We start from the raw sequence: 57,096 nt of genomic DNA, 5'->3' as shown, positions 1-57,096 counted from the left end.
GCGGTGGCTTCGGCGCCATTGCCCATTGCCACGGTGCTCTCACCGGTGGCCAAGGCGTTGGTCCCGGCGGCCAGGGCATTGACGCCCGTGGCACCGTCGTTGGCGTAATTACCCTGGACCACACCGTTGTCATTAACGCTGTAGTAATGGGTCTCGCTGGCTTGCAGCTGAGCCACGTTAACCGCATCGGTATCGTTGGTCCCCGCCGCTACATTGGTAATCTGGCGGGTTTCACCCGCACCGCCCACGCTGACCGCGCCCATGGTGCTGGTCCAGGTGGATGACGTGTCGGTGGACGGCAGACCGGTCAGCGGATCGTAACCCGCCACGCCGGCAGCGGTAGCGGCAATTGACCCCGTGCCAAGAGCCACGCCTTCGGCCACGGTCGCCTGGGCCCCCGCGCCGAACGCCGCGCTCTGGCTTCCCGAGGCAGCGGCCCCTGTACCAACGGCTGTCGCTTGCAGGGCTGATGCCGTGGCAAGGGTGCCGACAGCTGTTCCCAAGGGGGCGCCACTGGCGGTCGCCTCCGCGCCAATTGCAACACCCGAAATGCTGGCCGCATCCACCTCGGCACCGTCGCCAAGCGCTGTCGAGAAGAGCGCCAGCGCATTGGCGTCATCACCCACCGCCGTCGCGCCATCGGCCAGGGCAAGCGTTTCCGAACCCAGAGCCGTGGCACCATCTCCCGTGGCCGTGGCCATGTTGCCAACGGCAACGGCCCCGAAATCCGTATTGCCACCATTTGCCGTCGCGGAAGTGCCGATCGCCACGCTGTTATCATCAACCGCACTGGCATTGTTACCAGTGGCAACCCCGCCATCGCCGGCGGCACTGGCGTCCACCCCGGCGGCCAGGGCATTGATACCCGTGGCGCCATCGTTGGCGTAGTTACCACCGATCACGCCGTTGTCGTTAACGCTGTAGTAATGCGTCTCGCTGGCCTTGAGTTGGGCAACGTTGACGGCATCACTATCTTCGGTACCGGCGGCCACGCCGGTGATCTGACGGAACACGCCAGTGCCGGCATCGCCCACGGCCACCGCGCCGGTAGTGCTCAGGGTCGCGGCAATGCCCGCATCCAGGCCATCGGCGGCGCCGGTGGTCGGGTTATAGCCCTGGATGCCGGCGCCGGTGTCGGCGATGGCGCCGTTGCCCAGCGCTACCCCTTCGGCCACGGTAACGTCGGCGCCATTACCGATAACAAAGGCATCGGCCACATCCACGTCGTTACCGTTACCGATGATGCGGCTGCCGGTGGCGGTGGCTGCCAGGATATTGTCGTTGCCGAACACCCCGGCCTCGTCGGCGTCGATGATGTTGTTGTTACCCACGGAATAAGAACCAGACCCCGTGATGGTGGTGGGGTCACCGATGGCGCCGGAACCGATGCCACTGACTTGGTTACCGGTACCAATGCTGATACTGTCCTCGGCCGAGGCCACCGCGCCGGTGCCGATCGCAATGGCATTGGTGCCACTGGCCTGCGCCACGTCGCCCACGGCCACCGAGCTCTGCCCCGTTGCCGTGGATTGATTACCCACCGCGGTACTGGCGAAGGACGTTGCCTGAGTGCCGACGCCCAGCGCCGTGGCATTGACGTTACTTGCCGTGGCGCCAAGACCAAAGGCGGAGGCCTGGCCGCCGCTGGCGCTGGCCGTCGCCCCCACCGCCGTCGCATTACTCCCGGCGGAAGCGGCTTGGTTACCCACCGCCGTGCTGTTGCCTCCTGATGCCAGGGCGGTCACGCCAAGCGCGGTATCTTGCGCCCCGGTCGCCTGAGCTCCGTTACCCACGGCCGTCGTATCGGTATTGGATGCCTGAGTGGCATATCCTAGAGCGGTGCTGGTGGCGCCACTGGCCGAGGAATTGGAGCCGAGCGAAACACTATCCGCTCCCGTGGCCGTGGCATTCGAACCCAGGGCCACGGTATTGCCACCGGTCGCTGTCGCATTCGCCCCTTGGGCGATGTCGTTGGCAATGGTCGCCGAACCATCAACACCGGCCACTGCATTCAGCCCCACGGCAATGCCGCCGGCGTTGTAGGCCGTGGCGGCGTCCCCGACCGCGACACTGCTGGTGCCACTGGCGGCGGTATCCACCCCGGCGGCCAGCGCATTGACACCTGTGGCACCGTCGTTGGCATAGTTACCACTGATCATGTTGTTGTCATTGACGCTGTAGTAATGCGTCTCGCTGGCTTTCAACTGAGCGACGTTGACCGCATCGGAATCCTCGCTACCGGCGGCCACCCCGGTGATCTGGCGGAACACGCCGGTGCCGGCATCACCCACCGCCACCGCGCCGGTAGTGCTCAGGGTCGCGGCAATGCCTGCATCCAGGCCATCGGCGGCGCTGGTGGTCGGGTTATAACCCGCCACACCCGCACCGGTATCGGATAGCGAACCGTTGCCCAGCGCCACCCCCTCGGCGACGGTGACGTCCGCGCCGTTGCCGATCACAAAGGCGTCGGCCACATCCACGTCGTTGTCGTTGCCGATGATGCGGCTGCCAGTGGCGGTCGCCGCCAGAATATTGCGATTACCGAACACACCCGCCTCATCGGCGTCGATGGTGTTGTCGTTACCCACGGAATAAGAACCAGCCCCCGTGATGGTGGTGGGGTCGCCGATGGCGCCGCTGCCATCGCCGGAAACGGTGTTACCAGTACCGATGGAAATGGACTGAGCGCCGCTGGCCGTGGCGCCGTCCCCCATGGCGATGGACGAAAGTCCAGATGCGGTGCTTGCCCGGCCATAGGCCATGGCGCCCTCGGCGGTCGCCTGGGCGGTCGTCCCAAGAGCGGCGCTATCGATGCCCGATGCCACTGCACCGGTGCCCAGGGTAGTCGCTCTTTCGCCACTGGAGAGCGCCTGCGAACCGATCGCGATACCGTCAACCGCGGTGACACGGGTGCCCGTGGCATCCACTGTTCCATTGGACGTCTCATCGGTGGCGCCGCCAATCGCGATGCCTCGCGTGGCGCCGGTTTCCACCCGGCTGCCAAGCCCCACGGCCGTACCGGCACTGGCATCGGCCCAGGCTCGCCGCCCCAGCGCCGTGGTGTTGTTCTGCAACGCGTCCGCATCGACACCCACGGCAGTCGTGCCAGAACCGATCGCACGAGTTAACTGGCCGATCGCAATAGCGTGGTTCACCGTCGCCTCGGCACGATCACCAATCGCTATCGTAGCGAAATCACTAGCCGTGGCCCGCGGTCCCATGGCGATACTGGCTTGTCCGGAAGCCTGCGCGCCGCGCACGGCATCCGAGCCAATGGCAATGGAGTTGAGACCAGAAGCGATGGTGGAATCCGCCTCCGCCAGTGGCGTTGTGCCATCCCCGCCGGCGCCGCCGATCGCCACCGAGTTACGCGCTGTCGCCTGGCTACCGAAGCCCAGGGCGGTACTGGCCAACCCCGTGGCGCGGCTTTCGAGGCCTAAAGCGGAAGCCCAGTACCCTGCACGAGCGTTAAAACCAAAAGCCGCGCCGCCCCTGGCAGTCACCTGACTGAAAGTACCGTAGACCGTGGCGGCGGTTTGGTTGTTGCCGCTGGCATCACAGCCCGCCACCGTGGAGTAGGTGCCAGTGCCATCGACGGGATCAGCACTGGTATTGCCAGTTGTAAGTCGCCCGATCTCCCCCCCTCCCCCAGCCGAGACGCAGGAGCCACCGTCCGTGGCGAATTTCCTGGCCTGGGCCTGCTCACTACCCATCACGAATACACCAAGAGCGATGGAGACACCGATGGCGAGGAGGGAGCGGCGCATCAGGCCGTGGTGGGATTGGGTGTGACTGATGATGGGCTCCGAAGTCACCCCGTTCTGGTGGCGTGCCCCGTGCAAAACGATTCGAGAGGAAAGGCTCATCCTGATCACTCCTTGCATCCTGGAGTACGAGACAAATTCCTTTTCACATTGGCGCCGCCTTAACTACCGAACTGCTTTCCACCCAGCGCATTATGTCGAAAGGGAATTGTCGGCTAGTGCTTTAGTTTCTAATTTTTACGGCAAAAAAAATTATCGGACGCACACCATCACAAGGCGCGGCATCGATAACGACATTCCGATACTGATCGGACAAACAAGATCAATGCAATAAAAAAACGACCAGGTCACATTTTTTTACTAGACACGATATCGGTGAAATAAACCTCTAACACCTTGCAAACACTCATTTTTCTCAAAAAAATCTGCGCCCCAAAAAAATAATTTTTTTACATTTTCGCATATGTATTTTCTTTCATTGATAAATAATATATTTATTTGCAAGAAAGAAGATTTGCATTGAACCCTCAGGCAATAACCTGTTAGAAGTCATTAAAGGGTTACAACAAAAGCGTAAAAAACTGGATGCATTATGCGTAAAAGGATTTCGGTGGTACCTCCCTGGAAGAATGCCAATTTTATTGGCGGCCATCCGGCACTCGATCTGGCCAATACGATTTCCAACCGAAAACAATCAACCGTGGATAACGATCTGCTCAGATCCGTATCGGACATCAGCTCCTGGTGCCAATCCGCTGGTTTGATCTCGTCGCCGCAGGCACGGGCACTTATCCGTTATGGAAGCGAGGAACTGGTGGACACGGTCCACCATGTCCGTTCGCACATATGGGACGTATTCGATACCGTCTCGGACGGCGGGGCCCCCTCTTCAAGGGCCATGGGAGGGTTGTTACGACTGGCAGGCCTTGGTGTAAGCGCGGAAATTATCGCGTTCAGTGATGCTCAAATGAAAACACTGACGGGAAATCTGGCGGAACCTGAAACGATCCCTCCAGCTTTGGCTCTGCTTGCGCTCGAAGCACTCTTTACCTTGCCAAAGGATCGTGTCAGAGCCTGCCCGGGTTGCGGCTGCTTATTCGTTGACACCTCCAGGGGAGGGCGCAGGCGGTGGTGCAGTATGCGGACTTGCGGGAACAAGGAGAAAGCCGCCCGGCATCGACATAATAATCACATGGATCCCCAGGACATCCGCCATGACGTGGCTTTTCGCCATATGCGGCTTCCGGGTTCGTAACCATATAAACCCAGTACACCGGTTTCATGAATGGTGACTCCAACGCGGCAACCAGCGCCAGAAGGCAGGACAAGAGAACATGGGGGCTTCGGAGGCGTTGAATCTGGTGCGGGTAGCCGGACTCGAACCGGCACGACCTAGCGGTCGAGAGATTTTAAGTCTCTTGGCCTAAATCCTCCCTAACTCAGAGCACTCTCGAATCATTAAAGTTCCTATCGGATACCTCTAAACAATAGAGGTGTCCAATGATAGTGACCATCTGTTCCACCAAAGGCGGGGTCGGCAAAACGACCACCACCGCCAATCTCGGGGGCATCCTGGCTGACGCAGGACAACGTGTTCTGCTGGTCGATGCCGATATCCAACCCACCCTCTCCAGCTACTACCCCCTCTCTGAGCGATCACCCTACGGCCTGCACCAGCTGGTTACCAGCGGCAACGTCGAGGGCTGCATCAGCCAAACCACCCTCCCCAATCTGGACATCGTCATCAGTGACGATCCAGAAGGAAGCCTTGAAACTTGGATCCTGCACACTCCCGATGGCCGTATTCGCATGCGCACTGCGCTGCGGGCTGTCCAGGACTATGACGTTGTCTTGATCGATACGCAGGGCGCCGTCGGGCCGCTGCAGGACGTTGGCGTGCTCGCCGGCGACCTCCTCCTTTCGCCCATTCCCCCTGAAATCCTCTCCGCCCGCGAGTTTGCCCGCGGCACGCTGGGCATGCTCGACCGGCTGCAGCCCATGCAGCATCTCGGTGCCCCGGTCGGCCATCTCTATGGCCTTCTCTACCGCATGGATCACACGGTGGATGCCCGCCAGGTGGCCGATACACTCAGGAAGGCAACCTTCGCCGAATCACGCGGCACCATCTCCGTGCTCGATACGGTGGTTCCCTCCACCGTGGTGTACCGCGAAGCCGCCACCGCCCAGGTTCCTGTCCATCGGCTGGAACGCCGGCGTCGAGGCACCGCCCCTTCCGCCCTGGAAACCCTGTCCGCTCTGGTCCGCGAGGTGTTCCCTCATATCGATTTGGGAGGGCTTCGCGATGAGATTTAAACCTTCCTTCGAAGAGCTGTTGGACGAAATGTCCACTGCGATCGCTGTGCACTTGGGCATCGAGATTGGCAAAGCCAGTCTGGACAACTCCCCCTGGCACAACGCGCTCAATGCGATCAAGAAAGCCGCCGAATCCAAAACGGCCGAGCTCCCAATGACGCCAGAACAGGCTCTCTTGCAAGAGGCAAAACACGCCCTGACCGCCATCGCCCTATGTCCCCGGTCCGACTCAGAGATCGAAGACCTGCTTGAGCGTATCGACCAAGCCGAAGTAACGGCCTGCCGGATCGCGGACTTTCTGTTCGAGTCCTCCAATCCAGAAGCGGCCCGCACACGGGAAGGGGCGCCGCAGCGCCAAGTCCAACGCGCCGTCGCCTACGACGCTTTTGAAGAACAACTCGTTGTCATGACGCGGACGTCAACCCCGACTCATGCGCTCAAGGAACAGGATCTATCCGCTCTACAGCGCGACGCCGACCGTTATCGTTGGTTAAGGCACGATGCCAAGGTCAGTGCTGTGACCGTTGGGGCACTTCGCGACAAATACCACCTGCGGACACTTCTGGCCGGCGACCTTGACGCCGTCCTCGATGCCGCCCGCCGCCGCCAAACGCAGCGCGGAGGAGCGGACCATGGTGCGTAAGCAGCGTTTCATTTCGTTTATTCCGCCGCTGATTCAAGCGTTACACACCGGCCGCAAGACACAAACCCGGCGCCTGCAAGGCCTGGATGTTATTAATCAGGATCCGGATCACTGGGTGCCGCTCCACGCGGCGGTGACGCTCGATACCACCGGGCAGCTGGGCGTGGCGTTTCAGCACCTGGAGACGGGAGACCGTCAGTGGCTGCCCTGCCCCTACGGCGGTCCAGGTTCTCACCTCTGGGTGAAGGAACCCTGGTCCAGCCTGGTGGAGCAGCACGAGGACGGGGTCGAGCGTCATTGCGTGGCGTATGAAGGCACGCCTCGTGTTGGCATCCGCACACCAGGTTGTTTGGGGGCCGTGGACCACATCCGCTACCTGGATGACGATACCGATCTGTCGGAGCACTACTTCGGGTGGCCCCTGCGCTGGCGCGCCGCTCGGTACATGCCCCGACGGTTCAGCCGGTTCACGTTGACGCTGACCCAGGTTCGCGTGGAGCGGCTGCAGGACATCAGCGATGCCTCGCCCTCCAACGACTGCACGGCCGAGGGTGTGTTTCATACCGGCTTTCCCCTCCCCACTTACACGAAGTGGCGGGCCGCCGGTTACCGATCCTGTGAAAAGCAGGCGTTCGCTCAGCTCTGGTCACGGCTCCATGGCGACCATGAGACCGGCGGTTGGGACGCGAATCCCTACGTCTGGGTGCTGTCGTTTAAGGTGCGCCAGGCGAACATCGACACCTTGGATCATAGCGATGCTGCCTACACAGCCTCCACTCCGCCCGCGTTGACCGTGGCGGGAGGCGCCTCATGACCCTCCCCGCCCCGATCCTGCGTTACCACGGCGGCAAGTTCCGCATTGCCGATTGGCTGATCCAGCACTTCCCGCCCCACCAGGTCTATGTCGAACCCTTCGGCGGTGGCGCCAGCGTTCTATTGAGTAAACCGCCGGCGCCGGCTGAGGTGTACAACGACCTGGACAGCGAGATCGTCAATCTCTTCCGGGTATTGCGTGATCCTCATGACGCCCGCGTGCTAGCACAGCAATGCCAGTACACCCCCTACGCCCGCGAAGAGTTCGAGCAGGCGCAGATCCCCTCGGATCAGCCCATTGAACAAGCCCGACGCACTCTGGTGCGGTCGTGGTTCAGTTTCGGCAGTGCGGGGGCCACCCGGGGTCGCACCGGCATGCGAACGTTCACTAAGCCAGATAGCGCCTATTTGGGCGTGGCGCAAGCCTGGTCACGAGTAAGCCGGCTGATTCCGGTCGTCACTGAGCGTCTGAGTCGCGTGGTCATCGAGCATCGCCCCGCGATTGACGTGATGCGCAACCACGACAGTCCCACCACGTTGCATTATGTGGATCCTCCTTACCTGCCTGAAACCCGTTCCAGCGGCGGTACCCGTTACTACCGCCATGAACTGACTCAAGAAGACCACGAGGTCCTTCTTGATGTTCTTCAGGGACTCACGGGGATGGTACTCCTCTCCGGCTACGCCCATCCCTTGTACGACCAGTGCTTGCCCGGCTGGCATCGCGCGTCCCTCGCCACCAGCGGCTCCAGCCGCTTCGGCTCCACATCCCGCACCGAGTGCCTCTGGCTCAACCCCCAGGCTCAACACGGCCTCGCTCAGCTGGATCTGTTTGATTCTTTTCATCGTTCCGACTGCTTTGATCGCACGGGAGGTATCGCCTCATGAACGTCTCCAACCCCGTCATTGCCCGCATCGTCGAAGCCAAGGTGCGTCCCCTCGGCGCCACCCCTGCCGTTATCCATGCCGCGCCCAAGCTGGCGATTGCTGCGATCCACCATGGCGAGCGACGTATTCCCGCCATCCACTTGGCGGTGGCCTGGGCGGCCATGCACACCGATCAAAACGCCTCAGCAAAACGGGAGGTGGATGATGAGTAAAAAGAGACCTTCTTCCGAACAGGTGGCATCCCTGATTGCCACCCCCTTATTCCGGCGTGATCAGAAAAACGGCAGCGGCGCCGCGACGCCCTCCACCGACCCGATCACCAGTACGCCGATGCGTATGGACGTGGATCAGATCCGCCGGTACGACCACGATCCGCGCCGTAACCGCAACAGCAAATACGCGGAGATTAAAGCCTCGATCCTGGCGGCCGGTGATCAGGAAGATCCTTTGGAGAGCCCTCTCGTGGTCACAAAGCGGCCCGGCGACCCGGATCCGCGGTACATGGTCAGTGCCGGCGGCAATACCCGCCTGTGCATCCTGCAGGAGCTCTGGAAGGAAACCGGCAACGAGCGGTTCAAACAAACCTGGGTCATCTTTAAACCCTGGGACAGTGAGTGCCGCACGCTGCTCTCCCACCTGAAGGAAAACGATCTGCGCGGGGATCTCATTTTTATCGATCGGGCGATGGCGATCCGGCATGTTCGGGACCTGATTCGGGAAGAGCAGGAAAGAGAAAAGCTGTCGCAGAGAGAACTGGCCGAGGCGTTGGACTGCCAAGGATATCGAGTCAGCCAGTCACTCATTGTTTGGTATGACTACGCCGTCGATGTGCTTTATTCCCTGATCCCCACCGCGCTGGATAGCGGCATGGGCCGCCCGCAGGTGGAGCGGCTGCGCGGGCTCCACAATGCGTTCCGCGATGTCTGCCAGGCGTTCGGTCTCGGGGACGATGTGGAAGGCGTGTTCGCCGCCGTCGTATCTCGCAACGATCAGATCGACATCGACATGGACCACATCCGGCGGGAACTGGAATCGGAAATCTCGGTGTCCGCCGACTGCGATATCGGGCGCGCCAGCCTGGCGCTCGGAGCCGCCCTGGACGGCGGAGAGATCCTCGTGCCCGACGACGACACCGAGGACGATCTCGATTTCCTGGACGCGACACCCGGTACGGAGAGTTTGGATACCGAAGGGGGCCTTGATGCTCCTGGGTACGCCAACAACGTCGGCGAGGCGTCCACTCAGGAAAGCAGCGACGACACGGTAGACGACGACGGTCCTGAACTTCCGTCGTTCGGTGTCGACGATGATCTGCCTGGGCAACCCTCAACAACGACCTTCCAAGATGAATACAGGGCGTCCGCAGCGGAGACACCCGCGTCATCGTCGGTGTTTGAGTCTTCATCCCATTCAACCGTGGCGTCCGAGACCACACCGGATCTGGCCGATCTACGCGCACACGCGTGGGACCTGGCGGCGGCCATCGCCGCCGATGCGGGCCTTTCCGAACCCCTCTCCCTACCTGAAAGCGGGTTCGGCTTCGTGCTGTTGCCGGAACCGGCGGACGGACACGCCGCCTGTGTGTGGTGGCAATTGGCCAGCTTGGCTGGACAGCATCCCAATCAGACGGCCTTGGCCGATCACCTGCCTCCAGATTGGGTCGATCATGTCCCCACCTTCAATCCCTTCCACCTGGCTTCTGAGCTGTACCTGCGCTGGTCCGACACGCAGTGGCATGTCTTCACCAAGTTGGTGGCGCTCGTTCGGTCCATTCATTCCGTCACGGAGGGCGAACCATGGATATCCTAATGCGGCACAAGGAAGCGCAATTGACCCGCGCATTATTAACCTACGCAGCGGAGTGTCTGCACGATGGCGACTACGCCGCCCTACGGGATCTTGGGTTCGGCGAAGAGGAGCTACGGTCTCTCCAAAGTCTCACCATCGAGACCGTCACGCTGTTGTCCCATCATCTTCAGTTGCATGGCCATGTGCTGCAGGTCCGGTTGGATCGCGGCGCGTTCCGGCAGCTGCTCGCTCAAGTACACCGTGAATCCGAACGGACGCACCTCAAGCGCGAGCTGGTGCGCCGTGAAGCGCCGGCGGAACTGATGGCGGTGTTGTACAACATGGGCGTCCGGGAATACACCGGCCTGCGCCGCGCCGTGCGGCTCACTCGCGGCCCCGGCCGGCCACCGGATCCGGATGAGGCCACCATTGAGGTGGTCTGGCGGGCATGGAAGAACCACTGTGGGGCCCAGGATCCCGCGGAGTTGACGCCCGAGGACTGGCTGTCTCTGTCGGAAAGGACCGGTCGGGATCTGAGGGTAATCTATCGCATCCTCAGCGAGTGCCCGGCAGCCCCGGCCCAGCGGGCTGGCAAGCGGACTTCGCAGCGGAATGCCCACGCCACGCACTCGGAAACCGCATCGCGGCGAGCCGTGGGTCGATAGCAATGATCCCCGCTCCCCTCCTTCGGTGCCACCGCCGCAGGGCAGGTAGGACGTGTGCGACCTGGCACGCGCCCTACCCCGTGGCCGACGGCGCCCGCGCGTCCGCGCTTTCTTCTACATTGCGTTTAAAAGACGCACAAAGAAAAACGGCTTCATTCCAGGCGCCTACCAGGAATGAAGCCGCTATTTTTCAGATCGACATCAACGCCGCCAGCGTTTTATCGAATCTCACCTACACGAACACGAACACGTTCGACATGGACACGCTCACGCTCGCTTCTTCGGAGCCTATCGCTCCCGCGAGCGTGTTGCAAGTGTCGATTTTATTGCATTTGTGGCAACGAGAGAGGGAGTCTGCGGTTCGCTACCCCGCCCCCTCTCCCGCGCTTGCGGGAGGGAGGCGATGGACACCCATTTAGGGAAAGACAGCCACCTCCTGGGCACCTTGCCGACGCGGGTCAAGTACAGTCCATCCGCCAGGGGCTATCTGTCCAATCTGCTTCAGTCCAGCCCCTTACCGGATATCCTGAAAGACGCCGGGGGACGGCTGATGGCTTATGTTTATTGGCCAACCCGCGTGTTGCCGTCACTCAACACTGCCAATGGCAGTTGGCGGCAGCAGCGCGTGGAGCGCCGGGACGCCTGCGTGCGGCTGGGTTTGGCGCTGTTGCGCTATGTGGATCTGGCAAGCCTACGGGTGGGCATCCCGACACGAGAGGGATTCCGCCCCCTCACCTTGTCGTACCTGGGTTACAAGGCAGGACTCTGCCCAGGACCTACACGAGTATCGCGGAAGGTGGAGAGGGCCTGGCGTGACCTGCGGAACGCTGGCGTGGTCGTCTCCAGCCAGGTCCGCCGTTTCATTGACGGCGAGTGGCACACCTTCGTGGCCCTGAAAGCCTTACGCGTGGAGTTTTTTGAGGCACTGGGGTTCTCGAAACGGCGCGTGAAACGCGAACGCAACACCGCCAGCCGACGCTTGGAAAAACAGGCACGGAAGTGGTCCCAGTCCGGAACCGATCCACGATCCCTGTCGGACATCGCCCGGTTCATGCTGATCCTGAAGGGGCGCGCGTTTGGCAGTTCAACGTCCCAGCATGGTAGCGTCGGCAGTGCCCCCTCCCCTCAGTCTCCACCCACAGGACCACCGCAAACTTGGTCGAACTGGAATGAGGAAACACGGCGAGCTTACACCCTGAAATGCGCCGATCTGATGATCCAGGATCCGACCCTCTCCCCTGATGTTGTCCACCGCGCCGCGCTGACTTGGTTGCAGTCACGGTAAGTACCCTATTGCCTTTTTGGTTCCCGCGTACCCCTTCCAGCCCGTTCATTCCTAGGATTTGGCAGCACTTCCACCTAACAGCTGTGTGTTCTTGCTGGCCAATCCAGCCCTCCTTCTCCAAACGATGAGCGCTAATCCCTAATTCTGTGGATAACACTCTGGGTATCGGTACTTAATTGTCGGGAGGGTTCTGGCTTAAATGACGGACATTAATACCCTCCTTTAAAGACTTCTCTAGGCAGCAGAGCTGCCTGGAGAAAGCCCCGCTGTCGCCCAAAGGGCTCCATCTGGGAAAAGCGCTTTTTTATGAGTCAGTGCTACGCACTGACAACACCAGCTATACAGTGTGGAGTGCCAGGTTCCGGTCCTGTCCACCGTGCTCTTATAGCATTGGGTTCTATACAACGCGGGAGGGCAAGAGATCGAGATACTCATCACCGCCAGGGCCGAGGCGCCGGCGGCCCGCCGTACCCGCCTTGATCAGGCGATCGGTGTGCCGCCTGTCATGCCGCTACGCGGCATAGGGTTCTTCCGAGTACAGAGGGATTTACAGGGTTAGGTCTGGACGGCCTTCAAGGGCCTTGAAGGTAATGCAATTCAACATTACCATTAAGGAGCATCCAGACAGGAGTTGAACCATGAGCACACTCACCGTAACCGTTAAGGGCCAAGTGACCTTTCGGAAAGAGATCCTTCAGCATCTAGGGATCAAGCCTGGCGAAAAGATCGAGCTGGACTTACTACCGGATGGGCGCGCTACGCTGCGGGCCGCTCGGCCCAAGGGCTCATTCCGAGCGCTGCGCGGCGTGCTCGAAGACAAAACCAACGGCGCCCAACTGAGCATTGAGGACATCAACGAAGTGATCGCCGATGCGGGCGCGGAAGCGGGAGTCGACGGGCAATGAAAATCACCGCTGACACCAATATTCTGCTCCGCGCCGTCGTGAATGACGATAAGGCCCAGGCTGCCCGTGCTGTTCACGTCTTGGAACAGGCCGACATGGTGGCGGTCAGCCTGCAAACCTTGTGTGAGCTGGTTTGGGTCCTGCATCGCGGCTACAAGGTGGATCGTGCGGATATCGCCGAAGCGATCCGTCTGCTCCTGAACACAAAGAACATCGTTGTTAACCGGCCAGCGGCCGAGGCGGGTCTTGCCCTGCTGGAAGTCGGCGGTGACTTCGCGGACGGCGTCATCGCCTACGATGGGGCCTGGCTCGGTGCCGACACCTTCGTCTCGTTCGACAAGAAAGCCGTCTCCCTGCTGAAAAAACAAGGACACGCCACTCGCCTGCTTTGAACACCCCAAGGCGGCACTCTATTTCAAGAACGGATCTAATCACGGCCTTCAAAAGAGGGATTGGCAATGAATGTGTTCAGCACGATCGACAACCCAACTTGGGCAATCGAGTTGACTGAAGACAATTATATTCGCAAGACAGGGCGAGACCAGAGATACGTACGTCAGAAAGGAGCACAGCGGAAAGCCAGATACGCACTGTGCCCTAAGTGTCAAGGCCCCATCATGCTTATCAACTATATTATCCCCCAAACTGAAACCGAGGTCCTTTATGGGAAACACGTACAATATAACGTGGAGGGGCTGGCAAACTACTCCCAGCACGCATACGAAAATTGTCCCCTGAAAAACCCACTGAGGATTGATAAGGGCAAAAGGAGAGCCCCTGGATCGGCTGGCGCCCGCCATCTCCTTGAATTTATAAAGCAGCACCTGGACATCATCTTCTCCACTATGGAGGAATGTACAGGAATTCGCTTCAATAAAACGGCCCGTCAACATATTGTTCGCAATTTTGCGGCCGATAAGGCCTGGGAGTACGAGTCCGTCAGCACGAACAACACTCCCTACGCCTTTCTGTATTTTAGCGAGGCTATTGACTTGTATGGATGCCGCTTAGTTACGAAAAGCAAACTGAATCAGGAGATTCGCCAATGCATCGACAATAGCACGGACTTCAGGATCAACATTGAGCGTTATAGCTCAATAACAAGGTCCAGAAACTCTGGAAAGTCATTGCGCCTTTTTTTCAGCAATCATACGGTTTCGGGAAGCGAGGAGAACATCAAAATGCACATAGTCGAAAGAGATCCCTCTCAAGGCCATGATTTCTATACAACCTTACTTGAGAAGAAAGTGAGCTTTGACCAAGCAAAGTTCATCAATACCTGCGGTAAGAGATCACAGATACAGGAGCTAGCCGCCCAATATCTTTGACCAAATCTCTTTGGAGAAATGCGCCTGAGCTACCTGGCCGATTTCTTCTGCTGAAATCGGATCGGCTTCGAGTTCCTCCAAACGAACAGCGTACTCTTCCCCGTCCACGTCGTACAAATACATTTGGCCCACATAGGTCACCACCGTTTCCGCATTGATCTTCTGTTCTAAGGAGGCGTGTAGAGCCTGCATCGGCCGTGTCTGCTCCATAAGCGCCAACAAAGTCGTGATGGTCTTTGCGATGGCCTGTTGACGATGATTCATGGCACCCTCCTACTTCACAACCAAAGCACCTCCAAAAAATGAGATGGCGCTGCGTCGTCATATCGAGTCATGGCTTAAGCGTCCTATCATCGTTGGCCTTCTGATCGCGACAGGCAAATGGAAAACACCACACCGCGTCTCTCCTATTTTAGGTAGCCCATCACGTCACACTGGTTAAGGTCCTCGCTGACAACACATTTCGGAGGGAGGGCTCTTGTGATGAAACTTAAAAAACGGTCACATCGGATACTCAGTGACCGACCCGCGTGTTTCAGGCGGGCATTGGCGGGATCGGAGACACGAGGGCTTTTGCTGATTGGCCTCCTCATTGGGTTTGTGGGATGGATGTCCAGCGTATCTGGGATCATCGAATCCGGCGCTTTGCTCAGCGACGGCATCTGGGCCATGTATACCAATCCCTTCGTGATCTTAAGCGGCTATCCCAAGAGTCTGAGTCGCCGAACGATCCTGTCTATGTGTGTGAGTTCCCGACACTCTGTTCGATCTTTCGGTTTGTGCAGATCGCCTGTGATACGTTCCACTGTGACCATATCGAGTGCCGCACCTGTCCCCTGAATGCACAGTCGTCGGACTGGTTTTCTTAAGAATGAGCACCAGAGAGATGACTCTGGACACGACCTTATCAATCACCATTGCCATGTCCATGATGCTCGCACTTGTCATCACCAAGGCCGCTGTCTCGGGTTGGTGGCGAGCCCCTGAGACATGGATTGTAGGCTTGCCGGTCATCGCCGGGATCCTATGCCAAGTGATCTGGCCCAACGTGTTCTCCCTTTTCGCCGCGATCATCATTCTCATCGTACTGTTCGGAAAAGGTAGAACATAACCGGTTAGAGCAAACATGGACGTCAATCGCCCGGCACGGAAAATAGAATCGATCAGAGCGCCGATTATCGGCGTCTTTCCTTCTATCGAATCTTTACAGTGGCGTCTGACAACACTGTGATAGACCGAGTGAGCGACGCCATGGCCGATAATCCCACGTCCAACGACACCTCTCATACCTCCCCTACCTCAAGCCCTTCCTCTGGCGGTAGCCCCATCGAACCCGGGCGACTGACCAACAGCGTCCGTATGACCATTCAGACTCGGGTGGCGCAGCGGTTGATTCACGGCCGACGCGCGGATCCTGTCAGTGGCACGCCCGCCATCGTTGGCCTGTACCGCTACGCCGCTATGACACGACAGTTATGGACCGCTGCAGGAAACGATGACCCCTATGCCGACTGGTGGCTGCTCCGTGTGGAGCAGGAAACTGATGCCGTGCGTGAGCAGATCCAGAGGTTGCGCCAGCATATCGATCGGTTCCTGGAGGGGGCGCCCGCCATGGATATCACCCTTGCCCATTCCCTGGAGCCGGCCGTCGTCGAACTGACGTTCGGAACGCCGTATGCCTACCAAGGCGCCTATCTTCTCGCTGATCTGGACGAGCTGGTGCTGGCCATCATGACGGGCCGCTTCGTCGGGCTACTGGATCGCGAGACCTTCGAGCGCCACCTGGAGGAGTCGGGCCGGGGTGTCCGACGGTTGTTTGCCACCATTCAGGGGTACCGGCATTTGGCCGTCACCCGAGATGATGTGCGCCAGGCCACACAGAAAGGTCAGCGTGCCATCGAATTGATGGGCGAGCTGCCTGATGAGATTCTCAGCGGCGAGCTGCGGGCGGCCCATGCGCCGCCTCTGCGGGTCCAGACCGATCACCCTGAGACTGCGCCAGAGAACGCCGACCCTGAAGATAAAGACACTGCGGCCGCTGCGGCAGAAAAGCCGGACGGCAGTGAGCAGGATTGATTGGAACAGCCGTTGTGTGTCATGGCGGCGGACAGAGCCATCGGCTGGCCTCCTTCCGGTGATTACACTGTAATCACTTCGGCGGCGGACAGAGCCATCGGCTGGCGCAGTTACCCACTGTTATCTGACAACACACCCTCGGATACTTCTGACAACGCAGGTCCCCCATTTTCTGACAAACTCCCCTTTAAAGGGTTTAACCCTTTAAGGGTAAGAGGGCTGACAAGGCATCTATCGATTATGACGGCATACCGCGTTCATCAGGTCCGGGCTCGATTGGCAGAGCTGGAGCAGCAGATCGCCCGGGCGGAGCAGGACGGCAAAAATCTGTGCCAAGCGTTTCGGCAGCGGTTTCCCCGGTCTCCCTTCTACCTGGTGCGATACCCCAATCGCACTATGACGTTGTACCGGTGGCGCCGGTCCAGTCATCGGCACTGGCGCGGCCAGGACATTCCCGCCGGGCTCAATCATCCGGTCAACCTCGCCAGCGAAGGCGGTGCACTCCTGCTACGGCTCCTGCCCGAATCCGCCCGTCCCCACTATCTGAAGTTCGAGCGCCAACGATTGGATCTCAACCTGACGTTGTCACTGCGCCATTACGAGCGCCAGCGGTTGCAGGACTGGCTCGCCAACGTCAGTGCCATTGGCGCGATGAGTAAACAGGGTAAAGAGCGCGGATATGGATAGTGCGCCATCAATTCACTTTTTTGTTCCACGTGACACACAGGTGATACATGACCTTTTCAGCCAGACAGCAGCTTTGCCTTATGACTCTTTTGATTTCATCGGTTCTGCTATCGGGGTGCAGCGATCCACCGCACTTCGAGGGTCAATACATCGGTACCCTGGGCGATCAGTGCATGCCCGGCAGTGGCTTGCCCGCGGCGCTGGATATGCACTTGGACATCCGCGTCGATGACCCCGAAAAGCGTAACCCGTCCTACGTTGCTCGCTTGCGCTCCAACGCCTTTGGCGAGTTTCCCGTTTCCGCGCCGGGTAAGCTCGATGGTGACCAGCTCGTGTTCGAGTTTGATAAAGACGAAGCGCACGGCTGGACTGGGTATCAACCTCAGTTGCTCGTGGTGATGACGTTGGAACCGCATGCTGGGAAGGAAGGTCATCTATGGATGAAAGCGTTCAGCTTAACCGCCCTGGACGGTCGCACCGAGTCCGCCAACATTGAGACCCTGACGCTGGAAGACCTGACCGAACGCGCATCGGCCAACATCCTGGGGGAACGCGGTCTGTGTCTGGCACCCGCCTCTTAATCGGGACGGGATGTCAGAGCAACACGGGAGTGTCACGGTGGGTGGGTCAGGCGCCCCGTCGTAGAATCAGATAGAGCCAGCATGTTCGAGACGCCAGGGACAGCACGATTCAGGGAACACCAGCCTCACACCGGACCTGTCATCGTCCGCGCCAACGTATCCCACCACGGGCCACCCACCGTGACACCAGCCATTCTGTCGACAACACCAAGTGTGTCAAGACGACTTCTGTCACGGTCATCCCCAACCGGTGCGAAGCCGCACCGCGGTTCCATCGGGCCGTGCCTGCAACTCCAAGAACGGGGCTTGGCAGTGTCGCATTCCCGAAACCAAACGCCGGCGGCGGAAAGCGCATCGCCAGACCGAAGCCCCCTCCTGGGGTTCGTGAGCGATTGCTCTGGGATATCTCAATGAAAATTCCACTGACTGCGGTGCGGTTTACGCATTGAGCGTCACGGCCCTTTCTTCCAGTCTGATCGTCAACGCGCCGTCAACACGGCCACCCTGTTCAACCGCTCATCACTGGGGAAATCGGTATGGCACTCAGGATCACCGGCTCAGGCAATCTCGGTTCCGCCCCGGAACTGCGTACCGTCGAAGTCAACGGCGAGGACCGTAAGGTCGCCAGTATGCGCGTCTTCTTCGATCACTCCGTTCCCGATGGCAACGGTGGTTTTGTGGACAAAGGCGGCTGCTGGCTAACCATATCCGTTTGGGACAACCGGGCTGAACACGTGGCTCGCGTTCTGCGTAAGGGTATGCGCGTTCGCGTGGAGGGGACACTACTGGAGCGGCCATGGGAAAAAGACGGCGAGGCGATGACGTCTCAGGAAGTCAACGCACGTAATGTGACGCTTGAACTCGCCCGCCTGGAAAGCGTCACGCTACGGCCGAAAGCCTCCGCAGGACAAGGCGCGCCGGCGGAGCGTGAGCACGAGAATCCCCAATCCTCTTTTGATGACACGGGTACCGAGGCGTTCTGACCCTTTTGATGTCTTTGGCGTCTTGGGCGTCTCCCGGTATCCACCGAGCACTATCCCCCAGCCAGCGGTGGGGTAAAACCGGCCCAGCATTCGGGGGCGTACTGGCAGGCAGAGCAGGCACCCGCACCTCGGGTGGGTTTCAGATTCCTTTAATCGGATCTGGACTCGCCCAAACGCAGAGCACAGGGGCTGTGATCTGCCAGGGGAGACCGCCTCCGGGCTCCCCTCTTTCTTCATGATGGTCTCGATTGCAACGATTAACCCTTCGGCACCGGCCTCCCTCCCCCCCCAACATGGCCGGTGTCTTTTTTTACCGGGGTATCCATTTTTATTTTTCGCTGTTTAGGAGAGTCGCATGACCACGATCTATCTCTGCGAAAAGCCTTCACAAGGTCAGGACATCGCTCGGGTGCTTGGCGCCACCCGCAAGGGCAATGGCTGCCGAAGCACCCAGTCGGAAGAAGTGGTCGTGACCTGGTGTTTTGGCCATCTTTTGGAGATGCCGCCGCCGGAGGCCTATGACCCGGCCTTGAAATCCTGGGCCCTGGACACGTTACCCATCATTCCAGAGCAATGGCGCCTGGTGGTGAAGCCCAGTGCCCAACGCCAGTTCACCGTCATAAAAAAGTGGCTGGGGAGCGCTTCGCGCCTGGTGATCGCCACCGACGCGGATCGTGAAGGCGAAGTGATCGCCCGGGAAGTGATGGCGCTGTGTGGCTACCGAGGCCCCGTGCAGCGCTTGTGGTTGTCCGCACTGAACGACGCCAGCATCCGCAAAGCGCTATCTCAATTGCGAGATGGAAAGCAGACGTACCCGTTGTATCTGGCCGGGATGGCCCGCGCCCGGGCTGATTGGCTGGTGGGCATGAACCTGACCCGAGCCTACACTGTCCTCGGACGAAACGCCGGTTACCAGGGTGTGTTGTCCGTGGGTCGGGTCCAGACACCGACGCTACGGTTGGTGGTCGATCGGGACCGAGCCATTGAGGCGTTCAAGCCCTCTCCCTATTGGACGATCACCAGCACTTTGTCGGCGCAGGGTGCCGCGGCACCGGCATTTCGAGCCCATTGGCAACCAGCGGCAGAGCACTGCGACAGCCAGGGCCGCTGCATCAATGAGACCGTGGCCCGCACCGTGGCGCAGCAGTGTTCTGTTACGGGTGCACAGGCTCACGTCACGGATAGCAAGAAGGAACGCAAGGCGGCACCGCCGCCGCTGCCCTTCGATCTGAACAGCCTGCAGCAGGAAGCCGGGAAGCGGTTTGATCTGTCGGGCAATCAGGTGTTGGAGGCGGCTCAAGCGCTGTATGAGACCCATAAAATAACGAGCTATCCGCGAACCGAGTGCCGGCATCTGCCCACTAGCATGCACGGCGAGGCGCCTGATGTGCTGCGCGCGGTCCTTGCCATGGAACCGGAGCTGACCTCGATACAGTCGATGCTGGATATGAGCCGGCGGACCAAAACCTGGAACGACACCGAGGTGGAAAAAGCCTCGCACCACGGCATTATTCCCACTGCCGAATCCGCCGACTTGACCCGTCTCTCCACAACGGAGCGGCAGGTGTATGGCCTTATTCGACGGCATTATCTGATCCAGTTCCTCCCGGACCATCAGTACGATGCGACAACGCTGACCCTGTCTGTTCAAGGCCATCCTTTCCTGGCCAAAGGAAAGGCCACCGTCGAGCCGGGTTGGACCCGGTTGTTTCCCTCCTCAAAATCGACGCCGCAGGACGGCGACGATCAACAAGACGGCAGTGGCGACCAGGGGACGGTCCCCGCGCTACCGGAAGGCACGTCCTGCGCCATCCAGTCCGTGGACTGTGATCGAAAGATGACCACACCGCCGGCCCGTTACACCGACGGCACTCTGATCGCCGCCATGAAGAACATCGCCAAGATGGTGACCGATCCCAAGCTGCGTGCGGTGCTGCGTGACACTGCGGGACTCGGCACCGGCGCCACCCGGGCCAACATCATTGCGACCCTGAAAAAGCGGGGTTTCATCGAAAAAAAACGGGGTCATCTGGTGTCCACCGAGCAGGGGCGTCAGCTGATCGATGCGTTGCCCAGTGCCATCACCAACCCCGATACCACCGCCGCCTGGGAGCAGGCCCTGGAAGACATCGCCACCGGTACCGGCACACTGGACGAGTTCATGCGCCGTCAATTGGACTGGCTCAACACCGTGGTGACGCACGCCAAGGGGCAAACCCTGTCCGCCCTGGCAGCCACCGTGAAGGACAACGCACTGCCCTGCCAGTGTGGTGGGTCTGCCACCGAGACCGCCAAGAGCTGGCGCTGCAACGCCTGCGGTAACACGGTCTGGAAGACCACGTTCGGAAAAAAGCTGACGGTCAACCAGGCCGCCGGACTCCTGGCCGGCAAGACCGTGCATCTTATAGGGCTGACCTCAAAGAAAACGGGGAAGAAGTACGATGCGAAGGCGACACTGACGGACGGGAAAGTACAGCTGAGTTTCGATTGAAGGTGTTCCATGAGGAACACGGTCAGCCCTTCTTGACGAACCCGCCTGACTTTGCTGAGATTAACGGGCAAAACCTTGCTGCAGGTTCATGCAGCGCCCTTCAAGCCCCACCCGGATCGTGCAATGGGGCGGCCTTTTGGCTTCGATCCTGCTTTTACTACCCATCCGGGGACCTATCCCTGGATAGCGTTCCCTGAGCTTATTGGAGGAACGCCATGAACGCCAAGGCGCCTTTCGCGCTGTATGAGGCATTACGTAACGTCAACGTCGAGCCCGATAAGGCCAAGGCCGTTGTCGAAGCGCTGGAGACTGATATGGAAACCCATCTGGCGACCAAGCAAGACATTACTCTGGTTACAAAGGAGATTGCTTTGGTCGAAAGCCGGATCCTGAGCCGCATGTATCAAGCCATGCTGGTTCAAGGGTTCACCATCATCGGTGCCATCATCGCCGTCCTGAAAATTTTCGGCTGATTTGCCGCCTCTTTTCACCGTTTCATTTCCAGCCTTTACCCCTACCCCGACCGGGAATCACCTTCCCGTCAGGGGCACATCTGTGTGGTGTTTCTCGGTGTCTTTTAACCGTATAGGAGAAAGACCATGCAACAGACTGGATATCTCGCCGTGAAGTACTGCGGCCTGTCCTTACCCCTCCGCGTTCTGAGCAGTGGCGCCGGGTACTACATCGGCACCGGCAGCGACGAACTCGGTCCCGTCTCACGGGAATCGGAAGAATACTTTCCGAACCAGAGCGCCGCTGACGCTGCGCTCGCAACGGGTAACTGGACGCAAAAACACACGCCGTAATTCGGCCCAAATCACACCCTCACCCTCGACGGGGCATCACCGCTCCCGTCAGGGACGTCACCAGCTGGTGACGTGGTGGTTCTCCGTCCTCGATCCCTATCGTTAAGGAGAACGACCATGTCCCATCTCGATCTACAACACCGCGTGAATCGCGGCACCTTCTATGCCCGCTCCGCGGTTGATCATTTTACTCGCTGGAAAGCCACGGGCAGCCCCGCCGCACAGATCCACGCGCGGCACTGTGCCTATATGGCGGGTCGCTTTCGTCTGGTGCTGCCCAGCGATCTCGGCCGTATCGCGGATCTGCGACAGCAGTTTTGTCGCGGGTTTCTTGATTCGATTCGGTCGGACTACGACCAGCAACTGATGCACTCTGATGCCTACGCGCTCACGCGGTCCACTTCCATGGAGGTTCTATGAACATCTATCATTCCACCTGCCCGTCTTGTGGTAATGAGGCGGACCACCTGATGGACGGCAACGCCATCGCGGTGCGTTGTGTGCACTGCGGTTACTGGGCTGGCGAATTGTCGGAGGTTCAAGAGCGGCGTTTGAAACGGCACCAGGATCGGCGAATGGGCTCAGGCAATGGTGAGACTCATTCGATTCTCAGTCCCGAGGAATACTGGGCGTTGACCTACCTGATCCGGCTCGCCAAATCCGACACCGGACAGAGCGCCAGGGTCGCCAACTTTTTATTGAGTTGGTGGAACAGCGCCTCCTGTGGGGCGTTTGCCCTCACCGACCTGTGGGGACTGGATGACGAAATCACCCAGGCCATGCAGGTGGTCATTCGGTTCTTGTGCCAACGGCAGGTCTATCCGGACACGCTCGGCTTCAAGGACGACTTCCAGGCTATCATCCAGCAATGGCGCCCTCATTTGCTTGAGGAGGAAGCCTGACCTTCATCAACCTTCACACATCGGGGCGCTAGTCGCCTCGTTCTTCCTGCGGGGAAACACCTTCCCCAATGGGACGCGTCTCGTTCTACGAGTGCATGGTGTTTCTCCGTTCTTCATCAACATAGTCAACACAGGAGAACCACCATGTCTGATTCCATTCACGCCACAGTCCCAGAGACCATCGCGGCAAACGTTCAACACCTGGCCAACAGCGCGCAACGCGGTTGTGGCTGTTCTTATGAAATCTACCAAGACACGTTCTCTCAACGTGTGGATGCACTGCTGGCAACGACGGAGGATTCGACAGCGAAAGCCGCGATTCTCAACGTCGCCAGAGAGTTCGATTACGTCACCCGGGCGGAGCTGGAGGCCATGCGGGAGGACTGGATGGACGATGGGTCCTGCCGTCATGGGTTCGATCCGGAGTGCTGTCCCCTTGGGTGCGGCGATCTCTGATACGTCCCGTGCATTCCCCATTTCACTTTCCCCCAGGGCGCCCATGGCGCCCTCTTTTATTTCCGTCATTGCCATCGTTATCCCCGTTCCTGTTTCCGGCATCGATCGCAGAGAACAGGACGGCCTCGTAAATTGCCACGGCGAGCCCACGGATTAGGCGTTGTTCGCCCCGGCCCGCTTCGGCACCGTTTCAGGCGTTGACTCGTCACACGCCTGGACCGTCCATGAACCGATCCCTTCTTTCGATTGTTTCAGTACTCAACCTGCCTCTCGCCCTACTGCTGGGGGCCTGCTCCGCGATACCCCCGGATCACCCAGCGTCCGCGTCGGCCGACACACCGACTCCTCCGGCATCGTCCCAGGCCCACGCGGCCAATGGCCTGACGGATGCCTCTCCCGATCTGTACATAATGGAAAAAGTCTCAGACGCACCCCAGGTAGTCCGCACCGGACGCTACCAGCTATGGGAACTGGGCACGTCCTCCGGTCAGCAACAGCTGATCAACCAGGTCGTTCGCGTTGCCATCCCCAGCACGCTGTCGGTCACGGTCACGGTGAAGGACGCCCTCATGCACCTGCTGGCGGGAACGGGGTATCACCTGTGTGATGGAGTGCCTCCGGATTTGGCGAATCAGCCCTTGCCGCTCACACACCGGAATCTGGGCCCCGCCTCATTGCAAGAGGCGCTGCAGGTCCTGGCTGGGCCGGCCTGGGTACTCCAACAGGATCCACGACGCCGGGAAGTGTGTTTTCGTGCCCGGGTCCCGGCCCACGTTGGCACGATCGAAATAGCCGCCCCAACCCGCCCAACTGATACAACGGCTGCACACCTCAATGCTGAGGAATCGGCGGCAACGCAAGCCCACCAAGCGCGTATGAAGGCCAACGTGAAATCCGGTTCAGAAAAGCAGGAGAGTGAATGATGCGGTTTCCATCGCTTCCAGCCAATGCCGCGTTGATCTTAGTGGCGGTCCTTATCACCGGTTGTGGCGGTTCTGACGACATCGACGCTTCGCCCGCCACTGGAGATTCGGCCAGCGTAGACGGAGCTCTGCCCGTGGGGCCGGCGCCGTCCACCGATCTGGATAGCGTCGAAGAGATCGGTATTGGCATGGGCGACGTTAATCCGACCACCGCGCCCGTCGTATCCGATGGTGACGCCGCCCCCGCAGACACCCCTACTACCGCCGTTTCAAGTCGGCTGAGCGCGTTGGAGGAGCAACAGGGCGATCTGTTCGAGGAGTTTCAGTACAAGACCCAGGATCTGAATGACGCCATGGCGGCGCACATCGCAGAGGTAGCGGCATCAATGGCCGCGCTTACGGCGCGGATGGAAAAAGCGGAGGCCCGCATCAACGAGGCCAATGAACACCTGGAGACGCTGGAGAAAAAAGTCACCACCGTGGCCACCCAAAGAGCACGCACCGCCTCCTCTCGCGCCGCAGCCCGACGGGATCGGCCTACCGCACCGTTTCTGCTGACCGGCGTGGAATCGCGGGGCGGCATTGACTATATCGGCGTCACCCCTCGTTCCGCCACCGGCCTGGCCGACATCCGCTTTATGGCCATTGGGGACCAGTACCAGGGCTGGACCCTCAGTGGTATTTCAGAGCGATTTGCCACGTTTAAGGTACGTCGGGAGACCGTCACTGTCCCGTTTTCCTCTTCTGATCCCGCGCCGTAGGTCACCGCCATGATCCGGTCTGTCCCGTTCTCGTTGTTGGCTTCAATGTTCCTGATTTTTCCGGTGGCGCTCACCACCCCTGCCCCAGTGTTCGCCGCCACGGACGGCGCGAACGGGGCCCCTTCTTCCAACCCGCAAAACACCCTGCGCCAGTCAACGGACCGCTCCGAGACGCAGCACCAGTTCACCCAAGAGAGAAAAGCCCAAATCTGGGGGCTCTCTCAAACGGAATGGAACCGTTACGAAACTCTGATGCAAGGTATGCACGGCTACCGTTCTCAACAGCTGGATCCATTGACGTTGCTGGGCATTGAGGCACGGACCGACGAAGAGCGGCAACGCTATGCCGGGCAGCTTGCCCGAATCGAACACGACCGGGTCGAACGTCTACTGGCCTTCCAACGCGCTTATGACGACGCCTTTGCCCGGCTGTACCCCAATGAGCAGGCCATCGCTGACGATACCTCGCTCAGAAGGACCGCTGAGACGGATACGCTCGCCCAGACCCTCTTACAGAATGGGCAGCGGCCGCGTGTCTTCACGGCTCTTGAGCGCTGCGCCGCGTGCGATCGGACCGTGCGTCGGCTGGTAAGCCAGGTCACCTCCGGCGCGTTGGCGGCGCTGGACATCTATGTCGTTGGCGCAAGCAGTGATGATGCCATCCGCGATTGGGCCCAGTCTTTGTCGATTCCCGCGGACCGGGTGCGCCGCAGGGACATCACCCTCAATCACGCGCCGGATGGAATCGGTCGGAGCGATTTGCCCCGGGTGCTGGGCACCACCAGTGGCGTGGGGGAGTAATGGCATGCGGGCTTGGTTCCGGTTTTTCCATTATGTCCTTCATGTGCTTGCTCCTCTGGTGGTGATGGCCCCGCTCTGCGCCGTGGCCAATGACATGGCCGGCTCCGATGACGGCAAGGCCGTGCCGCCGGCGTATACCGCCGCGGCTCTGCGCCATGCGGTGCCTCCCGTGGTGCTGTACGCCCTCGCCCACACCGAATCCGGTACCGCACTCAACGTGGGTAAACGGCCCTGGCCCTGGACACTGAACATCGCGGGCCAGGGCTACCGTTACCCCAACCGAACCCAGGCCTGCCAAGCGCTGAATCAAGCCTTAAAAACAACGCGGGTGATCGATGTGGGGCTGGGACAGCTCAATATTCGCTGGAATCCGGCGCTGTTCGGTAGCAAGGGGCGGTTTGCCGATCCCTGCGACGCCCTGGATCCCTACGACAATCTGGACGCCACCGCCGCCCTGCTGCGTCAGCGCTTTGACCAGGGTGGCCAGGGCCACAACGGCGGCTGGGGCGGTGCCGCCGGGCGCTATCACCGCCCTGCCGGTGGCGCACCAGCGCAGCGCTACCGCCGCGCGTTCCGGGCCGAAATGAAGGCGCTGAACAGCGCCACCGTCTTCCTGGTTCACCAGGGCGGACAAGGCGACACGACGGCTGAAAGAGCAGCACCACCAGGACACCCCACTTACACCAACGAGTTTTCCTTTTAATTGATTGCAAGGCTGCGCCCCATGTTGATCCGCCCGCTCATCACGCTGCTCACCCTTATCATGACCGCCACCGCCGTACACGCACAGGTGAAGTCACCGCTCACCGTGGTTGCCGACGACGGCGGGCAGCCCGCTCGGCCCTATTACGTGGCCATCGGGGCGGCACAGGTGAATGAAGAAGACGGCTTTGTCGCGGCAACGCCGGACATTGTGCTGAATCGGGCTGCCACCGAGGCGGACATGTTGCCCGTGGTGTCCGAACGGTTGAGTGTCGGGCCGGTAGCGCCTCGCGCGCTCGATCTCCCTCCCAGTACCACTCCTTTTTTCCTGATTGGCACGGATCCGGACTCCATGCGCTGGCTCACGCAACGCCGTGAGCGGCTGGTTGAACTGCGGGCCGTGGGGATGGTGGTGAACGTGGCGACCGCTGAGGATCTCGCCGCGCTGCGCGAACAGGCACCGGATTTGGAGCTGCGTCCCATCCCTGGGGACGATCTGGCAGCGCGGCTGGGCCTCACCCACTACCCGGTGCTGGTCACCCCCACCCGACTGGAACAGTGACCGGAGGACACCATGTTCCCTGCCCCCACAGCTTCCGACAACACCGTCATCTGGACAGCCCGTCCCAGCCAGTGGCTGAACGCCCCTACCTTTTTTGTGGTCGCCCTGGCCGTGCCGCTTTCCATCATTGGCCTGCCCTGGCCGTTTTCCATGGTGGGTCTCGTGTTTGTGCTGCCCGCGCTCTGGAGTTACCTAGTGGTGCGCTGTACACGCTACACCCTGACGGCGCGGCATTTGCGCATTGAGTTCGGGGTGCTTACCCGCCACACCGAGGAAGTGGAGCTGTATCGCATCGAGGACACCGGCCTGGCTTCCCCGTTCTTTTTGAGATTGGTGGGATTGGGCAACCTTTATGTATTGGGGTCGGACCGATCAACGCCGCGCATCCTGCTCCAGGCGGTTCCCAACACTGAGGGTAAACGCCAGCAGTTGCGGGACCAGGTGGAAGCCGCACGCCGCGCCAAGGGCGTGCGCGTGATCGAATGATCGGAGACGCGGTATGAGCCAGGATCATCCTATTGAATCCTTGTTGCGTCCCGCTGTGGAGGCGTACACGGCAGGGACTTGCCTTGGCTGCGCCGTGCTGTGCTTGTGGGCGCCTTGGTCCATCGCGCTGACGCCCTCCATCGGCTACGGCACCGCCGCCGCGTTTCTGCTGTTCGCCGGTATCCGCGGTCGCCAGGCGTGGCGGATCTGGCGCTACCGTCGGAACATGAAGCGCCTTCCCCGGTTCAGTCTCACGTCACGCCAGATCCCGGTAAGCCAGCGCCAATTGTGGCTGGGCAAAGGGTTCCGCTGGGAGGCGATCCACACTCGCCGACTTTATGAAGCACAGTTGCCCGAGACGCAGTCGTACCTGCAACCGTCTCTCCCCTACCAGCTGGCTCGGGCCTGGGAAAACCGACTGGATCGTTACGCCTGGGGCGCTCCAGTCATCCAACTGCTCAGCGCGGATACCCCGCTCAATCCCGTCAGGCCACTACCGCCGGTGGGCGGCCTGCCCGCGCTGCACGCCGTCGAGCCGACGGAACGCGATGTGTATCTGCCACTGGGGGAACGGGTCGGCCATACCCTGGTGGAAGGCACCACTCGGGTCGGGAAGACACGATTGGCGGAGATACTGATCACTCAGGATATCCACCGGGGCGATGTGGTGATCTGTTTCGATCCCAAGGGGGATGCGGACCTCATGATGCGCATGTACATCGAGGCGCACCGCGCCGACCGCGGCGACGCCTTCCATATTTTTCATCTGGGGTACCCCGCGTTATCGGCGCGGTACAACGCGGTGGGGCGGTTCGGGCGGATCTCCGAGGTGGCCACACGCATATCCGGGCAATTGTCTGGAGAGGGCAACAGCGCCGCGTTCAGAGAATTCGCCTGGCGGTTTGTCAATATCGTGGCCCGGGCCCGGCATGCCCTGGGGCAGCGCCCCACTTACGAACAAATCTTGGCCGACGTCATCAACATCGATGACATCATGATCGAGTACTGCGTCGCGGTGTTACCTCAATACGATCAGACCGCCTGGGATCAAATCCGAGAGATTGAAGGAAAGCTCAAGCCGAATGCTATCCCCCGCAATATGCAGGGCCGACACCCCCGGGTCGTCGCCATTGAGCTGTACTTACAGGGCAACCCCGTAGCCGATACCGTGCTGCAAGGGCTGAGATCCGCCGTCCGCTACGACAAAACCTACTTCGATAAAATTGTGGCCTCCCTGCTGCCACTGCTGGAAAAACTCACCACCGGCCAAACCGCCGAGTTGCTGAGCCCGGACTACACCGACTTGGAAGACAAACGCCCCATCTTCGACTGGCGGCAGGTCATTCGCCAGCGCGGGATTGTTTATGTTGGGTTGGATGCCATGAGCGACTTCGAGGTCGCCCAAGCGGTCGGCAACAGCATGTTCGCGGATCTGGTCAGTATGGCTGGCCACATCTACAAGCACGGCATCGATGATGGCCTGCCTGATATCGGACGTCGCGCCGGCAAACTCCCCATTAACCTGCACTGCGATGAATTCAATGAATTAATGGGCGAGGAGTTCATCCCCTTGATTAACAAAGGTGGTGGCGCCGGCATCCAGGTGACTGCCTACACCCAGACGCTGTCGGACATCGAGGCCCGCATTGGCAACGCCGCGAAAGCCCGCCAGGTGGTGGGTAACTTTAATAATGTGATCATGTTGCGGGTGCGGGAGGACCGAACCGCGGAGCTACTGACCCGGCAACTCAGAAAGGTCTCCATCAACCAACGCATGCTGATGTCGATGACCTCGGACAACAGCAACGTCGATACGGATCAGGATTTTTCCAGTTCCGGCGGTGACCGCGTCTCCACCGTGCAGGTACCCATGATCGAACCGGCCGATGTCGTTTCACTCCCCAAAGGCCAGGCGTTCGCGCTCCTGGAAGGCGGTCAGCTGTGGAAGATCCGGATGCCCCTGCCGCTACCTGACACGGGTACAGAGATCCCCACCGGCGTCACGGATCTGGCGTCGCGCATGCGCGAGAAGTACCACACCGGCGATCATTGGTGGGAAACGGTGATGCCCGCGCCCATCCAGATTACACCGCCGACCGGTGATGTTGGTGTTCAGGCAACGTCGGCCTCGTCCACCGCCGGTCTTGCGCCCCAAAAAACAAACTGGGAGGGGGATTTTGAGGTCGCATCCGGCTACTCGGATAGCTTGGGTGAGGTTGACGACGGCGTTGATGAGGACTGAGGCGTAGGCCATGGCGGAAACGACGGCTCAATCAACTCAATCCAGGCACGGCCGCCGCACGCCGCCTGGTCTGCTGTCCCGGCTGCTGGGGCTGCCGTTCCGGATCGTTGCGGTCCTGGTGTTCTCCATTATCTCGGCGGTCCTGATCGAATGGGCGGGGATGGCGTTCCAGTGGTGGGAGCAGCCCGGGGCCGAGCATGCGCTACACATGATGCATACGGAAGTCGGCTGGTTGGACAGCCATTTTACGCAATCACTGTTGCTGTCCAACCCAGTGGTGACAGTACAAGCCGCCGTGAACGCGGCCTTCGATACCGTTCTGATTAAAACCGGCATTGGACCCGCGCTGATGCAGTATTCCAATGAATCCGGCTGGCTGGGTACCGTGGCGACCTACCTGTTGGCCGCCGTCTATATCGCGCTGGTGATCCTGGTACGCGCCGTCATTCTATTTTTGACCTTTCCGCTGTTCGTGATGGCGGCGCTGGTGGGGTTTGTGGACGGGCTGGTTCGTCGTGATCTGCGTAAGTTCGGCGCGGGAAGAGAGAGTGCCTTTATCTATCACCACGCCAAGCGCTGGGCCGGGCCGGTGTTCGTCACCGGCTGGTTACTCTATCTGAGTGTCCCCTGGTCCATCCATCCGAATACCTTTTTATTGCCCTGTGCCAGCCTGTTTGGGCTGATCGTCAGTATCACTGCCGGGTCATTCAAAAAATATCTCTAGTGCTCCGTCAGCGCTTCCTGTCGTGGTGTGCGGCGTTGTGTGGCTGAATAGCAGACGATACGTCTTGACGGAAACCGCAACGCAGTTCCACCTTATCGGAGTCCAATACGATAAGAGGGACACCCTCTTCCAGGTTATCGGGGTGTCCACATCGCACCGCCATCCCGTACGGCGTGCGGCGGGGATAGTGTTGGTAGGTGCATTGCTCGCAGCACTTCATGGCAAGCCCTCTTTTGTTGTGATTCAGGATCGTGTAATACCACCACGGAGCCTGCCAGCCTTGGCTAACGATTGCCACCTCACCCACCCGGCGGGAGGACACACGTCAAAGCCCCATCCCACCGCACCAGCCTGATAAGGAAAACCAACGTCAGCACGTTGGGATTATCCGTTCCGCGCGTCGCTCCCGTTACTTAGCCTGCCGTCATCACGTTCATCACAGGACTGACCCGGCATGCTTTTCAGGCCTTACACCCTCCGAGTCATCACCGCCGCCTTGCTGTTAGTGATCGGCGGTGCCGCCTCCCGTGTTGCCGTCGCCAGTGACGTTAACGACGCCATACAGCGTCGGGATCTGGCGTTGCTCCAACAACGGTTGGTGGATTTGCAACGGGTGGTCGATCGGCTCGCCTCTCGGCCCGTCCGTCACCAGACCGATGCCCACGCCTTCCGCGCCGGCCAACGGGTTTTCCTCGATGTGGACGCGCTGCATCGCGATCTGCAAATCGTTATCGACGGCATTGAGTCCTACATGGCGCCCCCACGCTTGCCACCACGGCGCCCAACGCCGCTCTCCGGTGACTATCTCACTGACACAGCCGTGGAGCGCCAGTGACGTATGGATCCCGCTTCCGCGTTTCAAGTTGGGGCCGGCCAGTCCTGGGCATTGTTCGCCCTGGTCATCGCCGGCCTCGGCTGCACCGCCGTGCTGCTGTGGGCGGCCTGGGCCTATATCAGCACCTTCCGCGGCTGGTCCAGCAATCGCGTGCTCGGGACCATCGCCGGTGGCGCCGTGATCCGCATCGCGCTGGTCGTTCTCCTGCTGTCCTGGGTTTTTCTTTCTTAAGTCGTCCTTTCACCTGCTCTGCGCTCACTACTCTATGGAGATTGTTACGATGATTCGTTTGTTCCATCCCGTGTTCCAAAAAAGCCGTCACCGCATTCACGAGATCAAGACGCTGTTTTACCGGGTCCTGGCCCTGCTGACCGTGGGCATCACATCATCGCCCGCCCTGGCTCAGCTGCCCACCATGGATGAACCCACCCGGGGGGAAGGCAGCGGTTTGATGGAGACCATTCAGAACTACCTGTACGACGCCGCAATCCTGGGCGGGCTGATCATCGCCACCGTCGCGTTCTACATCGTGGGGCAATCGGCGCTCGCCAAGTACAAGGAGGCTTCCGAGAAGGGCCAGTGGGGCGCCTTCGGGATCACCATCGTGGTCGGCATCATTCTGATCGTCGCCGTGATCTGGCTGGCCACCAAAGCCGCCGAGATCCTGTAACGCACCAGTTCAAGGCGGATCACGATGGCCACATCCACCATTACGTTCTTGCCCTCCCGGCTGAATCAGGCCCCGGTGGTCTTTCGGGGCATGACCGGGCGGGAAGTCGCCCTGGCGGCGGGTACCGGCTTTGCCATGGGATTGATTCCGGGCACTGTCGCCGCCTTCGCGTTCGGCATCGCCATGGTGCCGACCTGTGGCGCGTTGGGTGCCGGGGCGGTGGTGTGGTTCGGAGGGGGCGTGTTACGGCGTCTACGTCGTGGCCGCCCGGAGACTTGGTTGTATCGCCGCATCGCCTGGTCACTCGCCTTGCGCGGGTTCGCCAGCCGCCATCGCTTTATTACCCAGTCCGCTATCTATGGCACCCGGCGGTACGCCTCGATGCGCGCCAAACGCCGCGCTCAACCGGCTTCATCCACTCAATTTCAATCCACGCAACCCACTCAACCCACTCAAAAAATCCGGAAGGGATCAGGATCATGAGTCGATTTCGACACGCTCAGTCCGCCCGCGATGCCCACATCCTGACGTTGCGGGCCATCGTTGCCGTGTTGCTGCTGTTGTGCGGCGGGATGTGGTGGGGCTGGAAAAGCGCGCCCCAGGATCTCACCATCCACAATCCGCCCGATCTGCGCTCCGGCAGCACGCGCAAGTGGTGGGAAGTGCCGCCCAGCAGCGTCTACAGCTTCGCGTTCTATATCTGGCAACAACTGAACCGTTGGCCCGCCAACGGCGAGGTGGACTACAAGCGCAACCTCCACTCGTACAGCGCGTATTTGACCCCGCAATGCCAGGTGTCTCTGGAAAACGACTACACCGCTCGTCAGCGCCGCCAGGAGTTGAAGGGGCGTGTGCGGGGCATGTACGAGATCCCGGGGCGTGGCCTCCGGAAAGACGCGGTTACCATCCTGGATCGGGACCACTGGGTCGTTACGCTCGATCTGGCCATCGATGAACACTACGCCGGCACGCCCGTTCGTGATGTCTATGTGCGCTATCCCCTTCGAGTGGTGCGCGCCGATGTGGACCCGGAACGCAATCCCTGGGGGTTGCAGTTGGATTGCCTGGCCGATACCCCGCAACGGCTGTCCGTGCCGCGTGGCGATACCGGTGACGACCCGACCGGCAACGCCGATTCAACGGAGGAATAAATCATGCCCCCTCTCCTTCGATTCCCGCGCCCTCTACGCGTGCTTCTCGTTTTCCTGTCGGCGTTGGTCGCGACCGCTGCGGCCCTGACGCCGGCCTACGCCGTCGAGATCCATCACTGGGAACGCAAACCCATTCCGGTGGACTTGCCCGTCGGTGAGGAACGTATTGTCCTCATTGATCGCAATGTGCGCATTGGGCTGCCCGCCGAACTGGCTGACCCCGAGGTACTGCGCGTCCAGTCCGTCGGCGGCGCGCTTTATTTAATGGCGAAAAATAAGTTTGAAGCACAACGGGTGCAGGTCCAGGACATCGAGTCCGGCCAGATTTTTTTAATCGACCTGGCCGCCACGGAAGGAGCCAGAGCCGAGGATCTTCGCATCGTCGTCTCCGGGGACCAGTCGGCAACGTCCACGGCAGATAAGAAGAAATCGGCCAACGAAGAGGGAGCGTCTTCACCTGACGCGTCGAACACGCCTCCTTTGCCGGTTCGTCTGACGCGGTACGCCGCACAAACCCTGTACGCGCCCCTGCGCACCGTGGCACCGCTGCCCGGCGTGCGCCGTGTGCCCATGCGCGTTTCACAGACGGTACCGCTGTTTTGGGAGCTGCCCTTACAAGCCCAGCCACTGGCCGCCTGGCGTGCCGGCGGGCTGACGGTCACGGCGGTGGAGATCACCAACCCGGATCCCAATCGCGAATTCGGGCTCGATCCACGCCGCCTGCAGGGCGAGTTCGTCACCGCCACGTTTATGCACCCCAGCGTGGGACCGTCCACCTCAGAGTATGCGCAAACCACGGTGTTCCTGGTCACCCGTGGCGGTGGACTGGAAAAAGCGCTCTATCCCGCAGCCCCGAAGACTCAGGACACAGCGATGAAGGAGACAACCGATGCTGAAAAGTAACGGGTTGCTCAAAATCCTGCTGCCGTTCCTTGTCATCGTGGTGCTGGTGATCGTGATTCGCGGCTGCAATAGCGACGACACTCCAGACGCGGCGGCCTCCGGCGCCGAGCAGAAGGACGCCTCTTTGACGTTGACGGACGATGAGATCCAGGCGCTGGGGATTGAGGGCGATACGCCCCGGGATACGGTCGCCACGTTGGTTGGCGAAATGCGGGCCATGCGCAAGGAGCTGGATGACACCCGTGCCGAGAGCCAGAAGTTGCGGGATCAGAATGCACAGCTGTCTGAACGGGCGGGCAACGTGGACAGCGCCATCCAGTCCGCGCTACGCGAAGAACGCCGGCGCGAGGCTGAGAAGGATCAGTCTCTGCTCAAGACGTTCGAGGACAAGATCGACACGCTGCGTCATTACACCGACCAGGGCACCGGTCAGGGCGACGACGAAGAGTTGCCCGTTGGACTTGGTCTGGGCGACGGCGGGCTGAGAAACGGCTCTCTGGGGGCGGCCGGAACCGGCACGCCAGGACTGGTCTGGATCCACCCAGCGGATGCCCGCACCGATGAAAAGACCGGGGAATCGGTGTTTCCTTCTGCCTTTTCCTTGTCGGATACCGCCGCCGGCGGCGCGAAGGTCCTGGGCCGGGCCGCCGACAGCGTGGAAAGCCGCATCCGGGGCAAGGCGGATCCCAGTACGGTGCGCCCGGTCTATACCATTCCTCAAAACTCAACCCTGACCGGCTCAGTGGCCATGACCGCCCTGCTCGGCCGGGTACCCATCGACGGTACCGTGAACGATCCCTACCCGTTCCGCGTCATTGTGGGCAAAGACAATTTAACGGCCAACGGCATTGAGATCCCCGAGGTACGGGGCGCCATCCTGGCCGGCACCACCACCGGGGACTGGACGCTATCTTGTGTCCGCGGGCAAGTCGATAGCATCACGTTTGTTTTCGATGACGGCACGGTGCGTACCGTGCCTACTCCGGATGACCCTGATGACGGCAATTCCTCATCTAAGAAAAACGGGATCGGCACGCTCTCAACGCCGCACGGGCTGCCGTGTATTCCCGGCGAGCGCAAAACCAATGCCCGCGAGTTTCTGCTGACCACGTTCTTGATGGCCGGCGCGGAAGGCGCCGCTGACGGCATCGCCATGGGCGAGACCTCCACGCAGATGGACACTAATGGCGCCTTCACGGCCCTCACCGGCAACGCCGACAAGTTTATTTTGGGGCGGTCCGCGTCCGAGGGACTCTCCGAAACCCGGAAATGGATCCAGGAGCGGTTCGGTCAAACGTTCGATGCCGTCTACGTTCCGCCTGGCCAGCCCGTCTCCGTGCTGATCGACGCCCCCCTCCACATCGACTACGAAACCGAAGGACGAAAGGTGCACTATGCGCAATCCTCCTGGTCCCAACCTTCTCTTGATTGACTTTTTATCTTTATTAATCGGCACTCAGCGTGGCCTGGTGGCCGCCGTCACCCTGCTCGGCGTCCTTGTCGGGCTGGGGGGCTGCGCCACTTCCCAGGACAAACTGATGCCGGTGGACAACGCCACCACCATGGCGGACCTGTGGCGCCAAGGCGGGCAGTCCGCAGGCTCTACCGCGTCATCGACTCAAAACACATCTCAAAACAAACACCCGCGCCTTCAGGAAATCCGGCACACCTTGCGCCGGCCGTTGCCGGACGCTCAACAGGGTCTGGGGCCCTATCACCCCTATACCCGTCACGTGGAGAACGAGATCCGCAGTCAGTTCCCCCGACTGCCCAATCCCGATTTGGTGATGTACGTGTATCCGCACTTGGCGGGCAGTCCGGACGGTGAGCAGGTGCCGGTGCCCGGGTACTCAACCGTATTCCCGCTGTACGAGCGGGTCCAGTACGCCCAGCCCGGTGAGGTGGCCTGGCCCTGGCCAACTCAACCCGTTGAAGGTCAGTAGCTTATGCTTGATGCCCTGAAAACGTTTTTTAATCATCGTGATCATCGTGCTTCCGAAGAGGACGCGACCCGCCTGCCACCGTCTCACCATCATGAGGACCACGAGGACCGCGTTGCGGACGGTAACGGTACGCCCGTCGCCCAACCGCGGGGCAAGCCGCTCACCTGGCCGGAAATTAAAAAAGCCTATCAGCGTGGTCCGTCCTTCACTCGTTTTCTTCCGTGGGTGGAGTACCTGCCGGATTCTGGCTGTTTTTTGTTGGAAGATGGTGTCTCCGTCGGCATTGCCGCCGAGGTGACGCCTATCCCCACCGAAGGCCGTTCGCAAGACACCTTGGCCGGCCTGCGCGATCAGATCGAAGCCACCCTGCAAGACGCGCTCCCGGAGTACGACAGCTACCCCTGGGTAGTGCAGTTGTATTGCCGGGACGAGGTGGATCCGGCCGCGGAAATGGCGCGGGTGGTCCAACACGCCGATCCGGCCCTGTTGGACACCGCCTTTACCCAGGCTTGGCTGCGCAGTATGGAACAGCACCTGCAGGCCATCGCCAAGCCCGGCGGGCTGTTTCAGGATGATGTGGTCACGCGCACGGACTGGCGTGGGCAAACCCGCCGGGTACGCCTGGTGCTATACCGCTGGCTCGGCCCCAACCCTAAAGGGGTCCCTGAAGAAGCCACCAACCAAGTCTACGACCGCCTGGCTGCGGGCCTGGAGGGCACCGGTTTACAACTTAAAAAGATGAATGGGGCGGCGTTTCATCGGTGGATGCTGACGTGGTTCAATCCGCGCCCGGCCACCGACCCCGATACGCCTCACGCTTTTTATGACCGGGTGGCCTACCCCGGGGACGACGCCGTGGCCGGTCTGCCGGATTACGATTTTGCCGAAGATCTTCTGTATCGGTCACCCCGCGCTGATGTGGACAGTGGGCTGTGGTATTTCGATGGTCTGCCCCACCGCGCCATTCCGGTGGAAGCGATGCGCCGGGCGCCGGATGTCGGTCACCTGACCGGGGAGATGCCCCGGGCCGGTGGGCAGGCGTTCAACGCGCTTATGGACGTGCTGCCGGAGGACACCGAGATGGTCCTCACGATGGTCGCCACGCCCCAGGACGTGTTGGAGGACCACATCAACACCCTACACGGCAAGGCGCACGGCGACAGCGTGCACGCCACCGCGGTGCGGGAGGACTGCCAAACCGCACGCGCCATGCTGAACCAGAATCACAAGCTCTATCGGTCCTCCCTGGTGTTTTATGTCCGCGGTCACAATGAAACCGATCTGGAACAGCGGACCCTGACGCTCATCACCCAGCTGCAAAGCGCTCACTTGAAGCCGGTGGACGCGGAAGACGAGATCGCGCCGCTCAACACCTGGCTGCGTTGGCTGCCCATGGCGTTCGATCCGCAACAGGATAAGCCAGGCTGGTACACCCGGCTGAACTACGTGCAGCACCTGGCGAACCTGGCGCCGTTGTTTGGCCGGTCTCGCGGCACCGGCCGCCCCGGTTTCAGTTTTTTTAATCGCGGCGGCGGGTCGTTCGGGTTTGATCCGCTGGATCCCAATGATCGGGCCAAGAACGGCCATATGTTCGTGTTCGGGCCCACTGGCGCCGGTAAATCCGCCACCTTGAACGGGATCTTCAGCCAGATCATGGCACTGCGTCGGCCCCGTTTGTTTGTGATTGAGGTGGGTAACTCCTTTGGGTTGTTGGGGGAGTATTTCCAGCGGCACGGGTTGACCGTCAACCGGGTAAAAATGGCGCCCGGCAAAGCGCCGCCTCTGCCCCTGTTCTCCGAGGCGCACCGCCTATTGGACGACGACGCCATCACCGAACGCCGCAAGGTGGAGGACCGTCAGGACGGCTGGTCCGACGAGCCCGCGCCGGTTCCGGAAGACAACGACGAAGAGGACGACGAGGACGCCGACGAGCGGGACGTACTCGGCGAAATGGAACTCACCGCCCGACTGATGATCACCGGCGGCGACCCGCAAGAGGAAGCTGAGTTCCGCCGCGCCGACCGGCGTCTGGTGCGTGACGCGATTTTTTATGGAGCGCAGCGCAGCCGCGACGAGGGGCGCCAGTGTCTGACCCAGGATGTGGTGGCCGGCCTTCATGCGCTGGCCACGGATCCCAAGGTGCCCCTGCCCCGCCAGTCCCGCGCCCATGAAATGGCCGAGGCGATGGCCTTATTCTGTGACGGGTTTGATGGGGAGGTGTTCAACCGGGAAGGTCAGGCCTGGCCGGAATGCGACGTCACCATTGTTGATTTGGCCCATTACGCCCGGGACGGGTACGAGGCGCACCTGGCCCTCGCGGTGATTTCTCTGACCAACATTATCATCACGCTCGCCGAGCGGGATCAGTACAAGGGCCGCCCGATCATCCAGGCCATCGATGAGTGCCACATCGTCACGATCAATCCGCTGTTGAGCCCTTACTTGGTCAAGGCCGGCAAGATGGGGCGCAAGTTGTTCTACTGGATCTGGCTCGCCACCCAGAATTTGGAGGATTTCCCGGACGCCAGCCAGAAGCTGTTGAACATGATCGAGTGGTGGCTGTGTCTGGTGACACCGCCGGATGAAATTGAGCAAATCGCCCGGTTCAAGGCCCTGTCTCCCGAACAGAAAACCCTCATCGGCAGCGCCGCCAAGGCCCGGGGGCGCTACACCGAAGGCGTGGTCCTGGCCGACCGCATCGAGGCGCTGTTCCGCATCGTGCCACCCAGTTTGTATCTCTCTCTGGCCGGGACCGAAGGTGAGGAGAAACAAGAACGCAAGCGTGTCATGGACGAACACCAGTGCAGTGAACTGGACGCCGCGATCCGCATCGCCGAGGAGATGGACCGCAAGCGGGGACTGATCGGCCACTGACGGCGCCGCCCACGATGCATACCACGATCATTCACTAAGAGTTCTCCGCACCCAACCCGACTCGCTCTACGCCCTCTGGCTGACATGGGACAAGGCAAAATGGTAAAAACGATAGAAACGGCGAACAGGCACGCAACGAGGAACATCAATCACATGGGCAGCATGGTGGACAAGGAGAGAGCCGAACCACACGATTTCGATTTCGTGCGTCGGCAGCTCAACACGCCACCACACTGGGCTAATCAGACGCTGCGCACCTGGAGCACCGCACTGCCCCAGGATAAACAACCCTTTGTGACCCGTCATTACTGGACCGAAACCGGTTCGGTCAATGTTTTTCGCGTGGTCGGCACCGATCATTGGGACTATCAAGGCAAAACCTGGCTGCAACTGCTCACCGATGGCAAACGCATGCCACGTAATCTCCAGTACTTGGACGACAATCCAAGCTATTACCTGGAACCCCAACCTCGCAGACCCCGTATTTATTATAATACCGTGGATGGACTGGATTATTACGTCGGCTCCGACGGCAACCATCGTACATGCCTCGCCCGCTTCTACCTGCACGAGCAAGGGCTGAGTCAACTCCATGATGTTACCGTGAGCCACTATCACGTGGACGAAATCGCCTTCCAAACCTGGCAGAGCGCACAAGCGGCCCTGCATGCCCAGCGCCGTCCGATCACCTTGATCCCTCGCCCGGTACAAGCGGGCAGGGACGACACCGCCGGTTGGAAACTGGACTACTACCGGCTGGAATTCGAGTGGCGGGATCTAGACTCGGACCAGGACGACATCCTTGATCGCGATACCTTTCTTGCCCGTTGCCAGGAACTGGCAATCACCCACGCCGAACCCACAGCCTCGCCTCAAACCACCTCTTTGCTTCACCGGATCGCCACTTTTCTGAAGAAGGTATGAGCCTGTATCCGCTCCATTCCGGCGCTCCAAGACATAATCCCTTCAGGCCAGCAGGAGTTCTCCCTATGCCCAACCTCATCCGCCAGGCTTCCCACGCCGAGCGAAACCAGAACACTTTGATGGATGGTCAACACGACACATCCACTTTTCAGTTCAAACGTGTGGACACGCCAGACGGCGGCGTCACCTTTCGGCAATACCGCCACCCCGGCCGTGAGGGCGTGGTCCTGGATGTGAGCGTGGTCTTCGACGATCCGCTCGGCGCCGCTACGGCGACGCCAGCGCAACTGCTGCTGGATCTGCGTCGGCGCTATCGCCGCGACAGCGGCCGCATGGGCGAACAGCGGATCTTTCAATGGTTCCTCGATGCCCACACCGCGGTGCAACTCGCTAGTGTCCTGATCCTCATCGCCGACACCCAGTTGCAGGATCTCGATGAGCAGCCCCACACCACCGTCGTCGCCGAGCCGGAGAAGGCGGATTTCGGCTACAACTGGGTACGCGATGACATGGCCACCGCCGCCACCCGGCTGGAGCAACGCAAACAGCGCAGTCATCTGTTCGGGCTGGTCCAGCGCTGTCTGGAGCTGTGCGACGAAAGGCGCTTCATTCAGGAACTGACCCTCAATCTCGCCGCCTGGGCGGAACGCTCCGGCGACGGCTACGCGGCGCAAAAAGCCACTAGCGCGCTGGCTCAGATTGGTCTGATCTCGGAGAGGACACTCAACTGATTCGCTCAGAGACGTTTTCGGAGGAAGCCCTTAGCAAGGCGCCACTATGGTCTTCCGGGGTATCAGGCCACACCCTTTCGGTGTTTATTGTTGCGGCGGCTCCAGTCACTCAGGTCATCAAGGAGCGCCGCCTCCAGGGCCTGTGCCGGCGCTCGCGTGGCCGCCAGCGCTTCCCGTTGTTCGCGGAAAACCGGTGACAGCGCCTCGCTGAAAATAGCACTCCCCTCATCCCGCATCCGCCGCCGCAAGTCCGCGAACACCGTCGGCTCGGGCGGCGCTGCCAACACACGCTCCCGGTCGGCCTCCTCGATGGCGTGTTCGTCCGCCCAGAACACCACCGCGTCCCGCCAGACCGTGGAGTACGGAGCGTGCTCAAACGTAAAGCGCCGATCCGCTTGCGGACGCCCCAGCAGATCCGGGTGACGCGCCACGGAGAAGGCCGGAATCCAGTCGTCTCCCGACGCATAAAACACCGCCGTCAGCCCATGGACACCGAGACCGCGGCCCGGCGGTGTCCCGGGCGCGTCGGTGCTCACGAAGCGATGATAATCCCGTTCCCGCTTCTCAATCCTCCAGTCCAGGTCCGTTCCTACGGCGCTTAACCACTGGTATTGAACCCACAAGTTGGCTTTATCCTGGGATGAGGCGGTTTGAGTGGAAAAGGTTGCTTTTCGGGTACGACCGTCGATGCGGGCCGTCACCAGGAACCCGACGAAACCGCGCGGGTGTTCGCCTGGGGAAAAATATTCAATCATTGATGGGATGGTCCTCGTTGTGTCGCTTGTGGGGATCGCGCCAAACCCAAGCGGCAGATTGACGATTCAGAGACGTTCCTGTGCGTCCTGCGCGTTACACCTCCTTCAACCGCGCCCCGAGTATAGCATTTTCGCTCGCTTCCCAATGGCCATACCGCCTAGTGAGCCCCAGCACCAGAAAATGCCACCGTGAGGTGTCGGGTTTTTCCGTTGTCGCAAGACAAGGCGATGGCAGCATGCAGGGAACCCCATCACCCTGTGTCCGTGCCATGTCTCGACCTTTTCATTTCCGATATCTGTTGGCTGCCACCCTCTGCGTCAATGCCATCCTGACGCCGGCCTACGCCGGCATCGAGGTCTTCACCGTCGCCACCGAGCCCATGACGTCCGTCCCCGACGATGCCGTGGTGGTGGAACTGGACGCCCCGGCCCGGCTCGACGGCGCTCTGTCCATGGATCTACCCACTGATCCCGACGCCGCCGCTCAGGCCGCACAAGCACGCATGCGCTCCGAGGACTGGCAGCACGTATTTAAGGAATACGGACGGGCCTACGAAGCGGTGGCCCGGGCCTGGCAGCTCGGCATCGAAAAACTCCCCGCCGTGGTGGTGGACGGCACCTATGTGGTCTATGGCGTCCATGATGTGGCCCAGGCTTTACAGCGTATTAAGCAGGCTCGGGAGAACCGTCCATGATTTCAATTGCGTCAATGTCGCAACACGTCGCCCGTCAGGTACGGCTCGCTCTTTGCGGTCTGCTTAGCGCTATGGGCTTTTTCAGTCTCCTCGGCACCGCCGCACCGGCCCGCGCCGTGGACACTGCATCCATCGTCCAGTCCGCTTGGTCCCAGGACTGTCTGCAATATCGAGTGGTCGGGGTGTGTCTGTGGCTGCGCTGCACGCCGTTTGGCTGTTCGGTGCGCAGCAGCGTCAAAGTGGGCCACTACATCCCGGAGTTAGTGGTTAGCAGCTATCAGAACACCGGAAACAATCCCTGGCGGGACGTGGCGTTCATGAGCCCCTCCAACGGCAATGCGCGCGGCGGTGGCGTCACCGCCGAGGGCGCGGACGCGGCCAGTTCCATCGGTGAGGAGGGCATCCATAACAGCCTGCGTTTCAAAAACGGGGATGCCATTGGCCACCCGGCCTCGACCGTATTCAGTCAATTCGCCGGGCAGTGGGGCTATACCTGCTCCACCCCGGCCCGGCCGTTACAGCCCTATTTCCTGTCCGTGCTGGACACCTACGCCTGGCGCGAAGGATTGCCTGAAAAAATCTATCCCCAGGCGCTGACACCAGGGCTGCGCGAGGTTCGTCAGGGGCTACTGAACCGCTGGGGCAATGTCTATCCGCGGGCCGGGTTCGTAACGCAATCCAACGATTACAAAGCCGCCGCCGTGGTGGCCCAACGGGTGGCGGATCTGGTCACCCGCAACGGCCAACCGCACGTCTATACGCCGCTGGTGCCCCGAACCCGCAGCTCTCGTGGCGTTTGGGCGCCGCCCCCAGTCAAGGAAGGCGATAAGGACACCCACAAGTGGCAACGCCTGACGCCGGCCATGACCCAGTCCTGCGCGGTCTTCCCGGATCGCGGGCCCGCCGCCTCGTTCCGGGGGCACCTGGCTCAACAAGGCGACTACGCCTGGGCGCTGTGGCGACCGTACAGCTGCTGCAAGAAACGCGGACAGAAACTCCTTTCCCATACGGGAGATTACCCATGAGGACCTTGAGTGTGATCTTAAGTCGGGCGTTGGCGGGGACAGTACCCGCTGCGTTTTTGGTGGTGATGCTCTTCCCCGCCCCTGGTCGGGCCGAGTCCGCGGACAGCCTGTATTATCAAATCGGCGGCGCCTCGCCGGTGGCGATTTCGGCCGGGCGGGGCCACCAGCCCGGGCAGATCGGCCTGGGGCTGCGCTGGAACGCTAACGCCAGTTGCGGCAACTTTGATCCCAAAATCACGGTTCGCAATCAGTTGAACGGCGCGACAGACGGATTCCGGTCCATGATGGGCAACATCGTCCGTAATGCGCAGGGCGCGGTTGCCAGTCTGCCCGCCATGATCATTCAGCGGGCGGATCCCGGGCTCTATGACCTGGTCACCAACGGTGTGCTGCAGGGCAAGGCGGATTTCAGCAAAGCCAAACTGTCCTGTCAGCAGATGGCCGAGAAAATGGGAGACATGATCCCCACCAGCGGCTGGCAACGCCGTGCCGTGGCCGAAAACTGGCAGTTGGCCGCCATGGCCTCCACCGACGCGGTCCGTGCCGAGGAGCGCGTGGAAGATGAGGCCGGCAACCGGGGCACTACCTGGGTGGGCGGCGAAAAACGCGGCGGCAGCGGTCAAGCACCGATTCGAGTCATGAGCGACACGGCCACCGCCGGCTACAACATCCTGCACGGCCGCACCAATACCACGGATACCTCCCCGGTCAGTGGTGGTGGGGGCGGCTGGGGCTCCGTGCCCACGGATGACGGTAACTGGGCTGGAGGTGGCGGTAATGGTGGTGCCGGCGGAGGCGGGTCCGCCTGCCGGGGTGGCATGTGCACCGTTTGGGGCTCACCCCAGGAGGCCGCGCAGTGGATCAGCAAGGTGGCGGGCGAGGAAGTGCATCGCACCTGCGATGGGTGCGAGAAAGTCACCACCGAGGCCGGTGCCGGCCTGATGCGCGATCTTGAAGACGAACAGGAAAAGCTCGCTCAGGATCTGGCCAATATGGTCAATGGCTCAACACCGACCACACCGGAGAATCTGCGCAAGGTCTCCGCCGGACCCGGTTTGTCCGTATCACGCGGGGTCATCGAGGCGCTGAAAACCGACCCAGAAGGTCCTCTCTTGGTTCATCGCCTGGCGGGCGAGATGGCGCTGGCCCGTACCCTGACCAAAGCGATCTGGGCACGACGGCTGCTGTTGGCGGGCGCCAGCGAACCCGGGATCTCCGATAACGAGGAAGGTCAGACGGCGATCGATCGGCGCCTGCAAGTCCTGGATCGGGACATTGATTCGCTTAAGACTGAGATGGAAGTGCGTCAGGCTCTGGCCCGTAACGCGGCCAGCACGGCGATTCTGCGACGCTCGGGGTCCGCACGGACTGGGGCGCCGGAATCCGGCGATGCCCTGCCCGATCCGCTGGAAGCCCTGAAATGACCACACACCAGAGCTATCGATGGGGCGCTCTTACTCAGGCTATTCACGCGACCAAAGCATCGCCATCTTAAAAAAGCTTTAGCTTTATCGGGACGGGGCAAAGCCAAGCATTACCAAACAACTTTACCCACCTACCACTCCCCGGTGTCGCGGAGCCTCCGAGTGACCTCCCCATACTCCGGTGGTTCCCTACATCGGGATCGCTAAGCCACAAAAATGTCACCTGTCATTTCATTATTAAGAAGGAAAATATTTGTTTTTCAAATCAAACCCAAGAAACAAGTAAGAATTGTAATTATTAACATTTCTGCAATTTCATTATTCAAATATTTCCCACTCCAACAAATCGCGCATAAATAAGGAGATTCAAATGCGCCGGCTATTTTTAATTCTACTGACGCTCATATCTGCAACGGCATTCGCCGCGGACAAAACCCCAACTTTTATTGGGTGTAACGACTGCCAGTCTCTATCTAACGCACAAGACAAAGCATATCTTGAGATAAAGAAAAGCTACTCGGTCACAGGAAATGCCAGGAAATTTGAGTATTACGGATACAACATTTCCGAGACCTACTATGTCTTCAACCGCGCCACATCAACTGTTTATCCGTTAAGCACAAGCTGTGGCCCGTCTATGAGAGGGCAGGAATGGGCGGAGTGCAAAATCCAGGAAGACCCTAGATTGCAGACAAGCGATCCTCTTGGCATCTCCATAAGCAATTTAATTGGAAAATATAGAGACACCTTTCTTTGCAGCGACTGCAATTCCTTTTCTGACGCCGCGTATGCCGCTTTCATTCGAACCGAAACCATTAGTACCGTTATCGGCGAGTACTACAACTATGGCAGCTGGCAGCCTCCGAGAACGACTTATTACCTAGTTCTCGATATAGTCAACAAGAAAGCATATCAGGTAACCCAGCAGTGTGTTGAGATGACACAACCAAACCACTATGGCTTCAAATCCAGTTGCGGATTTAGTGCCCGCTTGGAAACAAATCCATACACCACCGATCTGGCGGAATCGCTTGGACTTCTCCATGAAAATGGCGCCATTATCTACCAAGCGTTAAAAACTGAATCTGAAGGCAATTTGATAGCGCGCGCAATAAGCATCGACATATCGAACCAAGAAGTTCCTGCCGCTGTTCTGCCATCCGCATGGGACCTGGTAGGCGCGAACTACAACCAGAACATGGTTATAGATTGGTATAACAACAAGACCGACTATTTCGCCCAAATAGAGTTCACCGGATGGAGACTTTTAGAAGGGCTGGGCTTCATTGAAGGCATCCGCGTCCCCCTTAGCTTTTCGGACGGATCAACGGCCTGGTTTTCCGTAGATTCCGCACCAACAGGTAATTTCGGAAACATTCCAATGAGTTCGGATGGTGCCTTTCTTGTTGGCAAAGATACTGACTTCAATTCAATCTTCGCGGAGCGTAGTGACTACAGTGGAACAGCATTCAAATTTTCAAGCGGAGGGCGGGATGCCTTTCTTAAATTTGTCGACGCGCTTGGGAGAATCAGTGGCGGCCCTGTACTGTACGAAGGCGTAACCAAGGAAGGTATCGAAAGTGGAAAACCGGTTTTAGTCTTCGGAATGGTAGGCGGAGGCGTTTCTATCAGGTATGTCAGATCCACCGACAACCCTCAGAATCCAGGTAACAATGGGGGCTCATTTGACTTCGGTGGACTTGCTCCTGGTGAATCCGACTACGGCTGGCCAGATGATTTCTACTATCCGGAGTTTCCAGATTACAACACGCCGGAGTACGACATAGATGTTGGTCCAGCCACAGTGACAGAAGAATGGTATGATTGTTACACAGACCCCCAATGCAAATAGGTCAGATATAGCATGCAAGCACAAAGCATATACCAACTAATCCTTATACTGGTCGCGCTCCTTTCTATTGGACCGATGATCGGCGCGGTGTTGCTTGCAAAGAAGAAAACATCGACACCGAAGACGACTATATTTGTGTGCTTTATACTTTGTTTCCTTCCACCACTGCCGTATATATACGTAGCCATATTGTCCCTTAAGAAGGATATCTAGACCAATCAGGACAGGGGGACCTCTTCCCCTGCCCTGCCACGCCGACGCACATTCGATCTCTCTTGCCTTTGTTTGGTAATATGTTTCATCGCCACCACATACGGAAAAAGCGGCCCCATTTCTGGGGCCGTGGGGTCAGGCTCGATAGGAAATAAAGGAAAAGTCATGAACGCCATGACGCCTATCGGTCATGCGGGATCGCACTTTACCGATATGGCAAACCAAAATATGACGCAATCCGTTCCAATCTGCAACGTTCACTAAATCCAGGCAGACACAGCCAAAAACCATGGCGTGCTATGTTCGCGTCTCAGTAATCGAGTAATCGGATTCAAAAATGCGAGTCAGTCCTCTGCATACTGCAAAAGAACCGGGGCGATCAGCGTACACCCCTTCCAGCCCCAATAGATCCGGTGATGTTGGATTTCGCCCTCTCGAATCTCCATGACCTCAACGAGATCAATCTGGTCACCCTCGTCCGTTTGTCGGGGGTACTCCCAAATGAGGGTGTCCCCTTGGCTGAACCAGACATCCGTGCGATACCAGCGCACCAGCGGATTGGGGCACCGGCGTGCGCCCTCATCCAGGAAACGCTTGATTGCCGTCGCCCATGCAAAATGCCCTCTGGCATGTCGTCCAAAATGGCTGGGACCAGAGGGCTCTCCAATATCGCATCATCCGCGTAAAGGGCGATCAGCGCCGCCTGGTCCGAGGTACTGGCAGCACGGTGCCATTCCGCCCAGATACGCTCATGGTCCGCATTCCCTGTCATTCCCAAACCTCCGGTTAGCGCACTAGTTCATCAGGGAAACACTATCTCGGGACTGTGACAGGTTCTGTCAGGAGTATCTCAAGAGCCGATTACCGTATTCCATATCGTAATTCTCACACGCCCCGTTTGAATTCCCCATTGATCCGAATCGCACCGCGGGCAGCATGGTCAGCATCGTGATTGTCAGACACCGGATCCCGCCATGCCTGAACGCCCCGCCTGGTACCACCCTGCTCGTTGGAGCCACCTGTCCCGCTGGACGCTGTTTTTGAGCCTATGGGCCATCCTGCTTGGCTTGAGCTTGGCGGTGACCACCATCGGCAGCCTCCTAGCGGGTGGTCTGCAGGAATGGCATGCCCTCATGACCCGCCTGACGCCGTGGTGGGTGGTCTGGCGCTTGGGGCTTTATCTCGTTATAGGGGCACTCTACTGGCGCCGGTGGCGGCCCAGGATCCTGGACTCCGTCGCCCGGGATCAAGATGGCGGTGCCGCCGCGCGATACCGTCTACGCCGCAGTGAGCGGGCTGTTGTGATCGTTATCGCCACCTTGGAGTTGTTCAACATTCTGTCTTACGCCGGAGGTACCCAATGAGCGCGGATCTGATGACCTTCGGATATTTCGAGCATGTCGTTTTGGTGCTCGGCTGGGTGGTGAACAACGCCATCTGGGGCATGCTCAACGAGAGCATGGTCGCCGCCCTGCCCTTCGTTGCTCTGGTGCTCAGAGAATGGTACCAAGCCCGCCGGGAGGGAGAGGACGAAGGCAACAAAGGCTTGCTCACGCTGAACCGGATCGAGGCCGGTTTCTACGCCATGATCCTGATCTACGGCTTCTGCACCGCGCCGATCATGAGCGTTAACTTCCAGACGGGCGAATACGACCAAACGCACTTCCAGCAGTGCGGCACCACCGTCTACGACAGCACCGGGGGTACTGGTGCTGGGATGTCGGCCCAAATCCCTCTGTGGTGGGCGGCCGTTCACGCGGTGTCTCACGGCGCGACCAATGCCGCGGTGGCCTCCCTACCCTGCAAACCGGCCTACCAGCACGTCGCTCAGAAGCTGGATGAAACGGTCGTCAAAGACCCCAAGCTGCGGTATCAGCTGAACGAATTTCAGCAGTGGTGTTTCGGGATGGCGCGCACCAAGCTACTGCGCGATTCCGACGGCAACAGCGTACCGCCAGATGTGACGCTTGATGTGGACTGGATCGGGTCCAGCTACTTCCTTAACACTCCTGGTTATTACGACAGCCTGTACGCCGACAAGCCGACTCAGGGCTTTCCGTATGATGCCAACCGGGATGCAGGGCGATCCAGCACCGGACCCGGCCAGCGGGGCTATCCCACTTGTAAGGAATGGTGGGAAACGTCGGGCGTGGGCCTGCGGTCCCGCTTGATGGACCAGGTGGATGCGGACACCCAAAGCGCCCTCTCCACGGTATTCGGGACCAGCTCCGCCGAGGATGCGGCCCTGCGCCGGGTGCTCAAAGGCAACCCCCGCCCGTCCCGGAAGCCAGGTTACGGCAGCACCTTTGCGGACGAGGGGCTGAGTGGCTGGGTGGCCCGCCTGGCCAACGACGCGGCTGGGTTTGTGGGGATGGGGGCAGCCGCCGCAGCAGCTGCCCCTGCGAAAGCGATCATGGTGGACGCCCTGCCCATGGTGCAGTGGTTGACGCTGATGGCCATGATCATGGCTTTGCCCTTCATCCTGGTGTTTTCCGGGTACTCCTGGAAAGTGACCGGCCTCGTCACCTTCATCATGTTCGGCACCGTCTTTATGACGTTTTGGTGGCAGTTGGCGGCGTGGTTGGACAACAACCTGACCGAGATACTCTACGGTGCGGACATGGAAGGCTGGTTGGCGGGCATCGGGAACAGTAAAGAGAAGAGCATCCGGTGGTTCGTCAGTTTCTCCATGTACCTGGTGCTGCCCGCACTGTGGATGGGGATGCTGGGATGGGCGGGGTATAAAGGTGGAGATGCCGCCTCCAAGGCTATCAACGGCGGACAAGGAGAGGCTAAATCGGCCAGCGGAAAAGGTGGGGAGGCCGCCACGAAACACGTGACAAAAGGCAAGCTTTAAGCCTGCCCTGCTTTACCAGTTATAAGGATTTTCTTGAGAATTATCTAACTGATTGTAAGAAGGGTGACCGTCCTTTCTCTCTTCATCATCGGACTCGCCGAATGATGAGCCCGTGCTCTCTGTGTAAGCCAAACTACGCACGCAGAAAACAATAATCTGAGGCACAAGAGCCGCAACCGCAATCCACGCCAGCCAATGCCCGAATACAAGTAGTAGCAGGGGCAAACCAATGAGCAGCGCCGCCAGGATCCAGCCCGTCTGACGACCAGAAGCCTTACCTTTGGCCGTGGGCGCCGGTTCGGGGCTCTCTGCCCAGGCGCGAGCCTCTTCAGCACGGGTTCCCGCTTCCTGGTTCTGAGCCTTCGGACGTTTTGCGCGCAGGCAATCCCGCCACGCCATCGGTTCGGAGGCCGGCTGCTGCGCCTGCTCCGTCCAATGCCGAGCGTTTTCGGCTTTACGTTTTTCCTGGTTCAGGATCTCACGGGTCATGACGCCCTCCAGGGCCGTCGCACCTGTTCAATTAATGGGCAGTTTGCCTCAGTGGGTGTGGCAGAGCAAGTAAGGCATAGACATTCTTGCGTCATGCATATGTACTGTTTCTCCCAACTCGTTCTACCCAAGGAGAGGGCTTGCACTACACACAACAAGCTGCATGGAACCCCGGGTCATTGCGACATACAGGTTCTGAGCGCTCATGCCTTCGGGATTCAAAAGCACGACCACTTCCGCCTCCAATCCCTTGAGCAGCAGCGTGCTACCAACAGCTCGCTTGGGCAGCGAACGTCCCAACAATCTGTTTTCCTCGCGCACTCGTATCGCGGCCTCTTCCAATGGAACTATCCCCGTCGAGGCCTCCCTGAGTGCTTTGAGCACACCGTAGAAAATAGCAGGACGATGCACTCGCACATTAGGAAGTGCACGCAGTGCCGACAACAACGCAGCTGCCGCAGCCAAAGACGGAGTATGCCTAAACTCTAACGCGAGTTGCTCAGCTTCGTTCGGGGGGTTCCTTGCTGTTCCCCGCATCAGTGTTTCCATTCGCCGTATCAGCTCCGAGACACCAGCATTGGTCATGACACTCTTCACAAATGTCAGAAGCCGCCCAAGAGCATCTTGTGCGAAAACGTCGAAGCTGCTGCAGAACACGATGAGGTCCTGCAGGTCGACAGCTTCAACTGTTGAGGCTCCCGGAGTCTGGCTTGCAAAGTTCTGTTGAGCCGACCGGTTGCGGCTATCGGCGATAATAAGCACCCTACCATCAGCAGCAGGTGGGGCTGTCCTTGCCGCAGCCAAGCGCTGCTGATGGTCATTGGGAGGGATAGTCTGCACCCAGCTCACATGCTCCGGCGGGCCGCTACGCAAATCCACCCGCTGTCCAACTGCCAGTAATCGGCGGGCTTCTAGCAGCCACTGTCCAAACGCTTCAGCTCCCGCGTTCCGCCACCTCCAGGGTGTCTCCAGCTCGCCGACGACGGGAAAATGTGTGCAAACCTGCTGATTCCAGTCCGCCAGCACATTGCCCCGAAACCCGAAGATGGCCTGCATCGGGTCGCCCAGCACGCATGTTGGCAGGATGAGCGAAAGAAAGTAGACAATGCGGTGCTGAGGCACCGAACAGTCCTGATACTCATCAACAATGAGATGCGCATACGAGGCTTTAAGCACTTCGCTGACGTGCCCAGCCTCTAGCAGCTTCCAAGCAGTTTCCCGGATCACGGGGTAGTCACGCGCTGGCGCAGCCAACCGAAGAATTTCCGGATCATGGGCACTCCGAGCGGGAAAGGTCGAAATGAGCCGTATGGCCCAGCCATCGATGGTGCTCAGTCGATAAGCTTTAGTCGGAACCCCCGCGCGATCCAATCGGGCTCGCAGTGCAGCAACCCCCGCGTTTGTATGTGTCAACACGAGAATGGGCTTGCTTTCCCGGTGAGCCCGCAAGGTCTGAGCGATCAGTTCCGTCTTGCCACAGCCGGCCGGTGCGGTGATAGTGCCGCGCTCGACCGCGCGGAGGTCTATTTCAGCGCGGCTCATAGGCGGCCCACTCAAATACCTGATCCATCAGCGCCCGGAACCCCTGATCGCACTCGGTCAGGTCCGGAGCAACGATGGTTCGTGCTACCTCTTCCATCCAAGAGATGGATTTGAACCAGCCAGCCTTGCGAATACGCGCCGCCTTACCAAGGGTAGCCCTGTGCTCGACTGACAGTTCCCCAGTGGTCTGAATCTCGTCCCAGACAGCCTGAAAGGTAAGCGTATTGTTCGAGACTGTGCAGAGATGATGAAAGATCAGATCGCCATGGAGTTCGTCCGCAAAGCTGATCAACTTCTGGCAAGCCGCCGGTGTGAGGCTGCCGAACAACTCGTCCTCCAAGGCCCGTCCTGCACGGTAGGCGACAACCGTGCCGCCCTTCTGAATAAAAGCCTGTTCGACGGTAGGAGTAGGTTGTTTGTCGTCATCACGCACTACCATCACCCGATAACCCAAGTCTTGAAAGGCTGCCGCGCGGGCATACGGACGGTCCGTGTCCCCACCACCGCAATCAACCAGGGCCACGCCCAATGCCGCCAGAGACACATTTCCTTGGTCGAGCCTGTACAGATCCAGGCCGCGCAATAAGCCGATCTCGCTAGCCCCCTCGCAAATGATCACGGACCTCGCGAGGAAGGCTTCGGGATAGAGGCGAATTGTACTCTGGATTCCGTCACCGTTACCGACCAGACGCACTTCGTGGCCGTCGGGGCATTGGCGTAATACGAAGAGCTGGCCCCCCGACAGCTCCCTCAACGCCACGGAGGAATGAGTTGTGAGGAACGCCTGGAGAGTAGGAGTCTGCTCCTTGGCGCCAAGGGAGCCCAGGAAACGGGTGATGCGATGAGGCTCCAGGCCATACTCCAATTCATCCGATAACACGATCGAAGTCTTAGCCGCCGCTTTCTGCTGCAGACCGGCGATAAGCAGGCGCGTGGAGCCGACCCCCAGGCTACGAAGCGGGATGCCACTGTGGTTGTGAAGGGAAATGGAGCCTCCCCCGAAGGATACCGAGTGCGAATCGAGAAGCGCTTTGGCCCCGGCGCCGATGTTGACGCCCAACTCCTTCGCGGTCAGCGTGACGATTCCCAATGCTTCCCTCAGTTGTTGCTCTGCTTTGTCTCCAAAGGCGCTACGGGCATCTCTGGCTGCCTTGACCAGAGCAGCCGAGGCATCGGCTCTTTCTTCCGAGATGCGGTTCAGGACAGAACCTCGCCGCCATCCCAGGTTGAAGTCTGCAAGCGCACCGATGCGAGTGGGGGCCAGTGCAACGCGATCCTTCCAGGCCAGTGTCTTGACGATGCCTTGCTGGGTAGCCCGATCGGAGATGAGCGTCCACGAAGGCTCCAGGTCACTGGCAACCGTCAGGTTCAGGCAGAGAACCACCTCTGCGTCGGCGGAGGGTTCGCCTTCGACGATGCCCGTGGAGGCGTGGTATCCGCACAAGAAGGTACCAAAACTCTCCAGCGTCCTCATGCTGTCATCGAGGTTGCCAAGGGTCAGCGTGATGCTGATCGGATTCTCGATATCCAGGCCAAAGAAGTCGGCATCCGAGAACTGGAAATTCCTCCTGGCTCCCAGGCACAAGTCAATCGCGTCCAGCACCGTGGACTTGCCGCTGTCACCCGGACCGATCAGGCAGTTGATACCAGGCGACGGGCACCAAGCCAACCGCTGGATACCGCGGAAGTTCGCAATCTCGATTTTTCTGATCTTTGCCATGTATAGCCTCTCCAGATTTCCCACAACGCCTTCACGAAAGCTTGGCACCAAAGTGCTTAACAAAATAATCGATCATCTTTGCCGCCTGCCCCACTTGACGGAACTGCTTTTGTTCGGTGAAATCGATCGACGGCATCAAGTGGATCAACTGGTCATCCGCATACAGCGACATCACGGCCTGCGGTTCCAACAACGGAGATCGCCAGCCTTCTAATCCATTAGCGGCGTCAATAGCCGCTCCAATCATAACGTCGGCAACCTGCACCGCAGGGCTGATCTTCGAGTCGATCTGGGTCACGGAAGACAGCTTGAGCGGGAATCGAATGCCCGTGATTTGCGTCTGCTTGAATTCGACCTCATCTTGATGGTCAATATAGCGTTGCAGCAAATTATGATAAGTGAGCAAATTCTTCGATTGATCGTGGTCAACCCGGTAGGGCCCCTCCGCCATCACCTCCATCCGAGTAATCAAGGACTGCAGAACAACCATCGCCGCGTCGGTTGAAACACCCGGCGTGGCGATCGCTGACAGGCACTCGGGGGATGCCAGGGCCAGCGGCCCCAGCGCTTCAGGTAGTTTTCGCCAATCGAGAGTTCTGGCAGCCGTCACCAAAGCACGTAAAGCCTCCGGTGTCTTATCCTTGACTGCCCTCTGGAAGGCGGAGAGTAACCCTTCAAATGCTGCCCGTCCGAGCAGTGTTGGGCCGACGGCGTATAGCAATGAGGCCAAAGCATAATTCTGCCCGTCCTTATAGAAGTCCAGGTCCCGTTCGTAATAGAACGGCTCGGCCGCGTAGTCCAGAAACATGAGCAACAGCAGGAAGCGCTTGTCGCAGATATAGGTCACACATTTGTGCTGAGACAGCACAGCATGTTGCAATTCCAATAGTGGCTGCCTATAGCTTGATCGGCGGGCGAGTGAACGATATTTGAGTTCGGGTGCCTGTAATTTGGGGAAGTGCTCTCGGATCAGTCGCGCAGCCTCATCGTTTCCAAGTGCAACCGCCGTGGCCCCTTGAAGGCGCTGATCCGGATTCAGCAGATCAAACCCGGTGTAGCCGCTTTCATCAATGGAAAAACACTCCATACCCCCTCCTCCTACATGCCAAGAGGTAGTCAGACTCACTGGCCCTATTCGCGCGCGGCCCCTACTACACATCCCCAAACTAGCCTACCGATACCTTATCCTTACAGACACAAAATGAACTTATCTGGATAGAAAAACACAGCCGCTTTTATACCTCCTCCATTCTATTGGAAATGCCTTTCTTTTAGGATTTCGAGAAGCCTCACGACCACCAATGAGAAATAGGTCACAGTAACTACGCACAGCAGTAAAACAGCTGCGATAACGACAGCCACGCCATTGATCGGCACCCCGTTGTTTACAGCGATGATAAAATCGGGCCCGACTTGATGTAGGGGCATAGAAAACCAAGCCGCCTCCATTGATGCTATCCCTAGGAGTATCACGACGGCCCAGCTCGGCAAATCAGAGAACTTAACGGGCTTGCGTGATCCATACCAATTTAAAAACCGTTTAATTTTTTTCATAATCTATCACCTCGTCGAGTACTGGAGACGATAGATTAATCGATCTTTAGTACCCAATGTGTTTTGTGGAGGGCGAGCCCCCCCGATAGAAAATTCGGCTAGACTCGATATCGCACCGAAAGCAAAGGTTATCTCGCTCCCGAGTGCTCACCAACCGTCGTAGCGCGTCGGTTGTCCTCGCAGCTCTTGCTCACCGACATGACCCTACCCCAATCCAGAATAGGTTGCAGGAGTCACTGGATCTGACACGCAGAATCCTCCCCTGTGGGGGTGAAAAGGGCATTGGCTCGTCGTAGATCCTTATGATTGGCTCTACGCTCCACACAGCACCCACGCACCAGCTTATCCAGAGCCCGTGTGAATCTACCAGCCCCGTTCAACCCGTTGTGGATTGTCCTTGATGACAGGCGCGATCTTGGTACTCTCATGGCCTCATGGGTTTCATCAGATCAACTGGGATGATCGACACATGACACATGACGAGAGACAGGCACGAGACGCGCCGGGGATAGACTGGCACGCCCTGTTTGAGGATTACCAATGGCAGGCGCAGCGGGTTCTGGATGAACACGCCGAACTGCGCCGCCGAGACCCTTTTCATCCTGATGCCTACCCCGACACCCTTCGCATTACATTCCCCGGTGGGGCTGAATTGCTGCTGGCTGACACCGTGGTGATACGCGCAGAACAGATGCAAGTACATTGTAGAGACCAATGGATGTCACCGGAAGCTTGCCTAAGCGCCGGCGTGATAAGCGGAATCACCGCTCTTTCCGCCAACGGGCATCTTCTGACTTTCACGGAGGATACCCGGATTCAGCGCTATGGTTGTCATTCCCGCCTTCGGGCCACTGGCGGAGATGTTGCTCCGACACGACATAATGGCCAGACGGTCAAGACGTATCTTGTATGGGTAACGGGCACCCTTCAAGGGATCAGCCCTCCAGGTTGACGCCCTGCCCGAGCTTGCTATGCTTCGCTGAACTCAGCCGGATTCGCTGATGATAGATATTGGAGAAGGATTTCCATGACCGATCCCTTTTCGCTTGGCCGCGATATCCTGGCTGCCCTGGCCACCCCACTCCAAAACCAACGCCTGATCGAAGTCGACGCCGCGGCGGAAGGCCTGGTGGTGGAGCGCTTCCGGGGCCGCGAGGAAGTCTGTGGCGAGTACACCTTCACCATCGACTGCTTCATTACCGGCTCGGACCGTCGGGATGAGGACATTGGTGACGTCTTGAACGGCCAGCCGATGACGCTGTCCCTGCGCTGTCCGGATGGCGGCTGGCGCCGCTGGCACGGTGTCTGTGTAGACTCCTATCAATACCGGGACATGGACGGTTTGCCCCGCTGCGAGCTGGTCCTGGGTTCCTGGAGCTTCTGGCTGGAAGAACGCTTGAACAGCGAGATCTTCCCTCAGTGCTCCGCCCAAGACGTTATCGAGCGCATCATCGGCGAATACCCCGAAGCCGCCGTCCGCTTTGATCTCATGGCCCCGTTGCCGCAACGGCCCATGATCACCCAGTACCGGGAAAACCAGTGGGCCTTCTGTCAGCGATTGATGACGGAATACGGACTGGCCTGGCGTTTTGAGCATCGCCAGGACGGCCAAGAGGATGCCAAGGACGGCGGCCCGCCGGTGACTTTGGTGGTGTTCGACCAGCACGCCTGCCTGCCGGAAGGTCCCTCCCTGGATTTCCATAATGACCGCTCCGAGGAAAGCCGACCTTCGGTGACCCGCTTCACCGACGGTAGCCGCCTCACCCCCAACGCGGTGCAGGTGGCCAGCTGGCACAGCAGCAAGGTACGTACCGTCACTGGTCGCGCCGAAGCCACCGACCCAGATGGTCTGCCGGTACGGGAGATCTACTGGCACCGCCAGGATGCCCGCTTCGACAGCGCCGAACAGGCGGAACGGACCGCTGGCCACCATCTGGATGCCTTGCGGGTGTTACAACGGGTCCATCGCGGCGAAAGTCGGGTACGCACCCTGGCCACCGGTGAAGCCTTTACCTTGAGCGGCCATCCGCGTTGTGATGAAGGGCCCTATGTGGCTCTGGTGTTGGAACACGCAGCGGTGAACAACCTGGGCCACGCTGGCGAGCAGCTCGGCGACGACACCCTCAAGGCCGGCCAGTACCGCAACGCTTTCCTGGCCATTCCGGCCACCACTCCCATAGCCCCTGTGCCCCGCCCCAAGCCCGAGGTGGGCGGCCCGCTGCTGGCGAGAGTGGTGGGCCACCCCGGCGACGCCGTAACCAGCAGTCGCGACCACCAGGTGCGCATCCAATACACTTGGCAGCGCGGGGACGCTCCCAACCCCGGTGGCCTTAACGATGCCGGTGCCCCCCAATCGGGTCATGC

Annotated in this window: 58 protein-coding genes (2 of these 58 only partly in view); 50 read left to right on the top strand and 8 right to left on the bottom strand. The window is 59.7% G+C overall.

Annotation, left to right across the window (positions count from 1 at the left end; all coding sequences use genetic code 11):
- Positions 1-3,866, bottom strand: partial view of a YadA-like family protein gene (locus B5T_RS23395; protein WP_014994499.1) — the 5' end (the start) only. 8,200 nt of this gene lie to the left of the window's left edge; 3,866 of the gene's 12,066 nt are visible here — the first part of the coding sequence; its start codon is at positions 3,864-3,866; the stop codon falls past the left edge of the window.
- Between the two features lie 490 nt (positions 3,867-4,356).
- Here B5T_RS23395 and B5T_RS23610 point away from each other — a divergent pair, with 490 nt between their 5' ends.
- The 12 genes from B5T_RS23610 (at position 4,357) to B5T_RS10555 (ending at position 14,392) form a co-directional block, all read left to right on the top strand.
- Positions 4,357-5,019 (top strand): CGNR zinc finger domain-containing protein, encoded by a 663-nt coding sequence (locus tag B5T_RS23610; protein WP_085942838.1) that lies wholly within the window; start codon positions 4,357-4,359, stop codon positions 5,017-5,019.
- Positions 5,020-5,264: 245 nt separating this feature from the next.
- The gene (locus tag B5T_RS10605; RefSeq protein WP_014994497.1) at positions 5,265-6,077 is read left to right on the top strand and encodes a ParA family protein; all 813 of its coding nucleotides are present in this window, start codon (positions 5,265-5,267) and stop codon (positions 6,075-6,077) included.
- Positions 6,067-6,720 (top strand): hypothetical protein, encoded by a 654-nt coding sequence (locus B5T_RS10600; protein ID WP_022995862.1) that lies wholly within the window; start codon positions 6,067-6,069, stop codon positions 6,718-6,720. Before B5T_RS10605 ends, B5T_RS10600 begins: the two co-directional genes overlap by 11 nt.
- Complete coding sequence (locus B5T_RS10595; RefSeq protein WP_014994496.1) at positions 6,710-7,534, top strand: hypothetical protein; 825 nt, start codon at positions 6,710-6,712, stop codon at positions 7,532-7,534. Before B5T_RS10600 ends, B5T_RS10595 begins: the two co-directional genes overlap by 11 nt.
- Positions 7,531-8,421, top strand: coding sequence for a DNA adenine methylase (locus B5T_RS10590; protein WP_014994495.1), 891 nt, complete (start codon positions 7,531-7,533; stop codon positions 8,419-8,421). The genes B5T_RS10595 and B5T_RS10590 overlap by 4 nt, the downstream gene beginning before the upstream one ends.
- Entirely contained in the window at positions 8,418-8,633 is a 216-nt protein-coding gene (locus tag B5T_RS23390; protein ID WP_022995861.1) for a hypothetical protein, read from the top strand. The genes B5T_RS10590 and B5T_RS23390 overlap by 4 nt, the downstream gene beginning before the upstream one ends.
- Positions 8,623-10,230, top strand: a complete 1,608-nt coding sequence (locus B5T_RS22285; protein WP_161631634.1) for a ParB family protein — start codon at positions 8,623-8,625, stop codon at positions 10,228-10,230. Before B5T_RS23390 ends, B5T_RS22285 begins: the two co-directional genes overlap by 11 nt.
- Entirely contained in the window at positions 10,218-10,874 is a 657-nt protein-coding gene (locus B5T_RS10575; RefSeq protein WP_080530911.1) for a DUF2857 domain-containing protein, read from the top strand. Before B5T_RS22285 ends, B5T_RS10575 begins: the two co-directional genes overlap by 13 nt.
- Positions 10,875-11,277: 403 nt before the next feature.
- Positions 11,278-12,159, top strand: coding sequence for a hypothetical protein (locus B5T_RS22280; RefSeq protein ID WP_051015469.1), 882 nt, complete (start codon positions 11,278-11,280; stop codon positions 12,157-12,159).
- Between the two features lie 638 nt (positions 12,160-12,797).
- Positions 12,798-13,064 carry an AbrB/MazE/SpoVT family DNA-binding domain-containing protein gene (locus B5T_RS10565; RefSeq protein ID WP_014994491.1) on the top strand — a complete coding sequence of 89 codons (267 nt, stop codon included), beginning with the start codon at positions 12,798-12,800 and terminating at the stop codon, positions 13,062-13,064.
- On the top strand, positions 13,061-13,456 hold the full coding sequence (locus B5T_RS10560) for a type II toxin-antitoxin system VapC family toxin (RefSeq protein WP_014994490.1): 396 nt from the start codon (positions 13,061-13,063) through the stop codon (positions 13,454-13,456). Before B5T_RS10565 ends, B5T_RS10560 begins: the two co-directional genes overlap by 4 nt.
- Positions 13,457-13,522: 66 nt before the next feature.
- The gene (locus B5T_RS10555; RefSeq protein WP_022995143.1) at positions 13,523-14,392 is read left to right on the top strand and encodes a hypothetical protein; all 870 of its coding nucleotides are present in this window, start codon (positions 13,523-13,525) and stop codon (positions 14,390-14,392) included.
- Here the strand turns inward: B5T_RS10555 and B5T_RS10550 are convergent.
- Positions 14,372-14,656, bottom strand: coding sequence for a hypothetical protein (locus tag B5T_RS10550; protein ID WP_014994488.1), 285 nt, complete (start codon positions 14,654-14,656; stop codon positions 14,372-14,374). The two genes, B5T_RS10555 and B5T_RS10550, sit on opposite strands and share 21 nt — an antisense overlap.
- Before the next feature lie 622 nt (positions 14,657-15,278).
- Between B5T_RS10550 and B5T_RS10545 the strand changes: the two genes are divergently transcribed.
- The 30 genes from B5T_RS10545 (at position 15,279) to B5T_RS10400 (ending at position 40,606) form a co-directional block, all read left to right on the top strand.
- Positions 15,279-15,503 carry a hypothetical protein gene (locus tag B5T_RS10545; RefSeq protein WP_022995142.1) on the top strand — a complete coding sequence of 75 codons (225 nt, stop codon included), beginning with the start codon at positions 15,279-15,281 and terminating at the stop codon, positions 15,501-15,503.
- Positions 15,504-15,643: 140 nt separating this feature from the next.
- On the top strand, positions 15,644-16,468 hold the full coding sequence (locus B5T_RS10540; protein ID WP_080530908.1) for a PFL_4669 family integrating conjugative element protein: 825 nt from the start codon (positions 15,644-15,646) through the stop codon (positions 16,466-16,468).
- A 240-nt stretch (positions 16,469-16,708) separates the two neighbouring features.
- The gene (locus B5T_RS10535; RefSeq protein ID WP_014994486.1) at positions 16,709-17,155 is read left to right on the top strand and encodes a hypothetical protein; all 447 of its coding nucleotides are present in this window, start codon (positions 16,709-16,711) and stop codon (positions 17,153-17,155) included.
- Between the two features lie 47 nt (positions 17,156-17,202).
- A complete protein-coding gene (locus B5T_RS10530) occupies positions 17,203-17,736 on the top strand; it encodes a hypothetical protein (protein WP_014994485.1) in 534 nt (177 codons plus the stop codon).
- Positions 17,737-18,272: 536 nt separating this feature from the next.
- Positions 18,273-18,719, top strand: a complete 447-nt coding sequence (gene ssb / locus B5T_RS10525; protein ID WP_014994484.1) for a single-stranded DNA-binding protein — start codon at positions 18,273-18,275, stop codon at positions 18,717-18,719.
- 355 nt (positions 18,720-19,074) lie between these two features.
- A complete protein-coding gene (locus B5T_RS10520; protein ID WP_014994483.1) occupies positions 19,075-21,210 on the top strand; it encodes a DNA topoisomerase III in 2,136 nt (711 codons plus the stop codon).
- Positions 21,211-21,425: 215 nt separating this feature from the next.
- Positions 21,426-21,683 (top strand): hypothetical protein, encoded by a 258-nt coding sequence (locus B5T_RS10515; protein ID WP_014994482.1) that lies wholly within the window; start codon positions 21,426-21,428, stop codon positions 21,681-21,683.
- A gap of 126 nt (positions 21,684-21,809) precedes the next feature.
- Positions 21,810-22,016, top strand: a complete 207-nt coding sequence (locus B5T_RS10510) for a hypothetical protein (protein WP_014994481.1) — start codon at positions 21,810-21,812, stop codon at positions 22,014-22,016.
- 117 nt (positions 22,017-22,133) lie between these two features.
- Positions 22,134-22,436: a hypothetical protein gene (locus B5T_RS10505; RefSeq protein WP_014994480.1), complete on the top strand. Its 303-nt coding sequence runs from the start codon at positions 22,134-22,136 to the stop codon at positions 22,434-22,436.
- Positions 22,433-22,918 carry a DUF7673 family protein gene (locus B5T_RS10500; RefSeq protein WP_014994479.1) on the top strand — a complete coding sequence of 162 codons (486 nt, stop codon included), beginning with the start codon at positions 22,433-22,435 and terminating at the stop codon, positions 22,916-22,918. The genes B5T_RS10505 and B5T_RS10500 overlap by 4 nt, the downstream gene beginning before the upstream one ends.
- Positions 22,919-23,062: 144 nt before the next feature.
- The gene (locus B5T_RS10495) at positions 23,063-23,374 is read left to right on the top strand and encodes a hypothetical protein (RefSeq protein WP_014994478.1); all 312 of its coding nucleotides are present in this window, start codon (positions 23,063-23,065) and stop codon (positions 23,372-23,374) included.
- A gap of 224 nt (positions 23,375-23,598) precedes the next feature.
- Complete coding sequence (pilL2, locus tag B5T_RS22275; protein ID WP_051015468.1) at positions 23,599-24,297, top strand: PFGI-1 class ICE element type IV pilus protein PilL2; 699 nt, start codon at positions 23,599-23,601, stop codon at positions 24,295-24,297.
- Positions 24,294-25,058 (top strand): hypothetical protein, encoded by a 765-nt coding sequence (locus B5T_RS10485; protein ID WP_022996524.1) that lies wholly within the window; start codon positions 24,294-24,296, stop codon positions 25,056-25,058. The genes pilL2 and B5T_RS10485 overlap by 4 nt, the downstream gene beginning before the upstream one ends.
- Positions 25,059-25,067: 9 nt before the next feature.
- Positions 25,068-25,859, top strand: coding sequence for a TIGR03759 family integrating conjugative element protein (locus tag B5T_RS10480; protein WP_022996523.1), 792 nt, complete (start codon positions 25,068-25,070; stop codon positions 25,857-25,859).
- Between the two features lie 4 nt (positions 25,860-25,863).
- Positions 25,864-26,562 (top strand): transglycosylase SLT domain-containing protein, encoded by a 699-nt coding sequence (locus tag B5T_RS10475; protein WP_014994474.1) that lies wholly within the window; start codon positions 25,864-25,866, stop codon positions 26,560-26,562.
- Positions 26,563-27,123 carry an integrating conjugative element protein gene (locus B5T_RS10470; RefSeq protein ID WP_229682923.1) on the top strand — a complete coding sequence of 187 codons (561 nt, stop codon included), beginning with the start codon at positions 26,563-26,565 and terminating at the stop codon, positions 27,121-27,123.
- A 12-nt stretch (positions 27,124-27,135) separates the two neighbouring features.
- Positions 27,136-27,609, top strand: coding sequence for a PH domain-containing protein (locus B5T_RS10465; protein WP_022996522.1), 474 nt, complete (start codon positions 27,136-27,138; stop codon positions 27,607-27,609).
- A gap of 13 nt (positions 27,610-27,622) precedes the next feature.
- On the top strand, positions 27,623-29,851 hold the full coding sequence (gene traD / locus B5T_RS10460) for a type IV conjugative transfer system coupling protein TraD (RefSeq protein WP_080530907.1): 2,229 nt from the start codon (positions 27,623-27,625) through the stop codon (positions 29,849-29,851).
- 10 nt (positions 29,852-29,861) lie between these two features.
- Positions 29,862-30,575, top strand: a complete 714-nt coding sequence (locus tag B5T_RS10455) for a TIGR03747 family integrating conjugative element membrane protein (protein WP_014994470.1) — start codon at positions 29,862-29,864, stop codon at positions 30,573-30,575.
- A gap of 454 nt (positions 30,576-31,029) precedes the next feature.
- Positions 31,030-31,410: an integrative conjugative element protein, RAQPRD family gene (locus B5T_RS10450; RefSeq protein WP_014994469.1), complete on the top strand. Its 381-nt coding sequence runs from the start codon at positions 31,030-31,032 to the stop codon at positions 31,408-31,410.
- A gap of 3 nt (positions 31,411-31,413) precedes the next feature.
- Entirely contained in the window at positions 31,414-31,641 is a 228-nt protein-coding gene (locus B5T_RS10445; protein WP_014994468.1) for a TIGR03758 family integrating conjugative element protein, read from the top strand.
- 49 nt (positions 31,642-31,690) lie between these two features.
- Positions 31,691-32,080, top strand: coding sequence for a TIGR03745 family integrating conjugative element membrane protein (locus tag B5T_RS10440; protein ID WP_014994467.1), 390 nt, complete (start codon positions 31,691-31,693; stop codon positions 32,078-32,080).
- A gap of 24 nt (positions 32,081-32,104) precedes the next feature.
- Complete coding sequence (locus tag B5T_RS10435; RefSeq protein ID WP_014994466.1) at positions 32,105-32,563, top strand: TIGR03750 family conjugal transfer protein; 459 nt, start codon at positions 32,105-32,107, stop codon at positions 32,561-32,563.
- Positions 32,560-33,231, top strand: a complete 672-nt coding sequence (locus tag B5T_RS10430; RefSeq protein WP_014994465.1) for a PFL_4703 family integrating conjugative element protein — start codon at positions 32,560-32,562, stop codon at positions 33,229-33,231. Before B5T_RS10435 ends, B5T_RS10430 begins: the two co-directional genes overlap by 4 nt.
- A 3-nt stretch (positions 33,232-33,234) precedes the next feature.
- A complete protein-coding gene (locus tag B5T_RS10425; protein WP_022997626.1) occupies positions 33,235-34,134 on the top strand; it encodes a TIGR03749 family integrating conjugative element protein in 900 nt (299 codons plus the stop codon).
- A complete protein-coding gene (locus tag B5T_RS10420) occupies positions 34,121-35,566 on the top strand; it encodes a TIGR03752 family integrating conjugative element protein (RefSeq protein ID WP_014994463.1) in 1,446 nt (481 codons plus the stop codon). Before B5T_RS10425 ends, B5T_RS10420 begins: the two co-directional genes overlap by 14 nt.
- Positions 35,559-36,077, top strand: a complete 519-nt coding sequence (locus tag B5T_RS10415; protein ID WP_022997625.1) for a TIGR03751 family conjugal transfer lipoprotein — start codon at positions 35,559-35,561, stop codon at positions 36,075-36,077. Before B5T_RS10420 ends, B5T_RS10415 begins: the two co-directional genes overlap by 8 nt.
- Before the next feature lie 3 nt (positions 36,078-36,080).
- Positions 36,081-38,951, top strand: coding sequence for a conjugative transfer ATPase (locus B5T_RS10410; protein WP_014994461.1), 2,871 nt, complete (start codon positions 36,081-36,083; stop codon positions 38,949-38,951).
- 153 nt (positions 38,952-39,104) lie between these two features.
- The gene (locus B5T_RS10405; RefSeq protein WP_014994460.1) at positions 39,105-39,875 is read left to right on the top strand and encodes a hypothetical protein; all 771 of its coding nucleotides are present in this window, start codon (positions 39,105-39,107) and stop codon (positions 39,873-39,875) included.
- A gap of 65 nt (positions 39,876-39,940) precedes the next feature.
- Positions 39,941-40,606, top strand: a complete 666-nt coding sequence (locus tag B5T_RS10400; protein ID WP_014994459.1) for a hypothetical protein — start codon at positions 39,941-39,943, stop codon at positions 40,604-40,606.
- A 62-nt stretch (positions 40,607-40,668) separates the two neighbouring features.
- Here B5T_RS10400 and B5T_RS10395 read toward each other — a convergent pair whose 3' ends face one another.
- Complete coding sequence (locus tag B5T_RS10395) at positions 40,669-41,361, bottom strand: hypothetical protein (protein WP_014994458.1); 693 nt, start codon at positions 41,359-41,361, stop codon at positions 40,669-40,671.
- 299 nt (positions 41,362-41,660) lie between these two features.
- Between B5T_RS10395 and B5T_RS10390 the strand changes: the two genes are divergently transcribed.
- The 6 genes from B5T_RS10390 to B5T_RS10360 all read left to right on the top strand — a co-directional run bounded on the left by B5T_RS10390 (position 41,661) and on the right by B5T_RS10360 (position 49,427).
- On the top strand, positions 41,661-42,056 hold the full coding sequence (locus B5T_RS10390; protein ID WP_229682922.1) for a TIGR03757 family integrating conjugative element protein: 396 nt from the start codon (positions 41,661-41,663) through the stop codon (positions 42,054-42,056).
- A complete protein-coding gene (locus B5T_RS10385) occupies positions 42,053-43,081 on the top strand; it encodes a TIGR03756 family integrating conjugative element protein (protein WP_425266247.1) in 1,029 nt (342 codons plus the stop codon). Before B5T_RS10390 ends, B5T_RS10385 begins: the two co-directional genes overlap by 4 nt.
- On the top strand, positions 43,078-44,505 hold the full coding sequence (locus B5T_RS10380; RefSeq protein ID WP_022997622.1) for a hypothetical protein: 1,428 nt from the start codon (positions 43,078-43,080) through the stop codon (positions 44,503-44,505). The genes B5T_RS10385 and B5T_RS10380 overlap by 4 nt, the downstream gene beginning before the upstream one ends.
- A 370-nt stretch (positions 44,506-44,875) precedes the next feature.
- The gene (locus tag B5T_RS10375; RefSeq protein WP_014994454.1) at positions 44,876-46,357 is read left to right on the top strand and encodes a hypothetical protein; all 1,482 of its coding nucleotides are present in this window, start codon (positions 44,876-44,878) and stop codon (positions 46,355-46,357) included.
- Between the two features lie 1,187 nt (positions 46,358-47,544).
- Positions 47,545-47,934, top strand: a complete 390-nt coding sequence (locus B5T_RS10365) for a hypothetical protein (RefSeq protein WP_022997619.1) — start codon at positions 47,545-47,547, stop codon at positions 47,932-47,934.
- A complete protein-coding gene (locus B5T_RS10360) occupies positions 47,931-49,427 on the top strand; it encodes a conjugal transfer protein TraG N-terminal domain-containing protein (RefSeq protein ID WP_014994452.1) in 1,497 nt (498 codons plus the stop codon). Before B5T_RS10365 ends, B5T_RS10360 begins: the two co-directional genes overlap by 4 nt.
- Before the next feature lie 12 nt (positions 49,428-49,439).
- Here B5T_RS10360 and B5T_RS10355 read toward each other — a convergent pair whose 3' ends face one another.
- The 5 genes from B5T_RS10355 to B5T_RS10335 form a co-directional block, all read right to left on the bottom strand.
- Positions 49,440-49,916, bottom strand: coding sequence for a hypothetical protein (locus B5T_RS10355; RefSeq protein WP_014994451.1), 477 nt, complete (start codon positions 49,914-49,916; stop codon positions 49,440-49,442).
- Positions 49,917-50,039: 123 nt separating this feature from the next.
- Complete coding sequence (locus B5T_RS10350) at positions 50,040-51,458, bottom strand: UvrD-helicase domain-containing protein (protein ID WP_022997592.1); 1,419 nt, start codon at positions 51,456-51,458, stop codon at positions 50,040-50,042.
- Entirely contained in the window at positions 51,445-53,178 is a 1,734-nt protein-coding gene (locus tag B5T_RS10345; protein WP_014994449.1) for an ATP-dependent nuclease, read from the bottom strand. The genes B5T_RS10350 and B5T_RS10345 overlap by 14 nt, the downstream gene beginning before the upstream one ends.
- A 31-nt stretch (positions 53,179-53,209) precedes the next feature.
- Positions 53,210-54,265, bottom strand: coding sequence for a hypothetical protein (locus tag B5T_RS10340; protein ID WP_014994448.1), 1,056 nt, complete (start codon positions 54,263-54,265; stop codon positions 53,210-53,212).
- A gap of 164 nt (positions 54,266-54,429) precedes the next feature.
- Positions 54,430-54,732 (bottom strand): hypothetical protein, encoded by a 303-nt coding sequence (locus B5T_RS10335; RefSeq protein ID WP_014994447.1) that lies wholly within the window; start codon positions 54,730-54,732, stop codon positions 54,430-54,432.
- Between the two features lie 469 nt (positions 54,733-55,201).
- Between B5T_RS10335 and B5T_RS23120 the strand changes: the two genes are divergently transcribed.
- Together B5T_RS23120 and B5T_RS10325 are read left to right on the top strand one after the other, a co-directional pair.
- Positions 55,202-55,684, top strand: a complete 483-nt coding sequence (locus tag B5T_RS23120) for a hypothetical protein (protein ID WP_145912259.1) — start codon at positions 55,202-55,204, stop codon at positions 55,682-55,684.
- 75 nt (positions 55,685-55,759) lie between these two features.
- On the top strand, positions 55,760-57,096 hold the start of the coding sequence (locus B5T_RS10325; protein WP_014994446.1) for a type VI secretion system Vgr family protein. The gene runs 1,501 nt beyond the window's last position; 1,337 of the gene's 2,838 nt are visible here — the first part of the coding sequence; it begins with the start codon at positions 55,760-55,762; its stop codon lies beyond the right edge, outside the window.

This window comes from Alloalcanivorax dieselolei B5 (genome assembly GCF_000300005.1).
Classification (GTDB): domain Bacteria; phylum Pseudomonadota; class Gammaproteobacteria; order Pseudomonadales; family Alcanivoracaceae; genus Alloalcanivorax; species Alloalcanivorax dieselolei.
Note: the sequence above shows the minus strand (reverse complement) of the source record. Positions and strands in the feature narration are given on the sequence as shown.

Bases quoted from the DNA above. Each gene is read 5' to 3' on its own strand.
- B5T_RS23610 (WP_085942838.1), top strand. From the start codon at position 4,357: ATGCGTAAAAGGATTTCGGTGGTACCTCCCTGGAAGAATGCCAATTTT.
- B5T_RS10605 (WP_014994497.1), top strand. From the start codon at position 5,265: ATGATAGTGACCATCTGTTCCACCAAAGGCGGGGTCGGCAAAACGACC.
- B5T_RS10600 (WP_022995862.1), top strand. From the start codon at position 6,067: ATGAGATTTAAACCTTCCTTCGAAGAGCTGTTGGACGAAATGTCCACT.
- B5T_RS10595 (WP_014994496.1), top strand. From the start codon at position 6,710: ATGGTGCGTAAGCAGCGTTTCATTTCGTTTATTCCGCCGCTGATTCAA.
- B5T_RS10590 (WP_014994495.1), top strand. From the start codon at position 7,531: ATGACCCTCCCCGCCCCGATCCTGCGTTACCACGGCGGCAAGTTCCGC.
- B5T_RS23390 (WP_022995861.1), top strand. From the start codon at position 8,418: ATGAACGTCTCCAACCCCGTCATTGCCCGCATCGTCGAAGCCAAGGTG.
- B5T_RS22285 (WP_161631634.1), top strand. From the start codon at position 8,623: ATGATGAGTAAAAAGAGACCTTCTTCCGAACAGGTGGCATCCCTGATT.
- B5T_RS10575 (WP_080530911.1), top strand. From the start codon at position 10,218: ATGGATATCCTAATGCGGCACAAGGAAGCGCAATTGACCCGCGCATTA.
- B5T_RS22280 (WP_051015469.1), top strand. From the start codon at position 11,278: ATGGACACCCATTTAGGGAAAGACAGCCACCTCCTGGGCACCTTGCCG.
- B5T_RS10565 (WP_014994491.1), top strand. From the start codon at position 12,798: ATGAGCACACTCACCGTAACCGTTAAGGGCCAAGTGACCTTTCGGAAA.
- B5T_RS10560 (WP_014994490.1), top strand. From the start codon at position 13,061: ATGAAAATCACCGCTGACACCAATATTCTGCTCCGCGCCGTCGTGAAT.
- B5T_RS10555 (WP_022995143.1), top strand. From the start codon at position 13,523: ATGAATGTGTTCAGCACGATCGACAACCCAACTTGGGCAATCGAGTTG.
- B5T_RS10550 (WP_014994488.1), bottom strand. From the start codon at position 14,656: ATGAATCATCGTCAACAGGCCATCGCAAAGACCATCACGACTTTGTTG.
- B5T_RS10545 (WP_022995142.1), top strand. From the start codon at position 15,279: ATGACTCTGGACACGACCTTATCAATCACCATTGCCATGTCCATGATG.
- B5T_RS10540 (WP_080530908.1), top strand. From the start codon at position 15,644: ATGGCCGATAATCCCACGTCCAACGACACCTCTCATACCTCCCCTACC.
- B5T_RS10535 (WP_014994486.1), top strand. From the start codon at position 16,709: ATGACGGCATACCGCGTTCATCAGGTCCGGGCTCGATTGGCAGAGCTG.
- B5T_RS10530 (WP_014994485.1), top strand. From the start codon at position 17,203: ATGACCTTTTCAGCCAGACAGCAGCTTTGCCTTATGACTCTTTTGATT.
- ssb (WP_014994484.1), top strand. From the start codon at position 18,273: ATGGCACTCAGGATCACCGGCTCAGGCAATCTCGGTTCCGCCCCGGAA.
- B5T_RS10520 (WP_014994483.1), top strand. From the start codon at position 19,075: ATGACCACGATCTATCTCTGCGAAAAGCCTTCACAAGGTCAGGACATC.
- B5T_RS10515 (WP_014994482.1), top strand. From the start codon at position 21,426: ATGAACGCCAAGGCGCCTTTCGCGCTGTATGAGGCATTACGTAACGTC.
- B5T_RS10510 (WP_014994481.1), top strand. From the start codon at position 21,810: ATGCAACAGACTGGATATCTCGCCGTGAAGTACTGCGGCCTGTCCTTA.
- B5T_RS10505 (WP_014994480.1), top strand. From the start codon at position 22,134: ATGTCCCATCTCGATCTACAACACCGCGTGAATCGCGGCACCTTCTAT.
- B5T_RS10500 (WP_014994479.1), top strand. From the start codon at position 22,433: ATGAACATCTATCATTCCACCTGCCCGTCTTGTGGTAATGAGGCGGAC.
- B5T_RS10495 (WP_014994478.1), top strand. From the start codon at position 23,063: ATGTCTGATTCCATTCACGCCACAGTCCCAGAGACCATCGCGGCAAAC.
- pilL2 (WP_051015468.1), top strand. From the start codon at position 23,599: ATGAACCGATCCCTTCTTTCGATTGTTTCAGTACTCAACCTGCCTCTC.
- B5T_RS10485 (WP_022996524.1), top strand. From the start codon at position 24,294: ATGATGCGGTTTCCATCGCTTCCAGCCAATGCCGCGTTGATCTTAGTG.
- B5T_RS10480 (WP_022996523.1), top strand. From the start codon at position 25,068: ATGATCCGGTCTGTCCCGTTCTCGTTGTTGGCTTCAATGTTCCTGATT.
- B5T_RS10475 (WP_014994474.1), top strand. From the start codon at position 25,864: ATGCGGGCTTGGTTCCGGTTTTTCCATTATGTCCTTCATGTGCTTGCT.
- B5T_RS10465 (WP_022996522.1), top strand. From the start codon at position 27,136: ATGTTCCCTGCCCCCACAGCTTCCGACAACACCGTCATCTGGACAGCC.
- traD (WP_080530907.1), top strand. From the start codon at position 27,623: ATGAGCCAGGATCATCCTATTGAATCCTTGTTGCGTCCCGCTGTGGAG.
- B5T_RS10455 (WP_014994470.1), top strand. From the start codon at position 29,862: ATGGCGGAAACGACGGCTCAATCAACTCAATCCAGGCACGGCCGCCGC.
- B5T_RS10450 (WP_014994469.1), top strand. From the start codon at position 31,030: ATGCTTTTCAGGCCTTACACCCTCCGAGTCATCACCGCCGCCTTGCTG.
- B5T_RS10445 (WP_014994468.1), top strand. From the start codon at position 31,414: ATGGATCCCGCTTCCGCGTTTCAAGTTGGGGCCGGCCAGTCCTGGGCA.
- B5T_RS10440 (WP_014994467.1), top strand. From the start codon at position 31,691: ATGATTCGTTTGTTCCATCCCGTGTTCCAAAAAAGCCGTCACCGCATT.
- B5T_RS10435 (WP_014994466.1), top strand. From the start codon at position 32,105: ATGGCCACATCCACCATTACGTTCTTGCCCTCCCGGCTGAATCAGGCC.
- B5T_RS10430 (WP_014994465.1), top strand. From the start codon at position 32,560: ATGAGTCGATTTCGACACGCTCAGTCCGCCCGCGATGCCCACATCCTG.
- B5T_RS10425 (WP_022997626.1), top strand. From the start codon at position 33,235: ATGCCCCCTCTCCTTCGATTCCCGCGCCCTCTACGCGTGCTTCTCGTT.
- B5T_RS10420 (WP_014994463.1), top strand. From the start codon at position 34,121: ATGCTGAAAAGTAACGGGTTGCTCAAAATCCTGCTGCCGTTCCTTGTC.
- B5T_RS10410 (WP_014994461.1), top strand. From the start codon at position 36,081: ATGCTTGATGCCCTGAAAACGTTTTTTAATCATCGTGATCATCGTGCT.
- B5T_RS10405 (WP_014994460.1), top strand. From the start codon at position 39,105: ATGGGCAGCATGGTGGACAAGGAGAGAGCCGAACCACACGATTTCGAT.
- B5T_RS10400 (WP_014994459.1), top strand. From the start codon at position 39,941: ATGCCCAACCTCATCCGCCAGGCTTCCCACGCCGAGCGAAACCAGAAC.
- B5T_RS10395 (WP_014994458.1), bottom strand. From the start codon at position 41,361: ATGATTGAATATTTTTCCCCAGGCGAACACCCGCGCGGTTTCGTCGGG.
- B5T_RS10385 (WP_425266247.1), top strand. From the start codon at position 42,053: ATGATTTCAATTGCGTCAATGTCGCAACACGTCGCCCGTCAGGTACGG.
- B5T_RS10380 (WP_022997622.1), top strand. From the start codon at position 43,078: ATGAGGACCTTGAGTGTGATCTTAAGTCGGGCGTTGGCGGGGACAGTA.
- B5T_RS10375 (WP_014994454.1), top strand. From the start codon at position 44,876: ATGCGCCGGCTATTTTTAATTCTACTGACGCTCATATCTGCAACGGCA.
- B5T_RS10365 (WP_022997619.1), top strand. From the start codon at position 47,545: ATGCCTGAACGCCCCGCCTGGTACCACCCTGCTCGTTGGAGCCACCTG.
- B5T_RS10360 (WP_014994452.1), top strand. From the start codon at position 47,931: ATGAGCGCGGATCTGATGACCTTCGGATATTTCGAGCATGTCGTTTTG.
- B5T_RS10355 (WP_014994451.1), bottom strand. From the start codon at position 49,916: ATGACCCGTGAGATCCTGAACCAGGAAAAACGTAAAGCCGAAAACGCT.
- B5T_RS10350 (WP_022997592.1), bottom strand. From the start codon at position 51,458: ATGAGCCGCGCTGAAATAGACCTCCGCGCGGTCGAGCGCGGCACTATC.
- B5T_RS10345 (WP_014994449.1), bottom strand. From the start codon at position 53,178: ATGGCAAAGATCAGAAAAATCGAGATTGCGAACTTCCGCGGTATCCAG.
- B5T_RS10340 (WP_014994448.1), bottom strand. From the start codon at position 54,265: ATGGAGTGTTTTTCCATTGATGAAAGCGGCTACACCGGGTTTGATCTG.
- B5T_RS10335 (WP_014994447.1), bottom strand. From the start codon at position 54,732: ATGAAAAAAATTAAACGGTTTTTAAATTGGTATGGATCACGCAAGCCC.
- B5T_RS23120 (WP_145912259.1), top strand. From the start codon at position 55,202: ATGACACATGACGAGAGACAGGCACGAGACGCGCCGGGGATAGACTGG.